The organism is Micromonospora sp. GCM10011541, assembly GCF_042650725.1.
Taxonomy (GTDB): Bacteria; Actinomycetota; Actinomycetes; order Mycobacteriales; family Micromonosporaceae; genus Micromonospora; species Micromonospora sicca.
The window spans coordinates 447,777-502,503 of the sequence record NZ_JBHSBP010000049.1; the positions used below are offsets into that span (position 1 = coordinate 447,777).

Consider the following 54,727-nt stretch of genomic DNA (forward strand, 5'->3'; position numbering starts at 1 on the left):
TCCATCAGCCGGCCGGGCGTACCGACCAGAATCTCGACGCCCTTACGCAGCGCCTCGATCTGCGGCTCGTACGCCACGCCGCCGTAGATCGGCAGCACCCGGATGCCCCGGGTCTTGCCCGCGGCGGCGAGGTCCTTGGCGACCTGGATGCCCAGCTCGCGGGTGGGGACGACGACCAGCGCCTGCGGCACGCCGTCGCCGCCCTCGGCGGGGGCGAAGACGCGCTCCAGCAGCGGTACGCCGAAGCCGAGGGTCTTGCCGGTGCCGGTCGGCGCCTGGCCGATCAGGTCGACGCCGCGCAGCGCGATCGGCAGCGCGTACTCCTGGATGGCGAACGCGCGGGTGATGCCGGCGGCGGCCAGGGCCTCGACGGTCTCCTGGCGGGCGCCGAGCTCGGCGAAAGTGGGAGCCTCCGGACGGACCGGAGCGGTGGGGGCCAGTTCCTGGCCCACGTTGTCCTGAATCAGCTCGCTCATATGGATTTGGGGGTGCCCTCTCGTGGTGCGCCCCGTCATGTCCTCAGGGCGCGATCGGTATATGGCGCGGGCCACACGGTCGGGCGGAATGCCGAGCCGGACCGGGCCGCACGCGCGCCGCGGGTCGGGTGCGATCAGTTCACTGATCGGATCGACGCCCACGGCAACTGTTCCATACTACCTGAACCCCCTGGTGGCTGTCCTGATTCCGGGTGACCGGGCGACGTCCGGGGGTAACGGGTGTGACCTGCGCCACAAGGGCGTGGGCGGCCGGGTCACCTGGCCGGACGGTAGCCTGCGCTGGTGTCCGCCCCGACCGCGCCCGACCCGGCCCTCGTCGACCTGCTCGGCCTGGTGGCGTACGGGGAGCTGCTGGCGTTCGACCGGCTGGCCGCCGACGCCCGGCTCGCCCCGGACCTGCGCCGCCGGGCCGCGCTGAGCGAGATGGCCGCGGCCGAGATCGGCAGCTACCGGCGGATCGCCGACCGGCTCGCGGCGCTCGGCGTGCCGCCCGACGACGCGATGGCCCCGTACGTCGGGGCGCTCCAGGCGTACCACGACTCGACCGAGCCGAAGAACTGGCTGGAGGCGGTGACCAAGGCGTACGTCGGCGACGCCATCACCGACGACTTCCTCCGGGAGATCGCCGACGGCCTGGCCGAACCGGACCGCCGGCTGGTCCTCGATGTCCTGCACGACTCCCGGTACGCCGAGTTCGCCGCCGCCGAGATGCGGGCGGCGATCGAGGCCGACCCGCGGGTGGCCAACCGGCTCTCGATGTGGGCGCGGCGGCTCGTCGGGGAGGCGCTCTCCCAGGCCGGGCGGGTCGCCGCCGCCGACCGGGGCGGGCTGACCTCGCTGATCACGCGGCGGGAGGGCGCGGACGTGCCGGCGCTGTTCCGGCGGCTGACCGCCGCGCACACCGCGCGGATGACCGCCGCCGGGCTGAACAACTGAGCCGCTCCGGGCGTGCCGCGCGGCAGGGACGCGGGTGCGTCGCCTGCCGCGGCAACCGGATCGTCAGCGGACGGTGAACCCGACCGCGCGGGGCGCGGCCTCCGCGATCTCGACGTACGCGACCTTGTTGACCGGCACGATCACCCGTCGGCCCTTCTCGTCGGTCAGGGAGAGGGTGCCCTCGCCCTTGGCGAAGGCGTCGGTCACGATCTGCTCGATCTCGGCCGGCGTCTGCGCGCTCTCCAGGACCAGCTCGCGCGGCGCGTACTGCACGCCGATCTTGACCTCCACGGTGCCTCCTCAACCTCAACTGGGGCGAAAAAGCCGCCGTGCGAAGGCTATCCGATCTGACGGCCCGATGTTCAGGCTGACTCACCTTGCAGCGGGAAGCTGGCGATGCCCCGCCAGGACAGCGCGGCGACCAGCGCCTCCGCCTCCGCCTTCGGCACCTGCCGCCCGCCGGCCAGCCAGAACTGCGCCGCCGTCTCCGCCGCCCCGACCAGGCCGGAGGCGAGCAGCTCGGCGTGCGCCCGGCTGACGCCGGTGTCCGAGATGATGGTGTCGGTTATCGCCGCGATGCAGCCCTGCTCGACCCGCTCCACCCGCTGCCGGACGGCCGGGTCGTTGCGCAGGTCCGACTCGAAGACCAGGCGGAACGCCTCGCTCTCGTGGTCGACGAAGTCGAAGTACGCGCGCACCGACGCGCTCACCCGCTCCTTGTTGTCGTTGGTGCCGCGCATCGCGTCGTGCACCTTCGCCACGATGGCGTCGCAGTGCGTGTCCAGCAGCGCCAGGTAGAGCTCCATCTTGCCCGGGAAGTGCTGGTAGAGCACCGGCTTGGAGACCCCCGCCCGCTCGGCGATGTCGTCCATCGCCGCGGCGTGGTAGCCCTGGGCGACGAACACCTCCTGGGCGGCCGCGAGCAGCTGCTTGCGCCGCGCCGAACGGGGCAGGCGGGTGGGCCGGCCTGCGGTCTGTGCACCGTTCCCCACAGCGGTCATGGGAGCCTCCGAGTTTCGTCGTACGAGCCGGCACTTATCACCCGAACCGGTCCGGGTCGTGAACCCGTCCCGGAATTGGCCCGCCGCTGTAACTTATCGCCACTGTCACCACACGGTAGCCTCAGCGGGGGCGACCAAGGAGCGCGCGGTGAGTGAATCAGGGCAACCCGGAGCCGCCACCCCGGGAGAGCACGGCGACGGGACGGGTCAGCAGGACGACCTGGCCCGTTCCGCCGGCGGGTGGGCGCCCCCGGCAGCCGGCTGGTCCCGCGGCGGGGAGGCCGGCCGCGAGCCGACACCCGCCTGGCGGCAGCCCGACCCCGCCGGCGGCTGGGGCGCCTCGTCCACTCGACACGGTGACCTGCCGGCCCCGCTGGCCGGGCCGCCCGCCGAGGCGCCGCCGGCCCGGGTCAACGGCCGTCCCCACGTCAACGGCGTGCGCTACGCCGAGGAGGAGCCGCCCGTGTCCCGCCAGGCTCCGGTGAGTGCCCCGCCCGCCGCCGAGCCGCGGCGCGACCTCGACGGCGACCGGCTGGTCGTACCGGCCCAGCGACCGGCGCCCCCGGCGGAGCAGCCGTCCGCCGAGGCCGAGCCCGGCCCGGCCCGGCACGCCTCGGACGACCCGCCGACCGGCCGCGGGTCGCGCTGGGGGGAGGGGACGGTCCCGTCCTCCGCGCCGCCGGCCGTGCAGGTGCCGCCGGTCGGCACCGCCGCCGCCGGGTTCGAGGTACCGCCCGGCTTCCACGCCCCCATCGTCGAGCGTGGCGCCCCCGAACCGGCCCCCTCGCTGTCCCGTGGGTGGGCCGACCGGCCGGCGCCGCCCGCCGCCGGGCCGGCCGATCACCCCGCCGTGCCGGCCGAGGAGCCGGGATGGCGTGCCGAATCGGCCGAGCGCCGCGCCGGGCCCGCCGAGGAACCGGCATGGCGTGCCGAACCGGCCGAGCGCCGCGCCGGGCCCGCCGAGGAACCGGCATGGCATGCCGAACCGGCCGATCAGCGCGCCGCGCCCACGGACGAGCCGGCGTGGTCGGGTCCGAGCTGGAACCAGCCGAGCTGGGGCAGCGGCTGGGCACCGCAATGGGCCCGCGACGACGAGCCGGGGGGCCGCCGCGCCCGCGACGAGCGGGCCGCGGAGTGGGCGCCCGAGCCGACCCGGCCGTACGAGCCGGCGCGCGCCGAACCCGCCCGGGCGTACGAGCCGACGCGGGCCGAGCCGACGCGGGCCGAGCCGGCGCCGGCCTACGAGCCCCCGCGGGCGGAGCCGGCCCGGCCGTACGAGGCCCCGCGCGCCGAGCCGTACGAGGTCGCCCGGACCGACGTCGCGCCCCGCCCGACGTACGAGCGGGAGAATGCCGACCGGCCGTCCTGGGCCGGCGGGGCACCCGCCGCAACGCCGTTCAGCTCACCGCCGCACACCGCCCCGACCAGCGCCCCGCCGGTGTCGTGGGCGGCGCCGGCCAGCGCCCCGCCGTACCCGGCGCCCACCAGCGTCGCGCCGACGCCCCGGGAGGCGCCCGGCGCCACCCCGGCGTACGCCGGCCCGCCCGCCGGCTCCGACCCGGCCCTCCCCACGGCCGCCCGGCGCGCCGAGGAGCGGATCGTCCGGCCGTTCCGACTGCGTCCCGAGGCCGAGGACGTCGCCGCCGCACCTCCCGCCGGAACGGGCGGCCAGCCGCCGCCCCCCGCCACCCCGGGCCCCGCCACCGCCACGAGCGGGACGGCCCGCTTCGACCGCGCCCCCGCGCCCGCCCCCACGAGCGCACCCCCCTATGCGGCCCGCCGGTCCGCCCCCGAACCGATGCCGACGGCCGAGCCGGTCGCCGACACCCGGCCGGACGACCGGGCGACGGCGATACTGCCGCAGCGCGTCCCCGCAGAACCGGACGTGCCCGTCGTGCCGGAGCCGCCAGCAGTGGAGCCACCCGCCGAAACCCCGGAACTCGCCCGGATCGCCACCCACCTGCGCCGGGACGACGAGCCCGCGCCCCTGCGGGAGCGACCCGAGGGGTTCGACGTGAACGCCATCCTGGACGCCGTCCGGGAGGTCGCCGGCGTCCGGGACGCCGCCCTGCGCCGGACTCCGGCCGGCGCGCACAGCCTCCGGCTCGACCTGGCCGACGGCGCCGACCCGGCCGAGGTGAGCCGCCAGGTGGCGCGGCTGCTCCAGGATCGGATGGGGCTGGCCGCCGCCCCGCAGAACCTGCCGGGGATGCCTGCCACGCCGCCGCCTCCGGTGCGCCGTCGCTCCGAGCGGCGCGCTGCCGAGACGCGCCCCGCCGAGGAGCGCGCCGGCGCCTCGCGTACCGGCCCGGCTCCGGCGGACCCGCGGGCGACGGACAGCCGCGACCCGCGCGCCCCGGAGAGCCGCCCCGGCCAGGAGCCCGAGGGGCGGGCCGGCCGGCTGGCCGAGGCGTCCGACCCGGAGAGCCGGAACGAGGCACGGGCGGAGCCGGAGACGCCGCGCCGGAGACGCCCGGCCGCGCCGCACCGGGGTCGGGCCACGGTGGAGGAGACGTCGCTCGCTGCCGCACCGGCCGGCGCCGCCACCGGCAGCCCGGCGACGCTCGGCACGTCGTACTCGGGTGGTCAGATGACCACGACGGAGACCGCGCCCTCCCGACCGCTGGACACCGGCGGCGCGCCGGGGCCCCGGGTGGTGATCGACCACGTCCAGGTGAGCACCTTCGGCCTCGACGCCACCGTCGAGGTCCGCCTGATCGCCGCGGACGCGACCGCCGAGGGCCACTCCACCGGCCCGGCCGTCGACGGCTACGTGCTGCGGCTCTGCGCGGTGGCCGCCGCGGCCGCCGTGGACGAGCTGCTGCGCGGCGCCGTCCAGCCGGGGGACCGGGGGCGCTGTTTCGTGGAGCACACCGCCGTAGTGCCGTTCGGCAACTGCGAGGTCGCCACCGTGGTGGTGCTGCTGGTCTGCGACGGGTGGGTGGAGCAGCTGGCCGGTTCGGCGCTGGTCGCCGGCGACCCCCGGCAGGCGGTGGTCCGGGCGACCCTGGCCGCCGTGAACCGTCGGCTCGAGGCGCTGCTGGCCTGATCCGCGACCGGTGTCGGCCAGCGGTGGCGTGGGAAACACTGGGAGCATGAAGCGCGCCACCCTCTGGCCGGACCATCTCCTGCCGGCGCACCACGTGCCGCCACCCTGGCCCGGCCGCGCGGTACGCCTCGACGGCACGGTCACCTACGTACGGGACACCCCGGCCACCGCGCCCGGCGCGGAGCCGGGGCTCTACGTGCACGGCCTGGGCGGTTCGTCGCAGAACTGGACGGACCTGGCCGGTCTGCTCGCCGACCGGCTGGACGGCCAGGCCATCGACCTGCCCGGCTTCGGGCGCAGCGAGCCGGGCCGGCGCTACACGATCCCCACCTTCGCCGAGCGGGTGGTGCGCTGGATCGAGCACAGCGACCGGGGACCGGTGCATCTCTTCGGCAACTCGCTGGGCGGGGCGATCTCGGTGCAGGTCGCGGCGTCGCGGCCGGACCTGGTGCGGACGCTGACCCTGATCTCCCCGGCGCTGCCGTTCCTGGACTTCCGGCGGTCCCTCCAGGGGCGGATGCTGCCGCTGTTGGCGATCCCCCGGGGCGAGCGGCTGGCCGCCTGGCGGCTGGCCCAGCTCGCTCCGGAGGTGACGGCCCAGCAGGTGATGGAGGCCTGCGTGGCCGACCTGTCCCGGATCTGCGACCAGCGCCGACAGGAGGCGGTCGAGGAGATCCGGATCCGCTACGAGGCCGCGCACTACGCCGCCGCGTACGTCCGGACGTTCCGCGGTCTGGTCTCCAGCTTCCTGCGGTCGTACCTGCCGGGGTCGGGTTCGCTCTGGCGGCTGGCCGCCACGGTGCGGGCGCCCACGCTGGTCGTCGGCGGTCGGCAGGACCGGCTGGTCGACGTCCGGGTGGCGCCGCAGGCGGCCCGGGTCATCCCGGACAGCCGGCTGCTGATGCTCGACGGTGTCGGCCACGTGGCGCAGCTGGAGGTGCCGCGTACGGTGGCGCGGGCGGTGGTGGGGCTGCTCGCCGAAACGGGGGAGAGCGCGCGGGGCCACGACATGGCAGGCTGAGCCGGATGCCCAGTTCCCCCCGGCCGCGCCATGGCTCCGCGCGGCCTGCCCCCGCCGGCTACCGCACCGCTCGACCCGCCGCCCGCCGTTGGCGGCCGGCCATGGTGGTGCTCGCCTTCCTCGTCACCGCCGGGGTCGCCGTCGGCGTGGCGGTGCAGCGGCCGCCGGCCAGCGCCGAGGTGCTGGTGGACGACGCCTCGCCCGCCCGGCCGGCCGCCCAGCCGGCCGCGCTCGCGCCGCCCCCGTCGCCGTCCGGCCGGCCCCTGCCGAGCCAGTCGACCGCCGCCGAGCCGGTGCTGAGCCTGCCCGGCCCGGTGCCCTTCGCGGGCCGGGGCAGCTTCGGGTACGACGACCGCCCGGGCGGGGTGCTCGGCCGGTCGGGCACGCTGGGGCGCTTCCGGGTGGCGGTGGAGAACGGTTCCGGGGAGGACGTGCACGCCTTCGGCGACGCGGTGCAGACGGCGCTCGCGGGTCCGGGGAGCTGGGTGGACAGCGGTCAGCTGCGGTTGCAGCGGGTGTCGGCGGGTGTCGGCTACGACTTCACCATCTACCTCGCGACGGCCCGCACGGCGGGTCGGATGTGTCTGGCCGGGGGCACCGACATCCGGATCGGTGGGCGCCCGTACACCTCGTGCCGGGCCCCGGGCAAGGTCATCATCAACCTGGACCGCTGGCGGCTGTCCGTGCCGCACCTGGTGAAGGCCGGGTTGCCGCTGGAGCGCTACCGGCTCTACGTGATCAACCACGAGGTCGGCCACCAGTTGGGGTACCACCACGAGCGGTGCCCGGGCGCGGGCCGGCCGGCGCCGGTGATGCAGCAGCAGACGCTCTTCCTGAACGGCTGCACGCCCAATCCCTGGCCGTACGTGGCGGGGCGGCGGTACACCGGACCGCCGGTGTGATCGTCCCGAAGACAGTGGTGGGACGGGTTTTGCGCCAAGAGTGGTGAACCCGGCCGGATGCCCGGAATCGCATGGGACGCTGGGGTCATGACGCCGTCGTCCCCTTACGACCCGCCTGCCGAGCCCGACCGCGGCCCGGCCCGTCCCGCTGGCCCGGCCCGGCTCGACTTCGGCCGTCCGCCGGCGGCGACCGGTCACCCGGCGCCGGTCCGACCGACGAGGCGTCGGATGCGGGGTCGCCGTCGGCGCACGCTCCTGCTGCTGGTCGCCCTGCTGGCGGTGGCCGGCACGGCGGCCGGCCTGACCGAGCTCACCCCCCGACCGGCGGACCAGCGACCCGCGGCCGCCGGGAATCCACGGCCGGCCAGCGGGCTCGGTGCGGAACCCCGGGGGGAGCCCGGCCGGTACCCGACCGAGGCCTCCGGCAGCTTCGCCGCCGCCGACGGCCGCTCCCCGGTACGCGGCTACGGCGGCCCGCTGCGCCGCTACCGGGTCGCCGTCGAGCAGGGCGCCGGGCAGGACGTGGACGCCTTCGCCGCGACCGTGGACGAGGTGCTCGGCGACCGGCGCAGCTGGATCGGCTCCGGCGAGCTGCGGGTGCAGCGGGTGGCCGAGGAGGCCGACGCCGACTTCACCATCTACCTGGCCACCCCGGCGACCTCGGAGCGGATGTGCGCCGACGGCGGGCTGACCACCGAGCGGTACACCTCCTGCCGGCTTCCCGGCCGCGTGATCATCAACCTGGCCCGGTGGATGGAGTCGGTGCCCGACTACGGCGCGCCGTTGGTGGTCTACCGCACCTACGTGATCAACCACGAGGTCGGGCACGAGTTCGGCGAGGTGCACCAGGCCTGCCCCGGGCCGGGCGAGCCGGCCCCGGTGATGCAGCAGCAGACGTACGGGTTGGACGGCTGCGTCGCCAACGCCTGGCCGTACGTGGACGGCTCCCGCTACTCCGGGGAGCCGGTCGACGGCATCTGACTATTCCCGCTCCCGCATGTCGGGCGACGTGTCCCCCCTCATGGCCGACCGGTGCTCCGCCGAGCGACAATGGCGCGGTTCACCAACGCCGATCCCGGGGAGTCCACCGTGTCGTTGCCCCCGCTCGTCGAGCCCGCCGCCGAGCTGACCGTTGACGAGATCCGTCGCTATTCGCGCCACCTGATCATTCCGGACGTCGGGGTCGAGGGGCAGAAGCGGCTGAAGAACGCCCGGGTGCTCTGCGTCGGCGCCGGCGGTCTCGGCTCGCCGGCCCTGATGTACCTCGCCGCCGCCGGCGTCGGCACGCTCGGCATCATCGACTTCGACACCGTCGACGAGTCCAACCTCCAGCGCCAGATCATCCACGGCGTCTCGGACGTCGGCCGGTCCAAGGCCGAGTCCGCCGCGGCGTCGATCCGCGAGATCAACCCGCTGGTCCAGGTGGAGATCCACAACACCGCGCTGGACCGGGAGAACGTCAGGGAGATCTTCTCCCAGTACGACCTGATCGTCGACGGCACGGACAACTTCGCCACCCGCTACATGGTCAACGACGCCGCGGTGCTGCTCGGCAAGCCGTACGTCTGGGGCTCGATCTACCGGTTCGACGGTCAGGCGTCGGTGTTCTGGGCCGAGCACGGCCCCTGCTACCGCTGCCTCTACCCGGAGCCCCCGCCGCCCGGCATGGTCCCGTCCTGCGCCGAGGGCGGCGTCCTCGGCGTGCTCTGCGCCTCGATCGGCTCGATCCAGGTCAACGAGGCGATCAAGCTGCTCACCGGCATCGGCGAGCCGTTGGTGGGCCGGCTGATGGTCTACGACGCCCTGGAGATGGAGTACCGCAAGATCAAGGTCCGCAAGGACCCGAACTGCGCGCTCTGCGGCGACAACCCGACGGTCACCGACCTGCTGGAGGACTACGAGGACTTCTGCGGCGCGGTCTCCGAGGAGGCGCAGGAGGCGGTGGTCGACTCGACCATCACCGCGCTGGAGCTGAAGGAGTGGCAGGACGCCGGCAAGGACATCTTCCTGGTCGACGTCCGGGAGCCCGCCGAGTACGAGATCGTGCGGATCCCCGGCTCGACGCTGATCCCCAAGGGCGACATCCTCTCCGGCGAGGCCCTGGTGAAGCTCCCGCAGGACAGGCAGATCGTGCTGCACTGCAAGTCCGGGGTCCGCTCCGCGGAGGCGCTCGCCGCGCTGAAGACGGCCGGCTTCCGCGACGCCGTGCACGTCCAGGGCGGCGTGCTCTCCTGGATCAAGCAGATCGACCCGTCGTTGCCCGCGTACTGAGTCGTCCGTCGAAGGGGCCCTTCCGCTGCCGGGAGGGCCCCTTCGCGTACCCGCCGGGGCCGGGCCACGTCGGCCGAGCTACCGAGGGCGTAACCGCGTTTGCGCCGGTAGCGTTGCCTTCGTGGTCGACTTGGACGCCGCGATCGGCTTCGTCGTGGCTCATGGTGACGCGGTGGACCGCGCCCGCCTCTCCCGGCTGCGCACCGGCACGCCGGTGCCGGTCGAACTGCTCGACGCGGCCGAGGCCGGGCAGGCGTCGGGTGGCGGCTGGCCGGCCACCCTGGGCAGCGACGTCGCCTCGATCGACGCGACCTGCTTCCGCCTCGGCGAGCTGGACGACCTCGGCGCGCTCGGTCGCCCGGCGGCCCGGCACGCCCTCGACTGGCTGGCCGTCCGGCAGCGCCCCGACGGCGGCTGGGACGAGGACCCGGCGCTGGCCGGGTTCGCCCCCGAGTGGGCCCGCCCCGGCGACCCGGAGGCCCAGCTCTACCTCACCGCCAACGCCGGGTTCTGGCTGACCGTCGCCGGGTTGGACGCCCGCGCCGCCGGCCCGCTCGACCATCGCGTCGGCGGGGCGTACGCCGGGGTGGTGCAGGCCGCGGCGCAGGCGGTCGCCGTGCAGCTCGCCCCGGACGGGAGCTGGCCGTCGTTCCTTCCCGCCGGCTGGCTGAGCGCGGCGGTGCTGCACCGGCAGCAGATGTACTACGAGTCGGCGCGGATCCAGGCGGTGCTGGCCGAACGGATCCCGGAGATGTCCCCGGCCGACGTGGCGTGGCTGGCCGCGACGCTGCGCCGGGTCGAGGTGGGCGAGGAGCAGTGGCTGCTGGTGTCGGCGCGCAAGCGGCTCGCCGAGACGCAGCGCAGCGACGGCGGCTGGGACAGCGACGACGGCCACCAGTTCGACGTGCACACCACCCTGCGGGCGATCCGGGCCTGCCGGCCGGCGGTCCCGGCCGTCGTGCCGGCGCAGCGCTCCGCGACCCCGGCGGACCCCGCGCCGCCGCAGGCTGCCCAGCCGAGCGGCTGAGCGGCGCCGCAGTCAGCGCAGGTGCCCGTCCCCGGTGACCACGTACTTGGTGCTGGTCAGCTCGGGCAGCCCCATCGGGCCGCGGGCGTGCAGCTTCTGGGTGGAGATGCCGATCTCCGCGCCGAAGCCGAACTCGCCGCCGTCGGTGAACCGGGTGGAGGCGTTCACCATCACCGCCGCCGCGTCGACCCGGGCCACGAACTCCCGGGCGGTGGGCTGCGAGTCGGTGACGATCGCCTCGGTGTGGCCGGTGCCGTACCGCCGGATGTGCGCGACCGCCGCGTCCAGCGAGTCGACCACGGCGACCGAGATGTCCGCGGACAGGTACTCGGTGGCGAAGTCCTCCTCGGTGGCCGGGACGACCGCGGCGGAGTAAGCGGCGACCCGGACGTCGCCGTGCACGGTCACCCCGGCGTCGGCGAAGGCGGCCAGCGCCGGCGGCAGGAACGCGTCGGCGATCCCCGCGTGCACCAGCAGCGACTCGGCGGTGTTGCAGGTGGACAGGCGCTGGGTCTTGGCGTTCAGGGTGACCGCTACCGCCTTGCCGACGTCGGCGGCGGCGTCCACGTAGACGTGGCAGTTGCCGACCCCGGTCTCGATCACCGGCACCGTCGACTCCTCGACCACGGTCCGGATCAGCGACGCGCCCCCGCGCGGGATCAGCACGTCGACCAGGCCGCGGGCGCGCATCAGCTCCTTGACCGAGTCGCGCGAGCCGGCGTCGAGCAGTTGCACCGCGTCGGCCGGTAGGCCGGCCCCGGCGACCGCGTCGCGGAGCACCGCGACCAGCGCCGCGTTGGAGTGGGCGGCCGAGGAGGAGCCGCGCAGCAGCGCCGCGTTGCCGGACTTCAGGCAGATCCCGGCGGCGTCCACGGTGACGTTCGGACGGGCCTCGTAGATGATCCCGACCACCCCGAACGGCACCCGGACCTGCCGCAGCTCCAGGCCGTTGGGCAGGGTCGAGCCGCGGACCACCTCGCCGACCGGGTCGGGCAGCGCGGCCATCTGGCGCAGCGCGTCCGCGATGCCGGCCACCCGCCCGGGGTCGAGCGCCAGCCGGTCCAGCACGGCCGCGGTCAGGCCGGCCTCCCGCCCGGCCGCCAGGTCCGTCGCGTTCGCGGCGAGGATCTCCGGGGTACGCGCCACCAGCGCGTCGGCCATCGCGGCCAGCGCGGCGTCCTTGACCGTACGGGTGGCGACGGCCAGCGCCTCCGCCGCGTCCCGGGCCCGCCGGGCCTGCTCGACGACGCTCATCCTGCACTCCTCGGGTGTCGGTAGGGGATCCCGTGCGGCACGGGGTTCCGGTTCACAGCAGCACCAGGTCGTCGCGGTGGACGACCTCCCGTTCGTACGCCGGGCCGAGCGCCGCGGCGAGTTCTCCGGTGGAGCGGCCGAGCAGCCCGGGCAGCTCCACCGCGTCGTAGTTGACCAGGCCGCGGGCCACCGGGGCGCCCTCGGCGTCCACCAGGTCGACCGGGTCCCCGGCGGTGAACGCGCCGTCCACCGCGGTGATCCCGGCCGGCAGCAGCGACTTGCGCCGGCCCACCACGGCCTGCACCGCCCCCGGGTCGAGGTGCAGCCGCCCGCGCGGGGTGGTGGCGTGGGCCAACCAGAACAGCCGGGCGGCCGGGCGCTGCCGTTCGGGGTGGAAGAGCGTGCCGACCGGCTCGCCGGCCAGCGCCTGGGCGGCCAGCGGGGCGGCGGTGAGCACCACCGGGATGCCGAAGCCGGTGGCGATCCGGGCCGCCTCGACCTTGGTCACCATGCCGCCGGTGCCCACCCCGGCGCGGCCGGCGCCGCCGACGTCGATGCCGGCCAGGTCGCCTTCGCAGTGCACCTCGCCGATCCGCGCGGTCTGCGGCCGGGACGGGTCGCCGGTGTAGAGGGCGTCCACGTCGGAGAGGAGGACCAGCAGGTCGGCGTGGACGAGCGCGGCCACCAGCGCGGCGAGGCGGTCGTTGTCGCCGAACCGGATCTCCTCGGTGGCCACCGTGTCGTTCTCGTTGACGATCGGCACCGCCCGCAGGTCGAGCAGCTTGCGCAGGGTCCGGTACGCGTTGCGGTAGTGCACCCGCCGGGTCACGTCGTCGACGGTGAGCAGCACCTGCCCGACGGTCAGGCCGTGCCGGGCGAAGCTGGCCGCGTACCGGCCGATCAGCAGGCCCTGGCCGACGCTGGCGGCGGCCTGCTGGGTGGCCAGGTCGCGGGGGCGCCGGGCCAGCCCGAGCGGGGCGAGGCCGGCGGCGATCGCGCCGGAGGAGACCAGCACCACCTCGCGGCCGTCGGCGGCGAGCGTGCCGAGGGTGTCGACCAGCGCGTCGACCCGGGCGTCGTCCAGCCCGCCGGCCGAGGTGGTCAGCGAGGATGAGCCGATCTTGACGACGATCCGCCGGGCCGCCGTGACTGCTTCGCGCACCCGACCATTCTGCGCGGTCGGGTCCGCCGCACCGATCGGCGTTCCCATATCGTGGCTGGCCGTGACACCTGACGAGTACGTCGAGGCGGTGCTGGACCTGGTCGAGCGGATCCCGCCGGGCCGGGTGATGTCGTACGGGGCGGTCGCGGACGCGCTCGCCGAGCGCTCGGGGCGGGCATCGGCGCGACTGGTCGGCTCGATCATGGCGCGGTACGGGGGCGGGGTGCCCTGGCATCGGGTGGTGAACTCGGCCGGGCGGCTGCCGCCGGGACACGAGGTCGAGGCGCGGGCCCGGCTGCGGGCCGAGGGTTGCCCGCTGCGCCCGTCCGGGGTGGACATGGCGGCGGCCTGGTCGCCGGAGGAGGGGATGTGACCCGGGCCATAACGTGAGTAACATTCGGCCCCATGGACGCGACGGGGCCGACCGGGCGGCTGCCCCGCCGGGTGCACGCCGGCTACGCACTGGGCTCGCTGGTCACCGGCGCCTTCGGCACCGTGCCCGGGCTGCTGCTCCTGCCGTACCTGACCGACACGCTGGGCGTCGCCGCGGGCGTGGCCGCCCTGCTGGTGCTCCTGCCGAAGGCGTGGGACGTACTGGTCAACCCGGTCGCCGGGCGGATCTCCGACCGGACCCGGTCGAGGTGGGGCGCCCGCCGGCCGTACCTGCTGCTGGGCGGGCTCGCGCTGGCCGTGCTCTTCGCCGGGATCTTCGCCGCGCCGTTCGGCGCCGGGCCGGCCGCCGGGGCGTACGTGGCGGTGGCGTTCCTGGCCACCGCGACCGCGTTCGCCTTCTTCCAGGTGCCGTACGTGGCCATGCCCGCCGAGCTGACCGGCGACTACGCGGAGCGTACCCGGCTGATGAGCTGGCGGATCGCGGTGCTGGCGCTGGCCATCCTGGTCTCCGGGGCGGTGGCCCCGGCGGTGGTGACCGCCGGCGGCGAGGGGGTGGCCGGGCACCGCTGGATGGGGCTCTTCGTGGCCGCGCTGATCGTGGCCGGCGCGGTCGGCGCGTTCCTCGGCACCCGCGCCGCGCCGACCGGCACGGTGGGGGAGAGCGAGCCGAGCCTGCGCGCCCAGCTCGCGGTCGCCGGCCGCAACCGGCCGTTCCGGGCCCTGCTGGCCTGCTTCGTGGTGCAGTCCGCCGGGGTGGCCACCGTGCTGGCCGGGGTGAGCTACTTCGCCGACCAGGTGCTGCGCGACCCGGAGACCGGGCCCACCCTGCTCTTCGCCTGCTTCGTCGGGCCGGCGCTGCTGGTCATGCCGCTCTGGACCCGGGTCGGCGCCCGGGTGGGGAAGCTCGCCGCCCTGGTCGCCGCGTCGCTGATCTTCGCGGCCGGCGCGCTGGCCCTGGTCGCCGCGCCGGTGCTGCCGGCCGTCGGGGTCTACCTGCTGGTCGCGCTGATCGGCGTCGGCTACGCCGGCCAGCAGGTCTTCGCGCTGGCCATGCTGCCGGACTGCATCGCCTACGACACCGCGCGCACCGGCCGCCGCCAGGCCGGCGTCTTCACCGGCCTGTGGACCGCCGGGGAGACCTTCGGCCTGGCCCTCGGCCCCGGCCTGTACGGCCTGGTCCTCCAGGTCTCCGGCTACGTCTCGTCCTCGACGGGCGTCGCCGCCACCCAGTCCGCACCGGCCCGCCTCGGCGTCCTCCTCGGCTTCACCGTCCTGCCCGGCCTCCTGGTCGGCGCGGCCGTGCTCCTGCTGCGCCCCTACGACCTCACCGCCTCCCGCCTTGCCGCCGCCACCCCCACCCGCCCCGCCGACCACGGCGTCGTGGTGGGGGAGGAGAGCCGCTGACCGTCAGAAGAAGGGCGCCACCAGGCCATGATCGACAACAGGGCGGGCGCGTTGCCCGTCGAGGGAGTGCCCACCGAGCGGGTGCTCGACGAGATCCGCGGCTTGCGGGGGCTGGACCGGCCCACGCACGGGGGGCGGCTGTTCGCGTACGTGTACGACCCGGGGGTGCCCGGGCTGGACGAGCTGGCCCACGCCGCGTACGCCGGGAGCGCGCACGTGAACGGGCTCGACCCGACCGCCTTCCCGTCGCTGCTGGCGATGGAGAACGCCCTCGTCGGGGCGGCGGCCCGGCTGCTCGGCGGCGGGCCGGGCACCAGCGCGCCGGACGCCGTCGGCAGCGTCACCAGCGGCGGCACCGAGTCGCTGATCCTTGCCGTGAAGGCGGCCCGGGACGCCCGGCCGGAGATCGCCGAGCCGCGGATCGTGGTGCCGGTCAGCGGGCACGCGGCGTTCGCCAAGGCGGCCCACTATCTGCGGGTGGCCCTCGACCCCGTGGCTGTCGACCCGGCCACCCTCCGCCCCACCGTTGCCGACGTGGCCGCCGCGATCCGCCCGGAGACCGTGCTGGTGGCCTGCTCCGCCCCCTCGTACGCGCACGGCGTGGTCGACCCGGTCGCGGAGATCGCGGCGGTCGCCGCGGCGGCCGGGGTGCGCTGCCACGTGGACGCCTGCTTCGGCGGCTGGACGCTGCCCTGGCTGCGGCGCCTCGGCGCGCCGGTGCCGCCGTTCGACTTCGCCGTCGACGGGGTCACCTCGATCTCCGTCGACCTGCACAAGTACGCGTACGCCCCGAAGGGGGTGTCGGTGCTGCTGCACCGCGATCCGGGGCTGCGCGCATCCCAGTACTTCGCGTACGCCGACTGGCCCGGGTACACGATGGTCAACCCGGTGATCGCCTCCACCCGCTCCGGCGGCCCGATCGCCGCCGCGTACGCCACGCTGCGGCACCTCGGCGAGGACGGCTACCTGCGGCTCGCTGCGCTCACCCGGGACGCGGTGGCCGGGCTGGCCGACGCGGTGCGCGGGGTGGACGGCCTGCGGCTGATGGCCGAGCCGGAGTCGAGCGTGGTCTGCTTCACCAGCACCGATCCGGGGCTCGACCTGTTCGTGCTGGTCGACGAGCTGACCGCCCGGGGCTGGCACACCCAGCCCCAGCTCACCTACGCCGGCCTGCCGGCCAGCGTGCACCTGACGGTGACCGCGGCGGTGGCCCCCCGGGTGGCCGAGTTCGGCCCCGACCTGGCCGACGCGGTCGCCGCGGCCCGGCCGGCCGGTCCGGTCCAGCTCCCGCCGGAGCTGCTGGCACTCGCGGGCAGCCTCACCCCGGAGGCCCTCACCCCCGAGCTGATCGCCGGGTTGGCCGCCGGGCTCGGCCTCGGCGGCGGCGCCGGGCCCCTGCCGGACCGGATGGCGATGGTCAACACCCTGCTCAACGTGGCCCCGGTGCGGTTGCGGGAACGGCTGCTGGTGGAGTTCGTCGGACTGCTGCAACGCCCGACCTGGTGACCTTTCGCCGACGGCGAGGGCCCGGAACCGACCCGGTTCCGGGCCCTCGATCCGTTTGCGATACGCGACACAACCTGACGGATGTATCAATCGACATAAGTATCGACATTACTGGATAAATGGAGGTTATCCGGCATCCGCCCGCTGCATAGCGTTCCTGTCATCGGAACGACCAACACGGGAGGAACCCACATGAACCTTCGGAAGATCGCGATTGCCGCAGCGGTGAGCCTCGCGGGCCTGGCCCTGGGCCTCGGCAGCGTGACGGCTGCCGTCTCGGCGATCGGCCCGGGCCCCGGCGTCGCCGACCCCATCGGCCCCGGCCCCAGCGTGGTGACGGCGATCGGCCCGGGCCCCAGCGTCGCCGACCCGATCGGTCCCGGCCCCAGCGTCGCTCAGCAGTGACGAGCCGCGTCACCCGGCCGGGGAGGACGCCCCGGCCGGGTGACGCGTCGTTCAGCTCGCGTCGGCCGCCGTCACGTTGAACGTCGCGGCGTTGTCCGCCGGGTCGGCGTCAGCCACCGCGATGGAGTCCCACCGCGTGCTGAGCTCGAACGTGACGCTGCCCAGGTCGCCGGCGGTCGTGCCCGGCTCGGCGCGGAGCAGTACGTCGAAGCTCCGCTCCTCACCGGCCATGAACCGCCCGCCCGGCACCACGAAGTTCGTGAAGAAGCTCGGCAGGTCCTGCGGGTCGGTCCCCCAGATCGCCACCCCCGCCGGCAGCGAGGTCGCGTCGACGTAGAGGAAGTCGTGCGCCGCGTCGCCGGACCAGCGCACGGTCACCGGCAGCCGACCCTGATAGCTGCCGTCCTCCTGCCGTACCAGAGTGGCCGCGCCCGCCGTGGTGATCGACGCCCGCGCCTGGCTGTCCTGGACGTACGGGACCGGGTTGCGCAGCGAACCCGAGGTGGAGCGGAAGCGCGCGACGAAGCTCTCCCCGTCGGCGACCTCCGGGCTGCCGTCGCCGACGTTGACCGAGACCTGGCCCCCTGTCGCGGTCATCGCCACGTCGCGTGGCGTGGTGAGGGCCTGGAAGGCGACCGAGAACGTCCGCCGCTCGCCCGGCTTCAGGTTGGGACCGGGCACCAGGCAGTTGACGACCCGCCGGTTGTCCTGCAACCCCTGGAAGCCGCACGGGCTGTCCGGCGACAGGTTGCCGATCGAGCCGGCGACCGGCTCGACGATCGTGACACTGAAGTAGGTGTCGACCCGACCCAGGTTGGTGACTGTGATCGGCAGGTCGCCCCGGTAGCCGCGCTCGGTCGGGTCGAGCACCAGCCGGCCCACCGAGACGTCGGCGTCGAGGCCGCCACCGGCGGGTGCGGCCGCGGCGGGTGCGGCGAACGCCAGCAGCGCCGTGGCTGAGCCGAGCAGGACGGTCGCCAGCCGGCGTCCGGTACGTGTGGTCATGTTGATGTCCTCCCGTGTTCCCCGTTGCCGCGACGGTCGTCCGCCGCGGTGTCCCCGGTAGCACGCAATGGCCTCGGACCGGGTTGCGGCGGCTGCTGTCGGGAACGCGACTGGTCGAAAGTCTTGACGACGAACCTGCCGGCTGGAAGGCAGCGGGAACTGCGTACGGCCCGCCGGGCACCCGGCGGGCCGTACCGGAGAATCGCGATCACCGGTAGTGGTAGCGGTCCTCGTTGTTCTCCCGCGACGGATCCAGCAGCGGGTCGGCGTCGGTGCCGATCGGCGTGACCTCGGCGATGCCGGTGCCACTGCTGGTGTTCGAATTCCGGAGCCCGAACTGGAAGATGCGCGTCGCGCCCGGGCCGAGCGGGCCGAACCGGCAGGTGATGGGGCCCTTGGGCGGCGGCCCGCCCTGGCAGGCGGACCAGTCACCGCCGTCCGCCGTGGTCCCCACCTGCATCCGCAGGTGCACCTCGACCAGGTTGGCCGGGGCCTGGCTGAGGTTCCGGACGGTGACAGTGATCGTGCCGGTCCGCGTGCCGTCGGCGTTCTTCGGCCCCCAGGCCAGGTCGGTGGCGGTCACCGAGAGGTCGGCCAGGTGCGGGTTCGGGCCGAAGGAGGTGGGCCCGTCAACCTGGGTGAACCGCTCGCCGGTCCAGCGGTACCCCCGCCACTGGCGCTGGGACCAGTCGAGCGACCAGCCGCCACCGGGCGCCAGGTCCGCCATCTCCACGCGGATCGTCCCGCCGCCGGTGACCTCGACCGCCAGTAGCCATTCCGGGTTGGGGCGCGCGGAACGGGTCACCTGCCCGAGCGTGACGATCCGGCCGCGCTCGTCCCGGTCGAACGCCACCACCTGCGACGGCCCGTGCTGCCCCACGAGGCAGCGGAGCAGGGCGAGCGTCTCGTCCCGGCCGTCCCCGTCAACGTCCCCGTGGTCCAGCCCCTCCAGCAGCACGTCCCCCTCGGTGCGGTACGTGGCCGAGAGTCGCGTCGGGCCCGCCTCGCAGACCGGGTTGGGCAGCCAGGCGGGGAGGTCCAGCCGGGCGGCGAGGAGTTGGGCGCGGGTGATCCGGCCGTCCGGTGCCGCCGGGGTGGAGCTGGCGGTGCTCGGCGTCGGTGACGGGGCCGGCGAAGTCGGCGAGGCGGTCGTCGCCGACGGCGTCGGCTCGGCGGTCTGGGCCGGCCCGGGCCGCGGATCGTGCTGCCGGTCCAGGGCCGCGTGCGCGGCGACCGGGACGGCCACGGCGAGCACCACCGCCGTCGCGGTGGCGACCACCGCCCGCCGGCGCCGCCGCCGGACGGTCTCCCGTACGGCGCCCGGACCGGCCGGGTGCACCGCCGACACGACCGCCTCGCGGTACGCGGCGAACTCGCCGCTGACCAGCATCTCGTCGAACTCACTCATGGTGGTTCACCTCGTTCGTGGCGAGCTGGGCCGCCAGCGCCGCCCGGCCGCGGTGCAGCCAGGACTTGACCGTGCCCTCCGGCACCTGTTCCTGCTGGGCGATCTGTGTGACGGAGAGATCCGCCAGGTAGTGCAGCACCACGGCCCGCCGATGGTTGGCCGGCAGCAGCGCCAGGGCGGCGGCCAGCGCCACCCGGTCCGGGCCGGGCCCGGGCACGTGCTCCTCGCGCTGCCGCAGGAGCCACGTCTGGGCGGTCCGCAGCCGCCGCCACCGGCTGGTGGCCAGGTTCCAGGCGACCCGGCGTACCCAGGCGACCGGATCGTCGTAGCGGGACACCCGCGACCAGCGGGCGAAGGCCCGGCAGAACGCCTCCTGCACCAGGTCCTGCGCCTGCGGCAGGTCACCGCAGTACGCGGTGAGCTGGAGCGTCAGCGACCGGAAGTGCGCGTGGTACAGCTCGTCGAAACCGACCCCGTCGGTCCGCTCCCGGTCCTTCCGCCGGCCCGTGGCTCCCTCGGGTGGCGGCTCGTCGAGCCTCGGTTCCCCCGTCACCATCATCTGGTCCTCCCCGTGCCGTCGCCGCCGACGCGGTCGACGCTCGTCACACGTCTCGATGCTCCCGACGGTTGCGCCGGTTGCCGCCCGAGCGCTGTGGTTGACTGTCAGATCGGGGACACGCGAGGGAGGCCCGAGGTGCAGCTACCGGCGGTGCTCGGCGAGCCGATCCGGTTCGTGCTGAACTGGGGACGGCGCTACTCGCTCTGGGTGTTCAACTTCGGCCTGGCCTGCTGCGCCATCGAGTTCATCGCCACCAGCATGGGCCGGCACGACTTCATCCGGCTCGGCGTGATCCCATTCGCCCACGGGCCCCGGCAGGCCGACCTGATGGTGGTCTCCGGCACGGTCACCGACAAGATGGCCCCGGCGATCAAGCGACTCTACGACCAGATGCCCGAGCCGAAGTACGTCATCTCCTTCGGCGCCTGCTCCAACTGCGGCGGCCCGTACTGGGACTCGTACTCGGTGACCAAGGGCGTCGACCAGATCATCCCCGTCGACGTCTACGTGCCCGGCTGCCCGCCCCGGCCGGAGGCGCTGCTGCACGGCATCCTCCGCCTCCAGGAGAAGATCGCCGCCGAGCAGTCCGGGATCGGCGGCGTCAGCCGCCCGGACCGGCTCGCCTCGCCGGCCGACGCCGGCCCCGCGGAGGCCGCGCCGCGCCCGGTGGCATCCCTCACCGCGCCACCGGTACGTCCTCCGGCCGGCTGAGGCCGGCAGTGGCCGCCGGGGATTAGCCTGCGGACCATGACCCAGTCCGCGGACAAGCGCTCCGCCTTCATCGTCGACGTGCTGACCGAGGAGTTCGGCGCGTCGATGGCGCTCGACCCGGCGGCCTTCCGCCGCAAGTTCCGCAAGATGGCGGCGTCGCCGTTCGCCTTCTACCGGGGCAGCGCCTCGCTGTTCTACGCCGACCAGCGCGCCGACTTCGCCGACGACCTGTTCCTCGACGACCGGACCAGCCGGGTCTGGATCCACGGCGACCTGCACGCGGAGAACTTCGGCACCTACATGAACGCCTCCGGGCAGCTGGTGTTCAACGTCAACGACTTCGACGAGGCGTACGTCGGGCCGTTCTCCTGGGACCTGAAGCGGTTCGCGGCCAGCGTGGCGCTGCTCGGCTACGCCAAGGCGCTCTCCGACCAGGTGATCGGCGAACTGGTCAGCGGCTTCGCCCGGTCGTACCTCACCGAGCTGCGGGCCATCGCGGCCGGCGGGGACGACGCGATCGGCTCGATCACCCTGGACAACGCCGACGGGGTGCTGCGGCGGGTGCTCCAGCAGGCCCGGCTCAACACCCGGGTCGACCTGCTCGCCACGCAGACCACCATCGACGACTACGACCGCCGGTTCTTCCTCGGCGACGGCGTGTTCGAGGTCGACGGACAGACCCGGGAGAAGGTTCGCGCCGCCTTCCACGACTACCTCGGCACCCGGCCGGAGTCGGCGATCCGGCTGCGTCCGGTCGCGGCGAACATCAAGGACGTGGTGCTGCGAAAGGGCGTCGGAATCGGCTCGGCCGGCCTGCCGTCGTACAACCTGCTGCTGGAGGGGCACACCCAGGCGCTGGAGAACGACGTCGTCATCTACATGAAGCAGGCCCAGGTGCCGGCCGTGGCGCGGTACATCGACGACGAGCGGGTCCGCGGCTACTTCAAGCACCAGGGCCACCGGACCGCCGAGTCGCAGCGGGCGCTCCAGGCGTACGCCGACCCCTGGGTGGGCTTCACCGAGCTGGACGGGGTCGGCCAGCTCGTCGCCGAGGTCTCCCCGTACGCGGCCGACCTGGACTGGGCGGACGTCAACGAGCCGGAGGAGCTGGCCGGGGTCCTCACCGACCTCGGGCGGGCGGTGGCTCGCATGCACTCGGTCGCCGACGACGAGTCCAGCCACGACCTGGTCGACTACTCCACCGAGGAGGCGATCGTGGCCGCCGTCGACGCCGACGCGGACGGCTTCGGCCGGTACCTGGTCGACTTCGCGCACACGTACGGCGTCCAGGCTCGCCACGACCACCAGCTCTTCGTGGACCTGTTCCGCAACGGCAGGCTGCCCGGCGTCTGAGCCGCCCCGCCCGACTGCTCAGGCGGTGAAGTCGAGCACCACCTTGATGTCCTCCGGTCCGGTGGTGTACGCCTCGGCGTACGCCTCCACCGGCACCCGGCGGCTGATCAGCGAGTTCAGCCAGGCCTGGTCGGCCCGGGCGAGCGCCTCGGCGGCCAGTTCCCAGTGCCGCCGGTTGGCGTTGACCGAGCCGAGGACCACGTTGTTCTCCAGCACCAGGGCCCGGTTGAGCGCGCCCGCGTCGAAGTCGATGGTCCGGCCGCCGCTGGACACCCCGGTCAGGCAGACGATGCCGGTCGGCCCGGCCTTGAACATCGCGTCGAGCACCACGACCGGCGCGCCGGTGCACTCCACCACCACGTCCGGCGCGAAGTCCAGCTCGGTCACGGGCGTGGCGTGGTATGTCGCGCCGAGCGCCCGGACCAGGTCGGGCTTCGGCCCCTCGGTGGCCCGGTCCAGCACGTGCACCGACAGGCCACGCTGCGTGGCGAGCAGCGCGGCCAGCAGGCCGATCGGCCCGGCCCCGGTGACCAGCACGGTCTGTGGCTTCCACTCGGCGCGGCGGCCGATCCGCTCGATGTGGTCCCAGGCCTTCGCCACCACGCTGGTCGGTTCCAGCAGCATCCCGACCGGGGCGAGGACCGGGTCCAGGCCGACGGCGAACTTCGGCTGCACCCGCCACCGGTCCCGGGCGAACCCGGGCAGCGCCTTGATCCCGTGTTCGGTGTACTGCCCGTTGCGGCACATGTCCCACTCGTCCACGGCGCAGTTCGGACAGGGCACCGGGTCGGGGTGCCGGACGATGCCGGCCACCAGGTCGCCGGCCTGGAGGGTGCCGGTGGGGTCCTCCAGCACCCGGCCCAGCGACTCGTGGCCCAGCACCAGCCGGTCCTGGCCGGGTGGCGCTTCCCCGTAGGCCCCGGCGATGATCTCCTGGTCGGTGCCGCAGACGCCCACCGCGAGGGCCTCGACCAGAATGGCGCCCTCCTCGGGGGCGGGCTCGGGCCACTCCTCGATCAGCCGCAGCGAATCGGGAACCCGGGGAGACACAGTCACAGCGCGCACGGGTTCATCCTTCCCGTCCCGGAGCCCGCCCGCCGGCAAAGCGACCAGATCCCCGGACCGGGAGCGCGGGCGGCCCGACACGGGTGCGGGCCGCCGGCCCTAGGATCAGCGGCATGACTCCGGAAGAGGTCGGCCAGCGGGTGGTCGCGCTACTCGCGCCCGTGGCGGCCACCGCGTCGGTCTCCGGCGGTCAGGGGTACGCCCGCGCCACGGTGGACGTACCCCCGGCGAGCTGGCGGGACGTGGTGCGCGCGGCCCGCGACGACGCCGAGCTGGCCTTCGACTTCTTCGACTGGCTGTCGGCGGTCGACGAGCTGGCCGAGGGCTTCGACGTGGTGGTCCACCTCTGGTCGACCACCCGGCGGCACGGGCTGCTGCTGCGCACCCGGTTGCCCCGGGAGGCGGCGACCGTGGCGTCGGTGATCGACCTCTACCCGGGCGCGGCCTGGCACGAGCGGGAGACGTACGAGATGTTCGGCATCTCGTTCGACGGGCACGGTGAGCTGAAGCCGCTGCTGCTGCCGCCGGAGTTCGAGGGGCACCCGCTCCGCAAGGAGTTCGTCCTCGCCTCCCGGGTGGCGAAGCCCTGGCCGGGCGCGAAGGAGCCGGGCGAGTCCGAGGCCGGCGGCGGCCGCCGGCCGATCCGCCCGCCGGGCGTACCGGCGCCGGGAGAGTGGGGCACCACGCCGACCCCCGCCGGCGCGGCCGGTGTCGGCGAGGGCCCGCGCGGCGGTACGCCCGCCCGCCCGGCCCGGGAGCGTCCCGCGCGCCCCACCCCCGGCGACCGTCCGGCCCGGCCCGGTGCCGGCGAGCGGCCGACCCGCGCGGCCGACGGTCCCGCCCGGCCCACCCCCGGTGAGCGCCCGACCGGGCCCGGCCACGCCGAGCCGGCGGCCGGTGCCGAGCCCACGGCCGAGGAAGGGAAGGCCTGATGCCGACCTGGTTGGAGCTGGTCCTCCGGGTGGCTGGCGTGCTGGTCGCGTTCCTCACCCTGCCGCTGGTCGTCGGGCAGGTCGAGCACAAGGTGATGGCGCACATGCAGGGCCGGCTCGGCCCGATGTACGCGGGCGGCTTCCACGGCTGGGCGCAGCTGATCGCCGACGGGATCAAGTTCGTGCAGAAGGAGGACGTCACGCCGCGCGACGCGGACCGGGCCGTCTTCCGGCTGGCCCCGGCGGTGGCGCTGGTGCCGTACCTGCTCGCGCTGCTGGTGATCCCGCTCGGACCGGGCGACCTGGTGGGGCAGCCGCTGGACATCGGCCTCTTCTTCGTCCTCGCGGTGGTCGGCATCGGCGTGGTGGCGGTGCTGATGTCGGCGTGGGCGTCGGCCAACAAGTACAGCCTGCTCGGCGGCCTGCGCGGCGCGGCCCAGTTGCTCGGCTACGAGCTGCCGCTGGTGCTGGCCGCCGCGTCGGTGGCGATGGCGGCGGGCACGCTCAGCCTCTCCGGCATCGTCGAGGCGTGGCGGCCGTGGTGGCTGCTCTGGCAGGCGCCGGCGATGGTGATCTTCTTCGTCGCCGGGCTGGCGGAGATCCGGCGGCCCCCGTTCGACATGCCGGTCGCCGACTCGGAGCTGGTCTTCGGCTACATGACCGAGTACACCGGCCTGCGCTTCGCCTTCTTCCTGCTCGCCGAGTACGTCGGCATCGTGGTGATCGCCGCGCTGACCACCGTGCTGTTCCTCGGCGGCTGGCAGGGGCCGTTCGCGGACGCCCAGCTCGGCTGGCTCTGGACGCTGCTCAAGGTCTTCGCCGTCGCCTTCGTGATCATCTGGCTGCGGGTGTCCTACCCCCGGCTCCGCGAGGACCAGCTCCAGCGCCTCTGCTGGCTGGTGCTGGTCCCCCTGGCCCTGGCCCAGCTCGTCCTGACCGCCGCCGTCCGCCTCGCCCTCTGACCGGACGCCTCAGCGCAGCGGGGTGTGGGCGGGGTCGACCCGCTCGGCCGGTGGCGGAGGCGGGGGTGGGGTGCCGTCGCCGAAGGGGCGGCCGCCCAGGGACTCGCGGCCGTGCGGGGTGAGCCAGTTCGACAGGTCCGGCCCCGACGGGACCACGCCGGTCGGGTTGATGTCCCGGTGCACCTCGTAGTAGTGCCGCTTGATGTGGTCGAAGTCGACGGTGTCGCCGAAACCGGGGGTCTGGAACAGGTCCCGCGCGTACGCCCAGAGCACCGGCATCTCGGTCAGCTTCTGCCGGTTGCACTTGAAGTGGCCGTGGTAGACCGGGTCGAAGCGGGTCAGGGTGGTGAAGAGTCGCACGTCCGCCTCGGTGATCGTGCCGCCCACCAGGTACCGCTGCCCGGCCAGCCGCTCGCTCAGCCAGTCCAGCCGGTCGAAGAGCCGGTGGTACGCCTTCTCGTACGCCTCCTGGCTGCCGGCGAAGCCGCACCGGTAGACGCCGTTGTTCACGTCGGCGAAGACCACCGCGTTGACCTCGTCGATCTCGTCGCGCAGCCGCTCCGGGTACAGCTCCGGCGCCCCCTCGCGGTGGTACGTGGTCCACTCGGTCGACAGGTCCAGGCTCATCCGCGCGTAGTCGTTGGTGACCACCTGCCCGGTCGGCACGTCCACGATCGCCGGCACGGTGATCCCCCGCTCGTACCCCGGGAACCGCTTGAAGTACGCCTCGGCCAGCCGCTCGATGCCGAGCACCGGGTCCCGCCCGCCCGGGTCCAGGTCGAAGGTCCAGCTCCGCTTGTCGTGCGTCGGCCCGGCCACCGCCATCGAGATGGCGTCCTCCAGACCGAGCAGCCGGCGGACGATGACCAGCCGGCTCGCCCACGGGCAGGCGCGGCTGACCGCCAGCCGGTACCGGCCGGGCTCGACCGGCCAGCCGTCCCGGCCGTCGGCGGTGATCCGGGTGGCGATGTAGCGCTGGTCCCGGGTGAACTCGCCGCCCGGCTCGACGTACTTCCCGCCGGTCCGCTCCAGGATCTTGTCGCTGTCCGCGCCCACGCCGCCTCCTCGCCATCGCCCGCCGGTCACGCCGGCGTCCGACTCCCATCATGGTCGCTCCGGGGTCCCGGGGCAGCCCCGACGCGACGCGGGGCTAGGCTGCCGCGGTGACCGATCTGGAGGCGAGGGCCCGACGCTTCATCGCCGACGTGTGGAACGCCGGCCGCGAGGAGACGGCGTACGAACTGATCGCCGAGGACTGCCCGGGGCTGGGCGGGACCGGGCCGGCGGCGACGCTGGCCTGGCACCGGGACCGGCGGGCGGCCTTCCCGGACCTGCGCTACAAGGTCGTCGAGTTGGTGGCGGCCGGGGACCGGGTGGCCGTGCACTGGCGGGCCGCCGGCACGCAGGCCGGCCAGTTCGGCCCGGTGCCGCCGACCGGGCGGGTGGTCAGCTACTCCGGGGCGACCTTCCTGCGCTTCGACGAGACGGGCCGGATCCTCGACGTGTGGAGCGTCAACGAGCTGTTCCAGGTCCTCCAGCAGCTCGGCGTGGAAATGCTGCCCCCGCTGCCCGGCCTCATCGACCCCGGGGCCTGATCCGGTCGGCGGAGTCGTTCTCCCCACGATCCCCGTACCGCCGGTAAGAGCCGGGTGGTGGTCGCGCGCGCCGAGGGCACAGGGCAGGATGGGCGGCATGAGTGAGCGCAGCGGCATGCCCGGCGAAGGGCTGGTGAAGGGGCTGGCGGTCACGTTGAAGACGATGACCCGCCGCTCGACCACCCAGCAGTACCCGGACGTCGCCCCCGAGCTGCCACCCCGCTCCCGCGGCGTGATCGCGCTGCTGGAGGAGAACTGCACCGTCTGCATGCTCTGCGCCCGGGAGTGCCCGGACTGGTGCATCTACATCGACTCGCACAAGGAGGAGGTGGCGGTGCCCGGCGCCGCCCGCCCCCGCCAGCGCAACGTGCTCGACAAGTTCGACATCGACTTCTCGCTCTGCATGTACTGCGGCATCTGCGTGGAGGTCTGCCCCTTCGACGCGCTCTACTGGTCGCCGGAGTTCGAGTACGCCGAGCACGACATCAAGGACCTGCTGCACGACAAGGACCACCTCGGCGAGTGGATGGCCACCGTCCCGCCGCCACCCGCGCACGACCCGCACGGCGAGCCCTCCAAGGAGGAGACCACCGCCGCGCGCAAGGCCGCGGCCCCGGCCCGCCCTTCCGCCGTACGCCCCGAGCCCGGCCCCGCCGCCGACGGAGGTACGGCCCCATGACGGGTGCGGACCTGCTGCTGCTCGCCCTCGGCGCGGTGGCGGTCGGCGCGGGGGTGCTGGTGGTGAGCACGCAGCACCTGGTCCGGGCCGGTCTCTACCTGGTGGTCTGCCTGGGTGCGCTGGCCGGCGACTACCTCGTGCTCACCGCCGAGCTGGTGGCCTGGGTGCAGGTGCTGATCTACGTCGGCGCGGTGGTCGTGCTGCTGCTCTTCGCGGTGATGCTGACCCGCGCGCCGATCGGCGCCTCCGACGACCTGGACCGGCCGGGCTGGCCGGCCGCCCTGATCGGCGGCGGCAGCGGGCTGGGCCTGGCCGTGCTGCTGGTCGACGCGTTCCGCTGGTCCCGGGTGGAGCTGCCCACGGCGGGCACCGCCGACCGCCTCGGCGAGCAGGTCTTCCGCTCCTGGGTGCTGCCCTTCGAGGTGCTGTCGGTGCTGCTGCTCGCCGCCCTGGTCGGCGCGATCGTGCTCTCCCGCCCCGACATCGGGCGGCCCGGTCCGGTCAGGTCCGCCACGCCGGCCACCGGTGACGAGGGTGGGCGCGCGTGAGGCCGGTCGTCCCCTACGTCACCGCCGCGCTGCTGTTCGGCCTGGGCGTCTTCGGCGTGCTGCGCCGCCGCAACGCCGTGCTGGTGCTGATGGCCGTCGAGTTGATGCTGAACGCGGTGAACCTGATCCTGGTCACCGCGGACACCACGGTCCGGGCGCAGCTGCCGCACGCCGGGCAGGTCTTCGCGCTCTTCGTGATCGTGCTCGCCGCCGCCGAGATCGGCGTGGGGCTGGCCATCGTGCTCCAGCTCTACCGGCTGCGGGCCAGCGTCGCGGTGGACGAGGTGCCGCTGACCGAGGCGCCGACGCCCGTGCCGGCCGGCGTGGCCGGGGTGGCCGCCGACCGGTCCGCCGCGGGGACCACGGGCGGCGTCGATGGGCCGGAGGTGCGGGGATGAGCGAGGGCATCGGGCGACTGGCGCCGCTCGTACCGCTGCTGCCCGGCCTGCCGTTGGCCGCCGGCCTGGTGGGGCTGCTCCTGCCGCCGTCGCCGCGTGGCGCGGCGACCGGCGAGGACCGGGCCCGGCGGGTGGCGATCGCGCTCGGCGTGGCCGGCGCGGCCGGGGCGCTGCTCGTCGCGCTGGCGCTGCTGACCCGGGTGGACCACCCGGTCGAGGCTTCGACCACCTGGGTCGACCTGGGTGGGCTGCGGGTGACGCTGGGCTACCGGCTGGACGGGGTGGCCGTGCTGGTCGCCACGGCGGTGGCCGCGGTCGCTCTGGCGGTGCAGGTCTACTCGATCGCCTACCTGAAGCGCGGCCCGCACGACGACGTCGAGGTGGACCACCGCTACCCGCCGTACGCGGCGCAGATCAGTCTCTTCACCGCCGCGATGCTGGTCGTGGTGGTCTCCGGCGACCTGATCCTGCTGCTGGTCGGTTGGGAGGTGATGGGCATCTGCTCGTACCTGCTCATCGCCCACGACCGGCGGCTGCCCGAGGCGCCCGCCGCGGCGGTGAAGGCGTTCCTGGTCACCCGGGTCGGCGACGTGGGCTTCCTGCTCGGCATCGCGCTGCTCGGCGTCTCCGCCGGCAGCTTCAAGATCGCCGATGTGCTCGCCCACCCCTACTCCACCGGTACGCTCACCGCCGCCTGCCTGCTGCTGCTCGCCGGGGTGGCCGGCAAGAGCGCCCAGTTCCCGCTGCACACCTGGCTGCCCGACGCGATGGCCGGCCCCACCCCGATCTCCGCGCTGATCCACGCCGCCACCATGGTCGCCGCCGGCGTGTACGCGGTGGCCCGGCTCTTCCCGCTGTTCGAGCGCGCCCCGGTGGCGCTGACCGTGCTCGGCGTGCTGGCCGCGATCACCCTGCTGCTGGGCGCGTTCGCGGCCACCGCGCAGGACGACATCAAGCGGGTGCTGGCCTGGTCGACGGTCTCCCAGATCGGTTACATGACCGGGGCCCTCGCCGTCGGCTCGCCCACGGCGGCGCTGTTCCACCTGCTCAGCCACGCCGCGTTCAAGGCGCTGCTCTTCCTCGCGGCCGGGGCGGTCATCCACGCGGTGGGCACCACGCTGATGTCCCGGATGGGGGGTCTGCGGCGGGGCATGCCGGTGACCTTCTGGTGCACGGTGGTCGGTCTCGGCGCGCTCGCCGGGGTGCCACCGCTGTCGGGCTTCTGGAGCAAGGACGGCGTGCTCGCCGCCGCCGAGGCCGCCGCGCTGGACGGCGCCGGCCCGACGCCGCAGTGGGTCGGCTGGCTGGTCTGGCTGGCCGGGCTGCTCGGCGTCGCCGTCACCGCCTGGTACGCCACCCGCCTGCTGCTGCGCACCTTCTTCGGCGCCACCCGGATCCCGCTGGCGGACCCGCACGACCCGCCGGCGCTGATGCGCTGGCCGGTGCTGGTGCTGGCGGTCCCGGCCGCGCTGCTCGGCCTGGCCGGGTTCTGGGGGCCGTTCATCGGGCGGATCTTCGCGCCCGCCACCGAGGCGGAGCTGACCGACTTCGGCGACTCGCTGACCCACCTGGGCGCGGCGGTGCTGCTCCCGCTGGCCCTGCTGCTGGCCGGCGCGGGGGTCGCGTGGGCGGGCTGGCGCCGGGACCCGGCCGCCGACCCGGCCCGCTTCCTGGGTCCGCTCCGGCCGGTCTTCGCCCGGGCGTTCCGGCTCGACGACGTCCAGCACGCCCTCGTCGTACGCCCGACGAACGCGCTCGCCCGGGCCGCGCGGACCGGGGACGAGCTGGGGGTGGACGGCCTGGTGGAGGGCAGCGGCCACGCCGCGGTGGGTCTGGGCGGCGGCCTGGCCACGCTGCACCGCGCGGCCCTGCCCCGCGCGGCGGCCGGCGTACTCGCCGGCGCGCTGCTGATCGGCCTCGCCGTCGCACTGATGGGGGTGGCACCGTGAGCGCGTCGCGAACTGAGGTGGCACCGTGAGCGCGAGGAGTGAGCCGGTGTTGCGAGCCCCGCAGTCGCGAACTGAGGTGGCACCGTGAGCGCGAGGAGTGAGCCGGTGTTGCGAGCCCCGCAGTCGCGAACTGAGGTGGCACCGTGAGCGTCGGGCAGGTTCTGCTGGTCGCGGTCCTGGCCGTGCCGGCGCTCGGCGCGGTCGCGGTGGCGGCCGTCCCGCACGACCGGGCGGCCCGGCTGACCGGGGTGGTCGCCGCCGCGCTCACCCTGCTCGCCACCGTGCCGCTGGTCGGCGGCGACCACGGCTGGTTCGGCTACGGGCCCCGTCCCGCCGTGCAGCCCTGGCACCAGCTCGACCTGCCCTGGGTGCCCGGCCTCGACCTGCGCTTCCACCTCGGGGTGGACGGGATCTCCTGGCCGCTGGTGGTGCTCACCGCCCTGCTCACCCTGCTCTGCTGTGGGTACACGCTGTGGCGGGTGCCCGACGGTGGCAGCGGCCGGGCCCTGGTCGCGTTGCTGCTGGTGGTCGAGGTGGGCATCCTCGGCACCTTCCTCGCCCTCGACTTGGTGCTGTTCTTCGTCTTCTTCGAGGTCGTCCTGCTCCCGATGTACGCGATCATCGCCGGCTGGGGCGGCGAGGACCGGCGGCGGGCGGCCCGGAAGTTCGTCCTCTACACGCTCCTCGGCTCGGTGCTGCTGCTGGTCGGCGTCTACGTGGTGGTCGCCGCCGCCGGCACCGCCGACCTCGTGACGCTGACCGGCGGGGCCGGGCTGTCCCGGGGCACGCAGCTCGCCGCGTTCGCGCTGCTGGCGCTGGCGTTCGCGGTGAAGAGTCCGCTCTGGCCGCTGCACTCCTGGCTGCCCGACGCGCACACCCAGGCGCCCACCGTCGGCAGCGTCATCCTGGCCGGGGTGCTGCTCAAGATGGGGACGTACGGCCTGATCCGGGTGGCGGTCGGGGTGGCCCCGGAAGGCGCCCGCTGGGCCGCCCCGGTGCTCGGGGTGCTCGCCGTCGCCGCGATCCTGGTCGGCTCGCTGGTCTGCCTCGCGCAGGACGAGCTGAAGCGGCTGATCGCGTACTCCAGCGTCGGGCACATGGGCTTCGTGCTGCTCGGGGTGGCCACGCTCACGGCCACCGGCATCGAGGCGGCGCTGATCGGCAACATCGCGCACGGGGTGATCACCGGCCTGCTCTTCTTCCTGGCCGGGGCGGTCAAGGACCGTACCCACACCGGCTCCCTCGCCGAGCTGTCCGGGCTGCGGGAGACCGCGCCCCGGCTGGCCGGGCTGCTCGGCTTCGCGGCGGTCGCCTCGTTGGGGCTGCCCGGGCTGGCCGGCTTCTGGGGCGAGGCGTTCGCCGTGGTGGCGGCGGTCCGGCGGGGCGGCGGGTTCTGGGTCACCCTGGCGGTGCTGGCCGCGCTCGGCGGGGCGCTGACCGCCGCGTACTTCCTGCGGTTGCTGCGGCAGGTCGCCCACGGGCGACCCAGTCCGGCGGTGGGCCGGCTGGCGCCCGGGCTGGCCGGGGCCGAACTGACCGCGTGGGCCCCGCTGGTGCTCCTCGCGCTGGCCGTCGGCCTGGCCCCCGCGCTGGTGCTCGGTTACGCGACCGGCCCGGTGGACGCCCTGGTGGGGGTGCTCAAGTGAACGGGTCCCGGATTCGTCGGTGGGGCGGGGTGGCGGCGTGAGCCTGGTGCAGAGCGTGGACAACGTGGCGCTGCTGCCGGCGTACCTGGCCGCCGGCACCGCCGTGGTCGTGCTCCTGGCCGACCTGCTGGTGGCCCGGGCCGCCGCGACGGTGGCGGTGGCCGCCGTCGGCGCCGTCGCCACGGCGGTGGGCGCGGCGGTGGTCGGGGCGGGCAGCGAGCGGCGCACCTTCTGCGTGGGCGGTGACTGCTCTTGGCTGTTCAATGGCCGGGCGGCCCTGGTCGCGGCGGTCTTCGCGCTGCTCACCCTGGGGGTGCTGGCGTTGTCGGGGCCGCTGCTGCGGGCCGGCCGCACGCCGGTGGGGGAGTACTGCTTCCTGCTCGCCTGCGCGATGACCGGCGGCGTGGTGTTGGGCGCGGCCGGCGACCTGATCACCCTGATCGTGGCGCTGGAGACGCTCACCCTGCCGCTCTACGTCCTGGTCGGCCTGCGCCGGGGCAGCCTGGCCAGCGCCGAGGCGGCGGTGACCTTCTTCGTGGTCAGCGTGGTGGCGACCACGCTGACCCTGCTCGGCGCGGCGCTGCTCTACGCGGTGACCGGCGGGCTGCACCTCGACCGGCTCGGCGCCACCCTCGCCGAGCGGCCGGAGCTGTTGGACCTGCCGTTGACCACGGTCGCGGTGGCGCTGGTGGTGCTCGGGCTGGCGTTCAAGGTGGCGGCGGTGCCGTTCCACGCCTGGGCCCCGGCCACGTACGACGGCGCGCCGCTGCCGGTGGCCGCGTACCTGTCGACCGCGTCGAAGCTGGGCGGGGTGGTGGCCCTGCTCGCCGTGGTCCAGCGGGCGCTGCCGGCCACCGTCACCGGTCCGGTGCTGGCCCTGCTCGCCGTGCTCACCATGACCGTCGGCAACCTGGTGGCGCTGCGCCAGCGGCGTACCGTCCGGCTGCTCGCCTGGTCCTCGGTGGCCCAGGCCGGCTACATCCTCGCCCCGCTCGGCGCGCTCGCGCTGGCGGCCGGCCGCACCGCCGACGCCCGCGCCGGGGCGTATGCGGCCGCGGTCGCGTACGCGATCTTCTTCGTGGTGCTGGAGCTGGCCGCGTTCGCGGCGGTGGTGGCCCTGCGCCCGGCGGACGCCGACGGCGGCACCCTGGACGACCTGCGCGGGGCGGCCCGCCGGCACCCGTGGGTCGGGGGCGCGTTCGCGCTCGCGCTGATCGGGCTGGCCGGGCTGCCGCCGGGGCTGGCCGGGCTGTTCGCCAAGGTGACGGTGGTCCGGTCGCTGCTGGACGGCCACGCCGGCTGGCTCGCCCTGGTGGTGGCGGTCAACGCGGTGCTCGGCCTCGCCTACTACCTGCGCCTCGCCGCCGGCCTCTGGGCCGCCCCGGACGCCGCCGCCCGCCCCGCCGGGGCGGACCGACCGGCCGGCGCCCGCCCGGCGACGAGCGTCGGGCTGGCCCTGGCGGTCGCGACCCTGGTGGCCGTGGTGGTCGGTTTCGCCCCGCAACTCCTGTTGGACCTGGTCGCGCGCTGATCCGGCGCAGCCGGCGCACAGCCTTTTTCAGGCAACTCTCAGTCATGAGCAGGATGGTTGACGGGTACCGGGTTGTTGAACCGGTCAGCGGATTCCTGTGCGGGTCCGCGCACCGAAGGAGCGATCGTGCATCACAACCGTCTGAAGACCGCAGCGCTGCTCGGCCTGTTGACCTCGCTGATCCTCGCGGTCGGCTACTGGTTCGGCGGGAGCGGCGGCCTCGTCTTCGCCGTCGTCGCCTCGTTGCTGATGAACGGCGTGACCTACTTCTACTCCGACAAGCTCGCGCTGCGCTCGATGCGGGCGCAACCGGTCAGCGAGGCAGAGTTCCCTGAGCTGTACCGGATGGTGCGTGAGCTGGCCACCGAGGCGCGGCAGCCGATGCCCCGCCTGTACGTCAGCCCGACCGCGCAGCCGAACGCGTTCGCCACGGGACGAAACCCGCAGCACGCGGCGGTCTGCGTGACCCAGGGCATCACCGAGATCCTCGACTACCGCGAGCTGCGCGGGGTGATCGGACACGAGCTGTCGCACGTCTACAACCGGGACATCCTGATCTCCAGCGTGGCGGCCGGGCTGGCCGGCATCATCACCTTCCTGGCGAACATCGCCTGGTTCATCCCGCTGGGCTCCTCGGACGACGAGGACGGCCCGAACCCGGCCGTGCTGCTGCTCACCCTGATCCTCGGCCCGATCGCGGCGACCATCATCCAGCTGGCCATCAGCCGGAGCCGGGAGTTCCAGGCCGACCAGTCGGGTGCGGCGCTGAGCCGGGACCCGCTGGCCCTGGCGAGCGCGCTCCGGAAGATCCACATGGGCACCCAGGCGCGGCCGCTGCCGGCGCAGGGGCAGCTGACCAGCACCGCCCACCTGATGATCGACAACCCGTTCAAGCGGGGCGGCGGCATCGCGGCGCTCTTCTCCACCCACCCCAGGATGGAGGAGCGGGTCGCCCGGCTGGAGCAGATGGCCGCCAACAGCGGTCCGGTGCAGTTCCAGCGCTGACCCACGCCGACAACCTCCGCCCGCGTCCGGTCCGGACGCGGGCGGAGTCGTGTGTCGAGGCACAAACCGGTTCCCTCCCGTCCTGCCCGGCGTTAGGGTCGAAACGTCTCTCACCCATTACATCCGTCGGAGGTCGACCGTGGCCGCACTGCGCCAGTACCTGGGCGTCTGGCGGATCCCCGGCGCGCCGATGCTGCTGATCCTCGGCATCATCGGCCGGCTCGGGATCGGCATGACCCCGCTGGCGCTGCTGCTCGTCGTCGAGCAGGTGACCGGGCGGTACGCCCTCGCCGCGGTCGCCGGGGGCTTCTACGCGCTCTGCGGCGCCGCGCTCAGCCCGGTCGCCGGGCGGGTCGCCGACCGGGTCGGCCCCACCCCCGTACTGCTGGCCACCGCCGTCGCCCACCCCCTCGCGCTCTTCGGGCTGCTCGGGGCCAGCCGGTCCGAGGCCGGCAACCTGGGCCTGATCTACCTGGCCGCCGGGGTCGCCGGCGCCACCTACCCGCCGCTGACCGCCGCCATCCGGGGCGCCTGGAACGACCTCACCGGCCCGACCTCCGGCCGGTACCACCTGCGCAACAGCGCGCTCGCCGCGGAGACCTCGCTCTTCGAGATCGTCTTCGTGCTCGGCCCGCTGCTGGTGGCCGCGTTCGTGCTGGCCGCCGACGCCGCCGCCGCGCTCGTCGGCGCCGCCGTGGTCACCCTGGTCGGCACCGCCGCGGTGGCCCTCGGCCGGGTGATGCGCGGCTGGCGGCCACACCCCCGCGAGCACCACGCGAAGGGTCTCGGCCCGCTGCGGGTGGGCGGCTTCCCGGCGCTGCTGCTCTGCGTCGCCAGCCTCGGCATCGCGTTCGGCGCGGCCGGGGTCATCGTGCCGGCCTTCGCCGGCGACGCCACCGCCGACGACCCGGAGAGCCTCGCCGGCGTGCTGCTGGCCGTCTGGGGCATCGGCAGCGCCGCGGGCGGCTTCTGGTTCGGCGTACGCCGGCCGCCGGCCAACATGACCCGCCAGTTCGCCTGGCTGCTCGGCGCGGTGGCCGCCAGCTTCGCCGTCTTCGCGGTGATGCCCGGCCCGGCGGCGCTGGGCGTCGCGCTGATCCTCGGTGGCGCCACCATCGCGCCCGCCCTGACCCTGGAGAACACCCTGGTCGGGCGGATCGCCCCGGCCGGCATGCTGAACGAGGCGTACACCTGGGTGGTCACCATGTCGGTGGCGGCGAGCGCCGCCGGCGGCGCGGTGGCCGGCCTGATCGTCGACCACGCCGGCGGGGTGCCGTGGGCGTTCCTCTTCGCCGGGGCGGCGGTCGCCGTCGGCGCCACGGTCGCCGCGCTCCCCGGCGGCCCCATCGCCCGCGCGGAGGCCACCGCGGTACGCACCGAGCACCGGGTTGCCGCCTGAGTGCGGCTCACCCGCCGACCGCCACACCAGCCGGATACGCGTCGAGCGGTCACCCGATCGGGGTGACCGCTCGACGGCGTCTCAACGCGTCCCGGGCGGGTACAGCACGGGAATGTTCTTCTTCTTCTCGAACCGGGTCGGCTGCCTGGGCTCGATCCTGATCAGCGCGGTCCTGACAGTGATCCTGCTGCTGATCTTCTCGCGCTGACCGGGCTCGTCAGCGGTAGTTGGTGAACTGCAGCGCGACGCCGAAGTCCTCGCCCTTGAGCAGCGCGATGACGGCCTGGAGGTCGTCCTTCTTCTTGCCGGTGACCCGGAGCTGGTCGCCCTGGATCTGCGCCTGCACGCCCTTCGGGCCCTCGTCGCGGATCTTCTTGCTGATCGACTTGGCCTTGTCCGTGTCGATGCCCTGGATGACCTTGGCGTCGATCTTGAAGACCTTGCCCGAGGCGCGGGGGTCGCCGGCGTCCAGCGACTTGAGCGAGATGTTCCGCTTGACCAGTTTCTCCTTGAAGACGTCGAGCGCCGCCCGGACCCGCTCCTCGGTCTCCGCCTGGAGGCTGATCGCCTCCTCGCCCGACCAGGAGATCTCGGCGCCGGTGCCGCGGAAGTCGAACCGCTGCGCGAGCTCCTTCTCCGCCTGACGGAGGGCGTTGTCGACCTCCTGGCGGTCGACCTTGCTCACGATGTCGAACGACGGGTTGGCTGCCATGCTCATGCTCCTGCTGTTCGGCGGTCTGAAGGTCTTCCGTCGCCCGCTGACCAGCGGTACGACCCCCTGACGGTACCCGGTTGCGGCGGCCCCGGGGGCAACCGCTATCCTTGCTTCCGCTGCCGCGCACGGCGTGGTGGCGACGCCCTGGCGGGTTGCCCGAGCGGCCAATGGGAGCGGACTGTAAATCCGTCGCGAAAGCTACAGAGGTTCGAATCCTCTACCCGCCACCAGGTGCGAGAACGGCCCCTGACCAGCAGAGATGCGGTCGGGGGCCGATCTTGTTTGGTCCCGCTGAGTCCAACCGTTGCCCACCGTCGCTCACGGTCCGGGGGCGTATCGGGGGGAAAGACTGGGGCGTCTGGCCAGAGGAGCGTCGGTGCCCTGGGGCAGCGCCTCTGCCGGGCTGCAGAAGATCTGCTGGTGAGAGCAGGCGTGCACCACGTCGTCCCAGACTGCATGCATCGGCACCAGGAAGTGCGCGACTTCCGGACCGGCTGGCGGTTCGTGACGGTTGACGTTCCACGCTAGGGGCTTCTCGCAGTTCGGGCAGCGCGTCGCAACCAGGACGTTGGGCTCATCTGGGACGAGGTGCGGGATCGCGAAGGAGTCCCATGCGCATCCGCCCCACCACAGACGCGTCGCACCCATGACGGAGAATCCGATGTTCCGGGTGGCGAACGGATGGGCGAGCACGATCTCGCCGTCGTCGTCCAGCGCCAGGTGGCGAGCTTCTGCTAGCCGCCGGATACTCGCCCTCACCGACTGGTCATCGCGACCAACAGCTACGGCTAGCTCGCGAGTGCTAGCGCTCCGACCAGCTTGCGCGAACGCACGATATATCCCAAGCCGGGCATCCTCGTCGGCTTCGACCTCTGCGCTCATGGTCACCCTCCGTGATCGGCACCTCTCGACTGAGCTTGCTGCGGGTCAGACATCCTCAAGAGCGGCCTGACGATTGCGGGCGATTTCCTTGTGGTTGTCGACTGCCCAGGCGGCCAGGTCAAGCACGGTGCTCAGGAGGCTGCGTCCGAGGGTGGTCAGCTCGTACTCGACTCGTGGGGGGACCTCAGGGTATGCGGTGCGGGAGACGAGTCCGTCCTGCGTGAGCTGCTTCAGGGTGAGCGTGAGCATCCGCTGCGAGATTCCTGGGATGCCGTGGATGAGTTCGGTGTAGCGGAGCGGGCCGCCCTCCAAGGTGCCGACGATGAGGACGCTCCACTTGTCGCCCACGCGGTTGAGGACGTGACGGATGAAGTCCGCGTCATCGTCGTTCCAGTGCGCGCAGGGGCCGGGCACCTGCCTGACGGCTGCGCGTACACCGGTGTGAGTGCCTGTCATGAGACCTCCTCGCACACATGGATGTGCCTTTTGTAAGTGTTTCGATTCTGACTCATCATGGGGTTACACACAAATCGTGAGGAAGGAAGCATGATGCAGATCGAGATGTGGTCGGACATCATCTGCCCCATCTGCGGCATGACCCAGCAGCGCCTGCGCAACGCCGTGGCCGACTTCGAGCACGGCGACGAGGTAGAGATCATCCACCGTTCGTTCCAGGTGCACCCCGGCATCCCGCCTGAGGGCATCACCCAGACGCAGCTGAGCCTGAACGCGGGGATGACCATCGCGCAGATGAACAACGTGCTGCGACCGGTGGAGATCGCCGCCGACGAGGAGGGCTTCGGCGGGTACCACGCCATCGACCGCACCCTCGGCCCGACGGACCTCACCCACGAGCTCCTCGCGTACGCCACCGATCAGGGCAAGCACCACGAGGCGTGGACTGGGATGTTCAACGCACACTTCGGATACAACCGACAGCTGTGGACGATGGAGCAGCTGATCGAGTTCGCCGGTGAGATCGGCCTCGATCAGGACGAGACTCGCGAGGTGCTCATCTCCCGCAGGTACAAGACGCAGGTCGAGGAGGAGCAGTACCGTGCCCAGCGGATGGGCGCGCACGGCACCCCTTTCATCGTGATCGATCAGAAGTACGGCATCGGAGGCGGCGTGGACCGCGCCACCCTCACCCGCGCCCTGCGTCAGGCCTGGGACGAGAGCCACCCCACTCCCGCGTTGAGCATGCCCTTCGGAGAAGGAGATCAGTGCGGACCGGACGGAGCCTGCGCCGTCTGAGTGACAGACGTACCAAGAGAGATCGTCTTGCTCCGAGCCTGTAGTAGCTCGGAGCAAGACGATTAACTCTGCGGTAGCTCCCATCACTTCGCATCAAGATGATCTTCGTCAGAGGAGGCTCAGCGACTTCTGCCAAACCACGAAGAACAGGAGCGGTCGCCATCCCGTCTGCCATCGACCCGCCCTTCTGGGGGCGGGCCGCCGCCCGGCCCGCCACGTCAAGCGGACCTTGACGGCTCGTACGCGCGCTGGCGGGTCGGGCGGTGGTCTGCTCGGCTTGCCCGGGTCGATGGCAGGCGGGATGGCCTACCTCAACCAACCGCGGACCCGGCGGCTGCCGGCGATCTTCGGCCATCCTGGAGCCGGAGCGCCCCCGCCGGAGGCGCAGTAACCGCAACCCCGCGACCATCGCCAACTCGCCAACGCGGCGGCGGACGCTCCCCTACGCCGCGCGCGTCCTGGCCGCGCGGCCCGGCCGGCTGCCGGCCCACCACACCACCGGACAACGGCTGTCGTTCTGCGGCGGCCCACTGGGCTCCCCGCTCTCCGCGCCAGCCGCCGGGCGTTAGGCGTGTCGGCCGCAGAGCGACAGCGGCAGCGGCCGGCGCGCGCCCTGGCGGCGGCGCGTGCGGCCCGTTTCGGGTCGCCTTGAAGACGTACAGAAACTTTGAACCAACCGCCGGCAGCCGGCAGCCGGCCCGGTGATCAGGCGCCGGAGGCTACCGCAGGGCTTCCGCGAGCGCCTCGGCGTTCTTCTTGTCCACCCGGGGGAAGGTGAGAGCCACGCCGTCGCCCGCACTACCGAACGCGAGGCGCAGCAGGCTCACGACGCCCATCTTGGCCTCGGCCAGCGAGACTTGTTCACGGGGCACCTCACCGAGGACCTTCTTTCCGGGGCCGCCCAGAAACGTCTGCGGCAGGAAGATCAGTCGACGGTTGGTGAGCACGACGAACTGCTTACGGGTCGACGCCAGCGCCGCCCCCAACAACGCTCCGCCACCCTCAAGCCTGATCGCCTGGCTGACGACCGTCCCGAGTCGACCGGACGAGAACTTCCCGACCATGGCCCGCGTCGCCACGACCGGCTGCTCACCGGACTGCAGGATCGGCGTCACATGCTCGAACGCACGGGTCTGAAGCTTCTGCTGCACTGCGTCTCCGTTCCTTGGCCGCGAATCGTGCCGAGGTTAATGACTCGGAGGCCGATCTAGATCGGACGATCGGTCGACATCAGGCGGGAGAAGTGGACATTGAGCCTTTTGCGGGTACGGCTCCGGTCACCTTGTGTGCCCGGCACGCCACGGCCGGCCGAATCGAACGTGTGTTGACTGAGGTGCTGGGCGTGGAGATACGTGGTCGCTGGTGGAACGCATCGTGGGGCCGCATGGCCCGGCGGGACATCTGGCTGGTCTCCGACGGTCGGCTCTGGCGGGTCCGTGGCCGCCTCGGAGGTGACGGAGGACAGGAGGTCTCGTACGACTTCCCGGACGAAGCCTCCGCCCGCTCGATGGTCGCCCGGATGATGAAGACCTCCGCCAGCACCTGGCGGGACCTCACGGAGGCCGTCCGGCAGGAGTCCAACCGACGACAGATTCACTAGCTAGGCGGTCGCTGGCAGATAGCGCTCAACGGCAGGCGTCTGCCCGGACGTGCACACCACAAGATGGCGGCATGTCCGCTGCCCTCACCCGCCGGCCGCCAGCGTCTCGCCCAGCCTCGAATTCGCGGGCGGTGCCGTAAGCTCCTGCGCCGTGGCGCGCCGGTTCTGGCGCCGAGAGCGCCACCACGACGGGAAGGTCGGCGGATGCGACGGTGGCTCAGGGCGGTCGCGCTCGGTGCGGTGGCGGTGCTTGCGCTGGCCGGATACGGCGGCCCCGCCGGGCTCGACGGGAACCTGGTCGACGACTGGCCGGCGATGAGCGCCCCACAGGGCTTCGTGCCGGAGGCCGGGACCTGCCACGTCCACGCCGACGCGAGTCTCAACGCCTACGCTCCGGTGCCCTGCGAATCGGCCCACCGGCTGGAGACCATGCACGTCGGCGCGTTGACCGGCAGCCACGCCAGCCGCGGCACGCCACCTACCTTCGACTCGGCGGCCCACGCCGAGTGCGACCGCAAGGTGAACAAGGCGCTCGGCGGGGACTGGCGCTCCGGGCGGCTCACCCTCGACGTGCTGTTTCCGACTGCGCTCGGCTGGCAGGGCGGTGCCCGCTGGTTCCGCTGCGATCTGGCGGAGCTCGAGAGGTTCGACGACCGGGCCGTTGTCACGCGGACCGCGAGTCTCACCGGGGCGCTGCGGGGCGACTCCACACTGGCGCACCGGTGCTTCAACCCGAAGTTGGCGGAGTACGCTCCCCGCCGCGAACTGGCCGAGGGTGACCTCCAAGGTATGGACGCCGTCCCCTGCACGACGGCCCATCACGCCGAGTTCGTCGGCGTCTACCAGGCGCCACCCGACATCGACCTGCGCACGTACCGCAGGTCCACGGAACCCATCCGCCGGCAGTGCCTCGCACTCATCGCCAGGTTCGCCAAGGTGCCGAACGACGGCGACCTCAAGAACCGCACCGGCTGGCTGTACTGGCTGCCCAACGCGCAATCGTGGACCGACGGCAACCGGACGGTGCAGTGCTTCCTCTGGCTCGACGACCGCACGGTGACCCGCTCGGTCAAGGGCGCTGGCCCCAAGGCTCTGCCGGCCCGGTGACGACCGCCCGGGTCGGGGCGGATCCGGATCGCGCTGGTGCTGGCCGACTCCCAGGCGTCGTGTCTCAGACGGCGACTATCGAGGCCACGAAGACTCGCCTTGACGCCCGCGCGCCGAGGTTGAGGATCATGCCTAAAAACTCCCTCACCGAGAGTGCCTTTGTCTGGCGCGAGGAGAAGTGGGTCGCATGGACGGATCCGGCTGATGTCTTGCGACGCACGCGAGACGACGCTGTACGGATCAAGATTGGGGCTGACTTCGAGATCCTCAACGAGGGTAACGCCTCGGTGTATATCCGCTTCATTGGTCGCTACTTGCAGGCCGGAGAAGAATACCGATTCCTGGAGGGCGACGAGCCGCGCGTGTTCCTAGCACCCGGTGAGACGACCGTGCGGCGGTTGCAGGGTGAGGCGACTCTCGAAAGGTGGAGCAGGCATTGGAGCGGTCCTGACTCTGAAGCAAAACCCTTGAGGGTCCGTGCCACCGTTGTGTGCTCCGACCTGTACGACGATGGGGTCGTCGATAAGTGGGTGTTGGAGATAGTTGGGCGGCCTGTCGAAGCCGTCCCAGACGACCTGAGCGCGTGGCGTCCGCGGGATGTCTGAGACCTGCCCGATGTCGTACACGCAACTGGGGTTCACCAAGAGCGGGTGTATTTCGCGTCGAAGCACCGGCGGGACCGGCTGTCGCCAGCTGATCTGCTCGTGCCTCCGGATGATGCCCCCGACGACAGCTCAATCCCTGGCAAGTTGACGGTAAAACTGGTCAAGCAGACCAGGAAGGGGAGCTGATCTCCTCGTCGGGCAGTTGCAGACCTTCCAGCTTCCCCAAGGCGGGGACAAGGTGGAGCGCCCTGCCGGACGAGTCTCAATGGCGGCTGTCAAGCGACGGCGTGGACGACCCCCGCCAGGCCTTGGGATTAGAAGAAGATCAGGGCTGGCTGGTCGGGCGGCTGCGCCCCTGGCCAGCCCGTCCGTCGTTGTCGGGCGACGTCGGCATCAGTGGACCGCCTTGGCTGTACGGATGGCTGTACAACCAAGGTGCTACTTCCTGATCCGTAGATTCCCAAGACGATCACCGCTGCCGTCTGCACCCGTCTTGCCATCTGACGGCCGCCCACATCCGCCGAATTTCACCTTGCCTCGAACCGTGTCGGGCTACGGTGCACGTAACGGGCCGGCTGAGCCGAGGGTGGCCGGTCACGAGAGGGCGGTGGAAACGTGCCTGTCGGCTTTGGCGACCTCCTTTTCGGCGTAGCCCTGGCCGGGTTGGGGGTCCAACAACAAATCAACCGGCATCGGGCTACGCTAGGCCACCTTCCGGTCTTTGCGGACGGGGACCTTTCGTCCGCGGCGGGGCAGCACACGGCTGACATGGCGAACAATCCGTGGGTGTACAAGACGCCCGGCCGCAACGCGCACATCAGCTCCGATAACCACACCACGCCAGGCGAGCGCATCGTCACTGCCACCCTCCCCGAGTGGCGACCGGAAAAAACCGGCGAGATCCTCTACTGGGGCGGTGAGCTTCTCAACAGCGGCCCAGCCTTCAACTGGTGGATGGGCAGTCCACCCCACCGGCAGATCATCGAAGACGGCTCCTACACGCACATAGGCTTCTCGGCCCACTTCAATCACAGTGCCAACGAGTGGGTGTACGGCATGACTTTCGCCAGGACTACGCCTCGCCCCCTGTTCGCCAAGCACAGCGGCCGCGTGATCGACGTCCGGGACCAGTCGGTGGCGAACGGCGCCGCGATTACCCAGTGGGACTGGTGGGGTGGCGGCAACCAGCGGTGGCGGCTGGAGCCCGTGGGCGGTGGCTACGCCCGCATCGTGGCGCTGCATAGCGGCAAGGTGCTCGACGTGGCCGGTGCATCGATGGCGAACGGTGCGCCCCTCGTGCAGTGGGAGTGGTGGGGGGCGACAACCAGAAGTTCCTCCCCGAGGTCTACGGCTTCGGCGAACTGAAGCTGACCGCCAAGCACAGCGGCAAGGTGCTCGACGTCAAGGACGTAAACGGGAGCAACGGCGCGCTCATCCAGCAGTGGGACTGGTGGGGCGGTGCCAACCATGGCTGAAGGCACGATCATCGGCGTCTCCGTCAATGACCTAGGTCATCCGTAAGACATGTGCTGGGACGGATGTCAAGCATGTGGTGGGACTAGGCACACGCCGCAACGCGCTAGCTAGGGCGACGGGGCCTGCCAGACCATTGCGTGACGGCGGCGACCCTCTGGCGAGGCACTTCGTCACGGCGTCGGCACCTCGCCGACGCCGTGACGGAATGCCGACCTGGCGGATTCACCGCCGACGACACGGACCCACCTGGCGCGGGGCGGCTTCAGTCGTCGCGCCCGGCACCGCGATCGGGTGCGCTCATGTCCCCCGTCCCGGGCGTGCCATCGGCGAGCCCGTAGCGCAGGTACACGGTGCCCTTCGGATTGGCTACCGGCGGTTCGAGGAGTGTGACGTTCGTGGGCACCGCGCCACCGTCGAACACCTTCTTCCCGACGCCCAGCACGATCGGGTGCACCCAGAGGTCGAGACGGTCGAAGAGCTTCTCGCGCAGGAGGGTCTGCACCAGGTTCAGGCTCCCGACGACCTTCACGTGCTCGTGCCGGTCACGGATCTCGCGCACCGCACCGACCAGATCCGGGCCGAGCTGCGTGGACCCGGCCCACGAGAGGTCGGGCCTGCCGCGGGAGGCCACGTACTTCGGGACGCTGTTGAAGAGCGTGGCGATCTCGTTGTCCTCGCCGCCCTCCTGGTACGGCCAGTAGGCGGCGAAGATGTCATACGTCCGCCGGCCGAGCAGGAGGGCGTCCGTGCCCTCGTACGCGGCACCGACCTGCGCCCCGGCGACCTCGTCCAGCAGGGGCGCCTGCCAGCCGCCGAACGCGAACCCCACCGGGTCCTCGTCGGGGCCGCCGGGCGACTGCCCGACGAGGTCGAGGGTTGCGAACAGCTCGATGTGGATGAGGCCCATGCCTTACTCCCGGTGATTTGGTTGTCTCGGTCGGGGGGTAGACCTGTGGGCGCCGGCAGACTCATCGCTGCGACGGCACCCAGCTTCGTACTTGTCCACCGCCTCGCCCGGTGCATCGGTCACCACCCCGTCCCGCGGTCAGCGTCCTTGCGACGCCCGGCAGCAGGGCCCGGCAGGTATGCCGTGTGTCTTGATCCAGGCCCGTAGGTCCGATTCCTCGAACAGCACATGCCGACCGATCTTGAAGCGCGCAGCACGGTGCCCTGCTTACGCCACCAGGCCGGGACGCCGCACCGGCACTCCCCGCTCACGATAGATCACCGGGCGCGTGCAAACTGGCTGGCTGCCCTGCGTCCAGCGTCACCGCAGGTCACCGGCGAGATCTACGGCTGTGGTACTAGCCGCTCTCGGATCTGTCGAGCCGCTTCCGCGGGTGCGATCTCTGGGGTGTTGATGGACAGGTCTGCGCCGGGTAGCGGTGGCGTCTCGTCCCATGCCCGGAGTCGGTCGCTGGTGTCGCCGGTTGCGCGGGCTTCGTTGGCGAACATCGCTTCGGTTCGGCTGATTGAGGCTGGGTCACCGAACTCACGGATGAACGCCGCGGTCACGATGGCGCTGTTGCCACAGCCGACGTTCTCCAGCGCAGCGGCGCTTAATGCCTCGTACTCGCGCGGCCGGATCAGGTTGCGATACGTGTCGGACTCGCGGTCATGCGGCGAGAGTCCGAGGACTTCGAGGCGGCCTCCGCAACAGGCCGCGTCAACGTGTCCTTGTCGAGCATCGGCCAGCCCGTCTGCCGGGCTTGGACGGCGGGTACTCGCCGACGAGCCGGTGTTCCGGGGGGACCCACGCTCGCCGATGTCGATGTAGTGTGCGAGAGGTCCGATGGGCGACGGGGGCCTACGAATCCCACGACACCCAGGCCCTGGGCTGATCCATCCCTTTCCGGCGTGAGGTCGGGTTGTGCTCCTTCTGTAGCGCGCGCCGGACGCCCGGTGACCCTGAGGAGGGCCGCAGGGTCGGCGGCCGCCGTCGAACGGACGATTTCGCCCGCTACCCTGCTCGACCGAGGGTCTCTCCGCTTTTACGCGTGCTGCGGGTGTGGCACCATCGTGGAACCTCCATCATTTCTGACCCGCACGTGACAGGAGCGCACAATGTCTGCTCGAAGGTTGGGCCGGCTGCTCGGCACGCTACTCACGCTTGCCGCACTGGTCGCGCTCCCTGCTTCACTGATCACCACCGGGGCCCAGACAGCCGACTTCGACTGGCAGATGCCCGTCGTGCGGGTGCTCCTGCCGTAGGTGTGCCATCCGGCCGGATCGTCCATCCGGCCGTGATCTGACGCTGAGTCCGGAGGGGGCGAAGTGCCCGATCGCCAACCTCGCCCGCGTCGGTCGACCGAGAATGCCTGGCTGGTCGCGGGGCCGCTCGCCCTGTACGCCACGTGCTGCGCCACCCTGCTCGGGCTGCTCGTGCAGCCGGCGGTCGGGGACTGGTTGGCCACGTCGGCGATGTTCCTGGTCATGGTCGCCGCGGCCATGCCGACGATCAACATTGTGGTCCGGCGCCAGGCGCTGGGCGTGATGTTGACCGAAATTCCGCTCGTGGTGGCGCTGTATCTGCTGCCTCCGTTGTCGGTGGTTCTGGCGTACACGCTGGCCACTTTGGTGGTGCAGATCCGGCGGAATCTCGCTCCCGTCAAGTTCTGGTTCAACCTCATCCGTGCCGCGGCGGCCACGTCGACCGCCTGCCTTGTCCTCATGGCCCTGCCCGGTATGCGGGGGGTCGGGCCGGGTACCTGGGGGATCCTCTTCGTCGCGACGAGTGCCCACACCCTCGTCACGCTCGCGGCGGTGGTGGCGGTCATCGGGGTCGTGCAGGGTTGGCAGGCCGGCTGGGAACTGGTCCGTACCTCACCGCCGGCTCTCTTGGCGGCGGTGATCAACGTGGCGATCGGACTGCTGATCCTCATCACCCTGGTCACCACCACCTGGGGCTTCCTGCTCTTCATGGCGTTCGCCGCAGGACTCGTCCTGGTCTACCGCTCCTACACGCAGTTCCTCCGGCAGCACCGGACCCTCACGGACATGTACCAGCTCACGCGGGCGATGTCGGAGAGCGGGCAGGACGGCACGCTCATCGATGCCCTGCTCGGCCGGGTCAGGGCCCTGATGCAGGCGGAGTACGCCACGCTCTGGCTGCCCGGCCAGGGCCGCTATCCCGAGGTGCTGCTCACCGCCCGGGAGGACAACCGGGGTCTCCTCGACTTCGCCGTGACCCCCGCGCGGCTGCGGGAACGCGTGCTTGGGGAGTCCCGGATGGTTGCCTCCGGGGTCCGCCTGCCCGGCGACCCGGCGACCCGCGAACCACTGCGGGGCGAGCGGATCAAGGACTTCATCATCCTTCCGCTCCGATCCGGCCAGGTGGTGATCGGCACGCTGGAGGTGGTGAACCGGTTGGGCGACACCAACCACTTCACACCAGTGGACATCCCCATCTTCGAAACGGTCGCCGCGCACGCGGCGGTCGCCTTGGAGAATTCCCGGCTGGTCGACCGGCTGCGCCACGACGCGTACCACGACGCGCTGACCAAGCTGCCCAACCGGCGGCGGATCACCGGCGCGCTGGACGAGGCGGTGAAGATCCGGGCGCCCGGCGAGGTGGTCGCGGTGCTGCTCTTCGACGTGGACGGGTTGCGCCAGGTCAACGAGTCGCTGGGGCACGCCGCGGGCGACAAGGTCCTGGTCGAGGTGGCCGATCGCCTCCGCGCCTGCGCCCCGTCGTCCGCCCTGGTGGGCCGGGCGGGCGGCGACGAGTTCCTGGTGACCCTGCGGCTGGAGAACGCCGAGGCGGCCCTGGAGCTGGCGGCCGAGCTGCGCGAGCAGATCCGCGACGAGATGGTCTTCGACTCGCTCACCCTCGACGTGGACACCGCCGTCGGGGTGGCCCTACACCCGGATCACGGCAGCGACGCCGCGACCCTGCTGCAACGGGTCGACCTGGCCGCGACGGCGGCCAAGGCGGTGCCCGGCAGCGTGCAGCTGTTCAACCCGGCGCTGGAGTCCCGGTCGCTGCGCCGCCTCGGCCTCGCCGGCGACCTGCGGCGCGCCCTCGACGAGGGTGAGCTGGAGGTCTACTTCCAGCCCAAGGTGACGTTGCGGGACCGGCGGCTGATCGGGGTCGAGTGCCTGGCCCGCTGGGAGCATCCGACGCACGGCACGGTCGCCCCGGAGGACTTCGTCGCGGTGGCCGAGCACACCGGCCAGCTCGGCCGGCTCACCGAGCTGGTGCTCCGGGAGGGGCTGCGGCGCAGCCGGGACTGGACCCACGCCGAGCAGCCGCTCGCCGTCGCGGTCAACCTCTCCGCGCGTACGCTCACCGACCCGCACTTCCCGGACCAGGTCCGCGAGCTGCTCGACGAGTACGGCGTACCCCCGCAGCGGCTCACCTTCGAGATCCGCGAGGCCGGGGTGCTGGACGGCACCGACCGGCCGATACCGACCCTGCGCCGGCTGCGGGACCTCGGCGTGCGGCTGTCGGTGGACGACTTCGGGACGGGCTCCTCGTCCCTGGCCTACCTGCGCCGGCTGCCGGTGCACGAGGTGAAGGTGGACCGCTCGTTCGTGCAGGGCATGGCGACCGACCCGGGCGACCTGGCGATTGTCAACGCGGTGGTGACGCTGTCCCAGCAGTTCGGCCTGGCCGTGGTCGCCGAGGGCGTGGAGAGCGAACTCACCCTCGAACTGCTCCAGGACATCGGCTGCGAGATCGGCCAGGGCTTCCTGTTCAGCCGGCCGCTGCCGTACGAGCGGTTGGAGGCGTGGTTCGGCGCGCAGGTGGAGCCGGAGGCCGCCGCCGAGGCACCCCGGCTGCGGGTGGTCCCGGACCGCTCGGCGACCCTGCTCTGAGCTGGGACGACGGAGATCGCCCCCGGTATGGGGGGATCCGATTTCACCTCGGGCGGCGGGGTCGTGTACTGTTTCTCCTGCGCGACGCCCTCCGGGGTGATCGGGTAGGCCCCCTTAGCTCAGTCGGCAGAGCGTCTCCATGGTAAGGAGAAGGTCTACGGTTCGATTCCGTAAGGGGGCTCACAGGGTCCGGCTGGACCCGCCACGGCGGTGTAGCTCAGATGGCAGAGCAAGCGGCTCATAATCGCTGTGTCGCCGGTTCAAGTCCGGCCACCGCTACTCTCGTCCTCCGGGCTCACCGGCGGTCGATGGGATGGGCGCCACAGGCGCCCACTTTGCATGTCCGCGCCATCAGTGCGTAGGCTGATGCGCCGTAGTTGTTATCCGTTAGCGAGGAAGGCACTCCGCCGTGGCGAAGGCGACCGATGTCCGGCCGAAGATCACTTTGGCGTGTGTGGAGTGCAAGGAGCGCAACTACATCACGCGCAAGAACCGCCGTAACGACCCGGACCGCATCGAGCTGAAGAAGTTCTGCCCCCGGGACGGCAGGCACACCATCCACCGCGAGACCCGCTGACCCGCGGCCGGCTCGGCCGGCCCGGTCCCGCAGCAGTCCCGAACGCCGATCCGCAGGGACGACGGCCCCGAGCCGCCGCCCCGTACGGATCGGCGTTCGTGTTTTCCGTGTAGGTTCGCGGCATGTCCCTGGACCCGTCGTTCGTCGGCCGGACCTATCCGCCGACCGCCCCCTATCAGGTGGGCCGAGAAAAGATCCGCGAGTTCGCCGCGGCCATCGGTGCCACCGACCCGGCCCACCACGACCCGGAGGCGGCCCGCGCGCTCGGGCACCCCGACGTGGTCGCGCCGCCGACCTTCCCCGTGGTGGTCACGATGGCCGCCAGCCGGCAGATCATCGAGGATCCGGCCCTCGGCGTGGACTACAGCCGGGTGGTCCACGGCGACCAGCGGTTCGCGTACACCCGTCCGGTTGTGGCCGGTGACGAGCTGGTCTGCGTGAACACCATCGAGGAGATCAGCAACCGGGGCGGGCACGGCTTCCTGACCACCCGCACGGACGTGCGCAACGCCGCCGGCGAGCCGGTGGTCGCCGTCTGGTCCAAGATCGTCGTACGCGGGGAGGCCTGAGATGGAGCTGCCCACCCAGACCTTCCGGGTGACCCGCGCGGACCTGGTCCGCTACGCGGGCGCCTCCGGCGACTTCAACCCCATCCACTGGAGCGACCGGTTCGCCACCAAGGTCGGCCTGCCGGGGGTGATCGCCCACGGCATGTTCACCATGGCGCTGGTCGGCCGGGCGGTCACCGCGTGGGCCGGCGCACCGGACGCGGTGGTCGACTTCGGCGTCCGGTTCACCCGTCCGGTGGTGGTCCCGGACGACGACCAGGGCACCGAGATCGAGGTCGCCGCGGTGGTCAAGGAGGTCACCGAGGACGGCCTGACCAGGCTCGACGTGACCGCGACCTGCCTGGGGGAGAAGGTGCTCTCGCAGGCCCGGGCGACCATCCGGACGCCCCGCTGAGGGCGCTCCGACGCGCAGGTGGCAGACCGGTTGGGAAAGTCGTACGACTACCCGTACACTGGTCCGCCGTGGGGCAAGTGACCCCTGCCCAGCCGTGCATGGCTTGGTGGGGTGAGAGTTGCCGCACAGGGGTGTAGCTCAATTGGCAGAGCAGCGGTCTCCAAAACCGCAGGCTGCAGGTTCAAGTCCTGTCACCCCTGCGCCTCAGGCCTGACCGTTCCCGTGGGTCGCGCCGCCGAACGGCGGCGTCCGGCCCGTGGTGGTGGCACTGGCGGGGTGGTTCCGAGGCAATCGGGCCCTCCCGGTCGGTCCGCCGGCCGCGGCCCGTCGCGGGACGGTTTGGTCCGGCCGGCGTGACCAAACGCCGCGCACGCCCATCGGCGTGCGACCCGATACCCCGCACGGAGGGCGAAGTGGCCGAGAGCAAGCGGCGCGGCGAGGACGCCGGCGACGAGCGTCTGCGCGAAGATGCGGTCGTCGACGACGTGGCCGACGACGACGCCACCGACGCGGACGAGCCGGTATCCCGGGGTGGCACCGCGACCCGCGCGCGGGCCCGGGCCGAGTCGGCCGACGGTCGGAAGACCCGCAAGGACACCGACCGGGTGGGCCTCTTCGCCCGCATCGCGCGGTTCTTCCGCGAGGTCGTGGCCGAGCTGCGTAAGGTCATCTGGCCGACGCGCAAGGAGCTGCTGACCTACACCGCCGTGGTGGTCACCTTCGTCGCGGTGATGCTGACGATCGTGGGCCTGCTCGACTTCGGGTTTGCGAAGGGCGTGCTGTGGGTCTTCGGCAACCCCAGCTGACCGGCTGACTGTGCCGATAGTGACGGAAGTGAGCGAGCGTGCCTGAGTACGACGAGACCGCCGAGACCACGGACGAGCAGTCCACGGTGGCGACGGCGGCCAACGATGAGTCGGTCGAGGCCGCCAGCGAGCCGGAATTCCCGACCACCGAGCCCGCGGACGAGGAGTACGACCCGGTCGCCGAGCTGCGCCAGAAGCTGCGCTACGCGCCCGGCGACTGGTACGTGGTGCACTCCTACGCCGGCTACGAGAACAAGGTCAAGACCAACCTCGAGACCCGGATCACCTCCCTCGACATGGAGGACTTCATCTACCAGGTCGAGGTGCCGACCCGGGAAGAGGTCGAGGTCAAGAACGGCAAGCGGTCTCAGGTCCAGGCGAAGGTCTTCCCGGGCTACATCCTGGTCCGCATGGAGCTGACCGCCGAGTCGTACTCCTGCGTCCGGAACACCCCGGGGGTCACCGGCTTCGTGGGGGCCACCGACCGGGCCGACCGGCCGGCGCCGCTGAGCCTCGACGAGGTGCTGAAGTGGCTGGCCCCGGCGATCGAGACCGAGCAGAAGAAGGCCAAGCCCGAGGTCCGGGTCCTCGACTTCGAGGTCGGCGACTCGGTCACCGTCACCGACGGCGCCTTCGCCTCGCTGCCGGCCACGATCAGTGAGATCAACGCCGACCAGCAGAAGCTCAAGGTGCTGGTGTCGATCTTCGGCCGGGAGACGCCGGTCGAGCTGAACTTCAACCAGGTCGCCAAGATCTGACGTACGGTCGCACCGGCGGTGGGCTTCCGTCCCGCCGCCGGTGCGTCGTTTCGCCCGTCCGCCGGACCTCGGCGACGGGGGCGGCGCAGGTCTGCGCTACCCTAGAACGTCGGCTGTCGCATCGCGCTGACCGTGCGCGCCCGCTGCCGGCATCTTTCCCAGTTCCAAGCCCCAGGAAGAGACATGCCTCCGAAGAAGAAGCTCGTCAAGACGTTCACGCTTCAGCTGCCGGCGGGCCAGGCCACGCCGGCGCCGCCGGTCGGCCCCGCGCTCGGCCAGCACGGCGTGAACATCATGGAGTTCTGCAAGTCCTACAACGCGCAGACCGAGTCCCAGCGGGGCGACATCGTCCCCGCCGAGATCAGCGTGTACGAGGACCGGACCTTCACCTTCGTCCTGAAGACCCCGCCCGCGGCCCGGCTGCTGATCAAGGCCGCCGGTGTGCAGAAGGGCTCGGGCGTCCCGCACACGCAGAAGGTCGGCTCCGTGACCCGCGCCCAGCTGCGTGAGATCGCCGAGAAGAAGATGGCCGACCTCAACGCCAACGACATCGACCAGGCTGAGAAGATCATCGCCGGCACCGCCCGGTCGATGGGTCTGACCGTCGCCGACTGACGTCGGACACCACTCACCGGATCAGTTCGTGGGAGGGCGCGCGTCGACCGCGGGCCCGCCATAGACCACAGGAGTAACCAGAAATGCAGCGCAGCAAGAGCTACCGCAAGGCCGCCGACGTCATCGACCGGTCGAAGCTCTACACCCCCGCCGAGGCCGTCAAGCTGGCCAAGGACACCACCAACGTCAAGTTCGACGCCACGGTCGAGGTCGCGATGCGCCTCGGCGTCGACCCCCGCAAGGCGGACCAGATGGTCCGCGGCACGGTCAACCTGCCGCACGGCACCGGTAAGACCGCCCGCGTGATCGTCTTCGCCGCCGGCGCGAAGGCCGAGGAGGCTGCCGCGGCGGGTGCGGACGAGGTGGGCACCGACGAGCTGGTCGCCCGTATCCAGGGCGGTTGGCTGGACTTCGACGCGGCGATCGCCACCCCGGACCAGATGGCCAAGATCGGCCGGATCGCGCGGATCCTGGGCCCGCGCGGCCTGATGCCGAACCCGAAGACGGGCACGGTGACCATGGACGTCACCAAGGCCGTCCAGGACATCAAGGGCGGGAAGATCACCTTCCGGGTGGACAAGCACTCCAACCTGCACCTGATCATCGGCAAGGCGTCGTTCTCCGAGAACCAGCTGGTCGACAACTACGCCGCCGTCCTCGATGAGGTGCTCCGGGCCAAGCCGTCCGCGGCCAAGGGCACGTACCTCAAGAAGGTCACCCTCACCACCACCATGGGCCCGGGCGTTCCGGTCGACCCGAAGCTGGTGAAGAACCTGCAGGAGGGCTCGGCCGAGGCCTGAGCACGCCTGGAGTGAGGGGCCCCGCCACGACTCGTGGCGGGGCCCCCTTCGTCTGTCCGCTGTGGGAGGCTCGCGGCATGCGGCTGGAGGACGTCTGGTTGCGGTACCAGCGGCGCGGCCCGTGGGTGCTGCGGGACACGGACGTGCGGATCGGCCCGGGTGAGGTCGTGGTCGTCCTCGGCCGCAACGGGGTGGGCAAGTCCACGCTGCTCCAGCTCGCCGCCGGGGTGCTCCGGCCGACCCGCGGCCGGGTGGTCGACCGGCCCGCCGCCGTCGGCTGGGTCCCGGAGCGGTTCCCGGCCGACCAGCCGTTCACCGTGGCGCACTACCTCGCCGCGATGGGCCGGGTGGCCGGGCTCGCGGGCCCGGTCGCCGACCGGGCGGTGGCGGATTGGGTGGAGCGGCTCGGCCTGGCGCCGTTCCGCGGGGCCCGGCTGCCCCAGCTGTCGAAGGGCACCGCCCAGAAGGTCGGCCTGGCCCAGGCGATGCTCCGTCCGCCCGGCCTGCTGGTCCTGGACGAGCCCTGGGAGGGGCTGCCGCGGCCCGGGAACTGGTCCCCGAGCTGATCGACGAGGTGCTGGCGGACGGGGGAGCGGTGCTGGTCAGCGACCACCGCGGCGAGACGGTCCGGCTGCCCGGCGCGCGGCACTGGACGGTCGCCGACGGCGCGGTCACCGAGGACGCCCCGTCCGGGGCGGACGCGACGGCGGTGGTCGAGTTGGCGGTCCCGGCCGCGCGGGTCGCCGGCATCGTGGCGCGGCTGCGCGCCGACGGTCACCGGGTCCTCCGGGTACGTGCCGCCGACCCGCCGGCCGCGCCGGGCCGGGCCGAGGCGGGGTCGCCGCCGGTTCCGTCGATCACGGGTCCCGTCGGTGACGGCGCCGCGCCGGGCGAGCCGGGGGCGGCCGGTCCGGCCCGGGAGGCCGCCCGGTGACCGCGCTGGTCCGGCTGCGGCTGGCCGGCTTCCTGCGTACCGGACGGGCGTTGGCGCCGGTGCTGGCCGGCCTGCTCGCCCTCGGCGTCCTCTACGGCGGCGGCCGGGCCCAGCCGGCGGAGGCCTACGGCGTCTCGGCGGTGGTGCTCTTCCCCGTGCTGGCCTGGCAGACCAAGATCCTGCTGGACGTGGAGCCGGACGTGCAGCGCCGGCTGGCCCAGGTGGTGGTCGGGGCGGCCCGGGAGCGGGCCGCCGGGCTGCTCGCCGCGGCCCTGGCCGCGCTCGGCACGGTGGGCGTCGCGCTGGTCTTCCCGTGGCTGGTCGGCGGGGTGACCGGTCCGGTCGGGCCGGGTGACCGCTCGATCGTCGTCGGGGTCGCCCTCGGCCTCTGGGCGCACCTGCTGGCCCTGCCGGCAGCGGTGGCGCTCGGTGCCCTGGCCAGCCGGGCGGTCACCGGCAGCGCCGGGTACGGCCTCGCGGTGCTGTCCCTCGGCGCGGTCGGTGCCCTGGTCCTCGGCCTGAGCGGCTCGGTGGCGCCCTGGCTGGCGCCGCCGGTGATGGCAACTGCCCGGGCGCTGACCGGGCCGTTGGCCGGCCCAACGGCGCTGCTCTTGTCACTCTGGGCGGCGGTGTGGGCCGCGGTGGTGCTGGTCGGCTACGCCTGGCGGCGCCGCTCCCGGGCGTGAGGTGACCGGGCGCACTCCCGGGGCGATTTGGCGGTACGCGGACCCGTCGCGTAGCCTGATCCGGTAGTTCCACCCAGAGACCGCTGGTCACCGTGCCCCGGCACGGTCGAAGGTTCCGCGATGACGGGCGACCCGCGCAGGGCGGCAAGCGAAAATCGGTTCTCCCCGTGGTCCGCCGACCATGGTGATAGGCCCGGCCCTCGCCCCGCGCGCCCTGCGCCGGGGCTTTTCTCGTTGTCGTGATGCCTCCGGCGCCGTCGCAGAGCTTCCGCTCGTCGACGGCGACCAGCCTCGAGCAACGAGAGAGGAGGGACATGGCGGACAAGCCGATCCGGGCCGACAAGGCCACGGCCGTCGCTGAGCTGACCGAGAGCTTCCGCAACGCGGGCGCCGCGGTGCTCACCGAGTACCGTGGTCTGACGGTTTCCCAGCTCACCCAGCTGCGGCGCTCGCTCGGCACGGAGACCACCTACACGGTCGCGAAGAACACGCTGGCCAAGCGTGCGGCGACCGAGGCGGGCATCTCCGGCCTCGACGAGCTGTTCACCGGTCCTACCG

58 protein-coding genes and 4 tRNA genes (2 of these 62 only partly in view) are annotated in these 54,727 nt (G+C 72.8%); 47 read left to right on the top strand and 15 right to left on the bottom strand.

All coding sequences use genetic code 11. The annotated features are described in order from the left end of the window. Window positions 1–476: the 5' end (the start) of a DEAD/DEAH box helicase gene (locus tag ACFOYX_RS19250; RefSeq protein ID WP_322439062.1), read on the bottom strand. 1,195 nt of this gene lie to the left of the window's left edge; the window shows 476 of its 1,671 coding nt (coding positions 1–476); the start codon lies at window positions 474–476; its stop codon lies off the left edge, out of view. 303 nt (window positions 477–779) lie between these two features. Here ACFOYX_RS19250 and ACFOYX_RS19255 point away from each other — a divergent pair, with 303 nt between their 5' ends. Continuing rightward, window positions 780–1,433, top strand: a complete 654-nt coding sequence (locus ACFOYX_RS19255; protein WP_322439061.1) for a ferritin-like fold-containing protein — start codon at window positions 780–782, stop codon at window positions 1,431–1,433. 63 nt (window positions 1,434–1,496) lie between these two features. Here the strand turns inward: ACFOYX_RS19255 and ACFOYX_RS19260 are convergent, their stop codons facing one another. Beyond that, window positions 1,497–1,724 carry a DUF3107 domain-containing protein gene (locus ACFOYX_RS19260; protein ID WP_109804608.1) on the bottom strand — a complete coding sequence of 76 codons (228 nt, stop codon included), beginning with the start codon at window positions 1,722–1,724 and terminating at the stop codon, window positions 1,497–1,499. A 71-nt stretch (window positions 1,725–1,795) separates the two neighbouring features. Then, entirely contained in the window at window positions 1,796–2,434 is a 639-nt protein-coding gene (locus tag ACFOYX_RS19265; RefSeq protein ID WP_043965396.1) for a TetR/AcrR family transcriptional regulator, read from the bottom strand. Window positions 2,435–2,582: 148 nt separating this feature from the next. On the opposite strand from ACFOYX_RS19265, the gene ACFOYX_RS19270 reads away from it, so the two are divergent. The 6 genes from ACFOYX_RS19270 (at window position 2,583) to ACFOYX_RS19295 (ending at window position 10,704) form a co-directional block, all read left to right on the top strand. Beyond that, window positions 2,583–5,483 (top strand): hypothetical protein, encoded by a 2,901-nt coding sequence (locus ACFOYX_RS19270; protein ID WP_322439060.1) that lies wholly within the window; start codon window positions 2,583–2,585, stop codon window positions 5,481–5,483. Between the two features lie 46 nt (window positions 5,484–5,529). Then, window positions 5,530–6,504, top strand: a complete 975-nt coding sequence (locus ACFOYX_RS19275) for an alpha/beta fold hydrolase (RefSeq protein WP_109800814.1) — start codon at window positions 5,530–5,532, stop codon at window positions 6,502–6,504. 5 nt (window positions 6,505–6,509) lie between these two features. After that, entirely contained in the window at window positions 6,510–7,406 is an 897-nt protein-coding gene (locus ACFOYX_RS19280; RefSeq protein ID WP_109800815.1) for a DUF3152 domain-containing protein, read from the top strand. 228 nt (window positions 7,407–7,634) lie between these two features. Next, window positions 7,635–8,387, top strand: a complete 753-nt coding sequence (locus ACFOYX_RS19285; RefSeq protein ID WP_238453878.1) for a DUF3152 domain-containing protein — start codon at window positions 7,635–7,637, stop codon at window positions 8,385–8,387. 69 nt (window positions 8,388–8,456) lie between these two features. Continuing rightward, window positions 8,457–9,677 (top strand): adenylyltransferase/sulfurtransferase MoeZ, encoded by a 1,221-nt coding sequence (gene moeZ, locus ACFOYX_RS19290; protein ID WP_201749528.1) that lies wholly within the window; start codon window positions 8,457–8,459, stop codon window positions 9,675–9,677. Window positions 9,678–9,798: 121 nt separating this feature from the next. Continuing rightward, window positions 9,799–10,704: a squalene--hopene cyclase gene (locus tag ACFOYX_RS19295; protein WP_236647386.1), complete on the top strand. Its 906-nt coding sequence runs from the start codon at window positions 9,799–9,801 to the stop codon at window positions 10,702–10,704. A gap of 12 nt (window positions 10,705–10,716) precedes the next feature. Here the strand turns inward: ACFOYX_RS19295 and ACFOYX_RS19300 are convergent, their stop codons facing one another. Beyond that, entirely contained in the window at window positions 10,717–11,958 is a 1,242-nt protein-coding gene (locus ACFOYX_RS19300) for a glutamate-5-semialdehyde dehydrogenase (protein WP_109800817.1), read from the bottom strand. Between the two features lie 52 nt (window positions 11,959–12,010). Continuing rightward, a complete protein-coding gene (gene proB, locus ACFOYX_RS19305; RefSeq protein WP_201749529.1) occupies window positions 12,011–13,120 on the bottom strand; it encodes a glutamate 5-kinase in 1,110 nt (369 codons plus the stop codon). Between the two features lie 61 nt (window positions 13,121–13,181). Between proB and ACFOYX_RS19310 the strand changes: the two genes are divergently transcribed. From ACFOYX_RS19310 to ACFOYX_RS19325, 4 genes are all read left to right on the top strand, one after another. Next, window positions 13,182–13,493, top strand: a complete 312-nt coding sequence (locus tag ACFOYX_RS19310) for an MGMT family protein (protein WP_109800819.1) — start codon at window positions 13,182–13,184, stop codon at window positions 13,491–13,493. A gap of 32 nt (window positions 13,494–13,525) precedes the next feature. Then, window positions 13,526–14,917 (top strand): MFS transporter, encoded by a 1,392-nt coding sequence (locus ACFOYX_RS19315; protein WP_322439059.1) that lies wholly within the window; start codon window positions 13,526–13,528, stop codon window positions 14,915–14,917. A 27-nt stretch (window positions 14,918–14,944) separates the two neighbouring features. Beyond that, a complete protein-coding gene (locus tag ACFOYX_RS19320) occupies window positions 14,945–16,423 on the top strand; it encodes an aminotransferase class V-fold PLP-dependent enzyme (RefSeq protein WP_322439058.1) in 1,479 nt (492 codons plus the stop codon). A 192-nt stretch (window positions 16,424–16,615) separates the two neighbouring features. After that, window positions 16,616–16,828: a hypothetical protein gene (locus ACFOYX_RS19325; protein WP_161557985.1), complete on the top strand. Its 213-nt coding sequence runs from the start codon at window positions 16,616–16,618 to the stop codon at window positions 16,826–16,828. Window positions 16,829–16,879: 51 nt separating this feature from the next. Here the strand turns inward: ACFOYX_RS19325 and ACFOYX_RS19330 are convergent, their stop codons facing one another. From ACFOYX_RS19330 to ACFOYX_RS19340, 3 genes are all read right to left on the bottom strand, one after another. Beyond that, window positions 16,880–17,833 carry a hypothetical protein gene (locus ACFOYX_RS19330; RefSeq protein WP_322439057.1) on the bottom strand — a complete coding sequence of 318 codons (954 nt, stop codon included), beginning with the start codon at window positions 17,831–17,833 and terminating at the stop codon, window positions 16,880–16,882. Window positions 17,834–18,041: 208 nt separating this feature from the next. After that, window positions 18,042–19,241, bottom strand: coding sequence for a hypothetical protein (locus ACFOYX_RS19335; RefSeq protein WP_322439056.1), 1,200 nt, complete (start codon window positions 19,239–19,241; stop codon window positions 18,042–18,044). Beyond that, window positions 19,234–19,800 (bottom strand): sigma-70 family RNA polymerase sigma factor, encoded by a 567-nt coding sequence (locus ACFOYX_RS19340; protein ID WP_322439055.1) that lies wholly within the window; start codon window positions 19,798–19,800, stop codon window positions 19,234–19,236. The genes ACFOYX_RS19335 and ACFOYX_RS19340 overlap by 8 nt, the downstream gene beginning before the upstream one ends. Before the next feature lie 135 nt (window positions 19,801–19,935). Between ACFOYX_RS19340 and ACFOYX_RS19345 the strand changes: the two genes are divergently transcribed. Together ACFOYX_RS19345 and ACFOYX_RS19350 are read left to right on the top strand one after the other, a co-directional pair. Further along, complete coding sequence (locus ACFOYX_RS19345; protein ID WP_109804866.1) at window positions 19,936–20,511, top strand: NADH-quinone oxidoreductase subunit B; 576 nt, start codon at window positions 19,936–19,938, stop codon at window positions 20,509–20,511. A 36-nt stretch (window positions 20,512–20,547) separates the two neighbouring features. Beyond that, a complete protein-coding gene (locus tag ACFOYX_RS19350; RefSeq protein ID WP_322439054.1) occupies window positions 20,548–21,864 on the top strand; it encodes a DUF2252 domain-containing protein in 1,317 nt (438 codons plus the stop codon). Window positions 21,865–21,882: 18 nt separating this feature from the next. Here ACFOYX_RS19350 and ACFOYX_RS19355 read toward each other — a convergent pair whose 3' ends face one another. After that, a complete protein-coding gene (locus tag ACFOYX_RS19355) occupies window positions 21,883–22,929 on the bottom strand; it encodes a glucose 1-dehydrogenase (protein WP_322439053.1) in 1,047 nt (348 codons plus the stop codon). 113 nt (window positions 22,930–23,042) lie between these two features. Between ACFOYX_RS19355 and ACFOYX_RS19360 the strand changes: the two genes are divergently transcribed. Next, complete coding sequence (locus ACFOYX_RS19360) at window positions 23,043–23,861, top strand: NADH-quinone oxidoreductase subunit C (RefSeq protein WP_322439052.1); 819 nt, start codon at window positions 23,043–23,045, stop codon at window positions 23,859–23,861. Beyond that, entirely contained in the window at window positions 23,861–24,823 is a 963-nt protein-coding gene (nuoH, locus tag ACFOYX_RS19365) for an NADH-quinone oxidoreductase subunit NuoH (protein ID WP_109802415.1), read from the top strand. The genes ACFOYX_RS19360 and nuoH overlap by 1 nt, the downstream gene beginning before the upstream one ends. 9 nt (window positions 24,824–24,832) lie before the next feature. Here the strand turns inward: nuoH and ACFOYX_RS19370 are convergent, their stop codons facing one another. Then, window positions 24,833–25,879: a glutathione S-transferase C-terminal domain-containing protein gene (locus ACFOYX_RS19370; RefSeq protein ID WP_322439051.1), complete on the bottom strand. Its 1,047-nt coding sequence runs from the start codon at window positions 25,877–25,879 to the stop codon at window positions 24,833–24,835. A gap of 107 nt (window positions 25,880–25,986) precedes the next feature. On the opposite strand from ACFOYX_RS19370, the gene ACFOYX_RS19375 reads away from it, so the two are divergent. From ACFOYX_RS19375 to ACFOYX_RS19415, 9 genes are all read left to right on the top strand, one after another. Beyond that, complete coding sequence (locus ACFOYX_RS19375) at window positions 25,987–26,418, top strand: ester cyclase (RefSeq protein WP_322439050.1); 432 nt, start codon at window positions 25,987–25,989, stop codon at window positions 26,416–26,418. 88 nt (window positions 26,419–26,506) lie between these two features. Next, window positions 26,507–27,097, top strand: coding sequence for an NADH-quinone oxidoreductase subunit I (locus tag ACFOYX_RS19380; RefSeq protein ID WP_322439049.1), 591 nt, complete (start codon window positions 26,507–26,509; stop codon window positions 27,095–27,097). Next, window positions 27,094–27,645: an NADH-quinone oxidoreductase subunit J gene (locus tag ACFOYX_RS19385; RefSeq protein ID WP_322439048.1), complete on the top strand. Its 552-nt coding sequence runs from the start codon at window positions 27,094–27,096 to the stop codon at window positions 27,643–27,645. The genes ACFOYX_RS19380 and ACFOYX_RS19385 overlap by 4 nt, the downstream gene beginning before the upstream one ends. Then, a complete protein-coding gene (gene nuoK / locus ACFOYX_RS19390) occupies window positions 27,642–28,043 on the top strand; it encodes an NADH-quinone oxidoreductase subunit NuoK (protein ID WP_109802410.1) in 402 nt (133 codons plus the stop codon). Before ACFOYX_RS19385 ends, nuoK begins: the two co-directional genes overlap by 4 nt. Then, window positions 28,040–29,992: an NADH-quinone oxidoreductase subunit L gene (locus tag ACFOYX_RS19395; RefSeq protein WP_322439047.1), complete on the top strand. Its 1,953-nt coding sequence runs from the start codon at window positions 28,040–28,042 to the stop codon at window positions 29,990–29,992. The genes nuoK and ACFOYX_RS19395 overlap by 4 nt, the downstream gene beginning before the upstream one ends. 143 nt (window positions 29,993–30,135) lie before the next feature. Next, window positions 30,136–31,638, top strand: coding sequence for an NADH-quinone oxidoreductase subunit M (locus ACFOYX_RS19400; RefSeq protein WP_322439046.1), 1,503 nt, complete (start codon window positions 30,136–30,138; stop codon window positions 31,636–31,638). 37 nt (window positions 31,639–31,675) lie between these two features. Then, window positions 31,676–33,169 (top strand): proton-conducting transporter membrane subunit, encoded by a 1,494-nt coding sequence (locus ACFOYX_RS19405; protein WP_322439045.1) that lies wholly within the window; start codon window positions 31,676–31,678, stop codon window positions 33,167–33,169. Between the two features lie 126 nt (window positions 33,170–33,295). Next, entirely contained in the window at window positions 33,296–34,174 is an 879-nt protein-coding gene (htpX, locus tag ACFOYX_RS19410; RefSeq protein WP_109802406.1) for a zinc metalloprotease HtpX, read from the top strand. A 139-nt stretch (window positions 34,175–34,313) separates the two neighbouring features. Next, window positions 34,314–35,573, top strand: a complete 1,260-nt coding sequence (locus ACFOYX_RS19415; protein WP_322439044.1) for an MFS transporter — start codon at window positions 34,314–34,316, stop codon at window positions 35,571–35,573. Between the two features lie 217 nt (window positions 35,574–35,790). Here ACFOYX_RS19415 and ACFOYX_RS19420 read toward each other — a convergent pair whose 3' ends face one another. Continuing rightward, window positions 35,791–36,285 carry a YajQ family cyclic di-GMP-binding protein gene (locus ACFOYX_RS19420; RefSeq protein WP_109801316.1) on the bottom strand — a complete coding sequence of 165 codons (495 nt, stop codon included), beginning with the start codon at window positions 36,283–36,285 and terminating at the stop codon, window positions 35,791–35,793. Between the two features lie 149 nt (window positions 36,286–36,434). Here ACFOYX_RS19420 and ACFOYX_RS19425 point away from each other — a divergent pair. After that, a tRNA-Tyr gene (locus ACFOYX_RS19425) sits at window positions 36,435–36,518 on the top strand. A gap of 88 nt (window positions 36,519–36,606) precedes the next feature. Here ACFOYX_RS19425 and merB read toward each other — a convergent pair. After that, on the bottom strand, window positions 36,607–37,170 hold the full coding sequence (merB, locus tag ACFOYX_RS19430; RefSeq protein WP_322439043.1) for an organomercurial lyase: 564 nt from the start codon (window positions 37,168–37,170) through the stop codon (window positions 36,607–36,609). A 45-nt stretch (window positions 37,171–37,215) separates the two neighbouring features. After that, window positions 37,216–37,626 (bottom strand): helix-turn-helix domain-containing protein, encoded by a 411-nt coding sequence (locus ACFOYX_RS19435; protein ID WP_322439042.1) that lies wholly within the window; start codon window positions 37,624–37,626, stop codon window positions 37,216–37,218. Window positions 37,627–37,716: 90 nt separating this feature from the next. Between ACFOYX_RS19435 and ACFOYX_RS19440 the strand changes: the two genes are divergently transcribed. Further along, window positions 37,717–38,424 (top strand): DsbA family protein, encoded by a 708-nt coding sequence (locus tag ACFOYX_RS19440; protein ID WP_322439041.1) that lies wholly within the window; start codon window positions 37,717–37,719, stop codon window positions 38,422–38,424. 719 nt (window positions 38,425–39,143) lie between these two features. Here the strand turns inward: ACFOYX_RS19440 and ACFOYX_RS19445 are convergent. Beyond that, window positions 39,144–39,575 carry a hypothetical protein gene (locus tag ACFOYX_RS19445; RefSeq protein ID WP_322439040.1) on the bottom strand — a complete coding sequence of 144 codons (432 nt, stop codon included), beginning with the start codon at window positions 39,573–39,575 and terminating at the stop codon, window positions 39,144–39,146. A gap of 191 nt (window positions 39,576–39,766) precedes the next feature. Between ACFOYX_RS19445 and ACFOYX_RS19450 the strand changes: the two genes are divergently transcribed. The 5 genes from ACFOYX_RS19450 to ACFOYX_RS19470 all read left to right on the top strand — a co-directional run bounded on the left by ACFOYX_RS19450 (window position 39,767) and on the right by ACFOYX_RS19470 (window position 43,211). Beyond that, window positions 39,767–40,024 (top strand): hypothetical protein, encoded by a 258-nt coding sequence (locus ACFOYX_RS19450; protein WP_322439039.1) that lies wholly within the window; start codon window positions 39,767–39,769, stop codon window positions 40,022–40,024. A 204-nt stretch (window positions 40,025–40,228) separates the two neighbouring features. Beyond that, window positions 40,229–41,131, top strand: coding sequence for a septum formation family protein (locus ACFOYX_RS19455; RefSeq protein WP_322439038.1), 903 nt, complete (start codon window positions 40,229–40,231; stop codon window positions 41,129–41,131). Between the two features lie 128 nt (window positions 41,132–41,259). Beyond that, window positions 41,260–41,736, top strand: coding sequence for a hypothetical protein (locus tag ACFOYX_RS19460; protein ID WP_322439037.1), 477 nt, complete (start codon window positions 41,260–41,262; stop codon window positions 41,734–41,736). Between the two features lie 615 nt (window positions 41,737–42,351). Beyond that, window positions 42,352–43,101 carry an RICIN domain-containing protein gene (locus ACFOYX_RS19465; protein ID WP_322439036.1) on the top strand — a complete coding sequence of 250 codons (750 nt, stop codon included), beginning with the start codon at window positions 42,352–42,354 and terminating at the stop codon, window positions 43,099–43,101. Then, window positions 43,047–43,211: an RICIN domain-containing protein gene (locus tag ACFOYX_RS19470; RefSeq protein ID WP_322439035.1), complete on the top strand. Its 165-nt coding sequence runs from the start codon at window positions 43,047–43,049 to the stop codon at window positions 43,209–43,211. The genes ACFOYX_RS19465 and ACFOYX_RS19470 overlap by 55 nt, the downstream gene beginning before the upstream one ends. A 263-nt stretch (window positions 43,212–43,474) precedes the next feature. Here the strand turns inward: ACFOYX_RS19470 and ACFOYX_RS19475 are convergent, their stop codons facing one another. Beyond that, complete coding sequence (locus ACFOYX_RS19475; RefSeq protein WP_109801311.1) at window positions 43,475–44,119, bottom strand: dihydrofolate reductase family protein; 645 nt, start codon at window positions 44,117–44,119, stop codon at window positions 43,475–43,477. A gap of 1,157 nt (window positions 44,120–45,276) precedes the next feature. On the opposite strand from ACFOYX_RS19475, the gene ACFOYX_RS19480 reads away from it, so the two are divergent. The 16 genes from ACFOYX_RS19480 to rplJ all read left to right on the top strand — a co-directional run. Next, window positions 45,277–45,423 (top strand): hypothetical protein, encoded by a 147-nt coding sequence (locus ACFOYX_RS19480; RefSeq protein ID WP_161557794.1) that lies wholly within the window; start codon window positions 45,277–45,279, stop codon window positions 45,421–45,423. Between the two features lie 63 nt (window positions 45,424–45,486). Then, window positions 45,487–48,030, top strand: coding sequence for a bifunctional diguanylate cyclase/phosphodiesterase (locus ACFOYX_RS19485; RefSeq protein WP_322439034.1), 2,544 nt, complete (start codon window positions 45,487–45,489; stop codon window positions 48,028–48,030). Between the two features lie 108 nt (window positions 48,031–48,138). Then, window positions 48,139–48,211, top strand: a tRNA-Thr gene (locus tag ACFOYX_RS19490). A 25-nt stretch (window positions 48,212–48,236) separates the two neighbouring features. Continuing rightward, window positions 48,237–48,309: transfer RNA gene (locus ACFOYX_RS19495), tRNA-Met, on the top strand. Between the two features lie 130 nt (window positions 48,310–48,439). Next, window positions 48,440–48,607: a 50S ribosomal protein L33 gene (rpmG, locus tag ACFOYX_RS19500; RefSeq protein WP_012184342.1), complete on the top strand. Its 168-nt coding sequence runs from the start codon at window positions 48,440–48,442 to the stop codon at window positions 48,605–48,607. A 122-nt stretch (window positions 48,608–48,729) separates the two neighbouring features. Further along, window positions 48,730–49,176, top strand: coding sequence for a MaoC family dehydratase N-terminal domain-containing protein (locus ACFOYX_RS19505; RefSeq protein ID WP_109801309.1), 447 nt, complete (start codon window positions 48,730–48,732; stop codon window positions 49,174–49,176). Between the two features lies 1 nt (window position 49,177). Further along, window positions 49,178–49,570 (top strand): MaoC family dehydratase, encoded by a 393-nt coding sequence (locus tag ACFOYX_RS19510; protein ID WP_130328963.1) that lies wholly within the window; start codon window positions 49,178–49,180, stop codon window positions 49,568–49,570. A 127-nt stretch (window positions 49,571–49,697) separates the two neighbouring features. Beyond that, a tRNA-Trp gene (locus tag ACFOYX_RS19515) sits at window positions 49,698–49,770 on the top strand. 213 nt (window positions 49,771–49,983) lie between these two features. After that, entirely contained in the window at window positions 49,984–50,376 is a 393-nt protein-coding gene (secE, locus tag ACFOYX_RS19520; protein ID WP_109801307.1) for a preprotein translocase subunit SecE, read from the top strand. 38 nt (window positions 50,377–50,414) lie between these two features. Next, complete coding sequence (gene nusG / locus ACFOYX_RS19525) at window positions 50,415–51,134, top strand: transcription termination/antitermination protein NusG (RefSeq protein WP_109801306.1); 720 nt, start codon at window positions 50,415–50,417, stop codon at window positions 51,132–51,134. 183 nt (window positions 51,135–51,317) lie between these two features. After that, window positions 51,318–51,749, top strand: coding sequence for a 50S ribosomal protein L11 (gene rplK / locus ACFOYX_RS19530; RefSeq protein WP_091570017.1), 432 nt, complete (start codon window positions 51,318–51,320; stop codon window positions 51,747–51,749). Window positions 51,750–51,832: 83 nt separating this feature from the next. Further along, window positions 51,833–52,549 (top strand): 50S ribosomal protein L1, encoded by a 717-nt coding sequence (gene rplA / locus ACFOYX_RS19535; RefSeq protein ID WP_109801305.1) that lies wholly within the window; start codon window positions 51,833–51,835, stop codon window positions 52,547–52,549. Between the two features lie 77 nt (window positions 52,550–52,626). Further along, a complete protein-coding gene (locus ACFOYX_RS19540) occupies window positions 52,627–53,115 on the top strand; it encodes an ATP-binding cassette domain-containing protein (protein ID WP_322439033.1) in 489 nt (162 codons plus the stop codon). Window positions 53,116–53,123: 8 nt separating this feature from the next. After that, window positions 53,124–53,483 (top strand): hypothetical protein, encoded by a 360-nt coding sequence (locus tag ACFOYX_RS19545; RefSeq protein ID WP_322439032.1) that lies wholly within the window; start codon window positions 53,124–53,126, stop codon window positions 53,481–53,483. Then, window positions 53,480–54,169, top strand: coding sequence for a hypothetical protein (locus ACFOYX_RS19550; RefSeq protein WP_322439031.1), 690 nt, complete (start codon window positions 53,480–53,482; stop codon window positions 54,167–54,169). The genes ACFOYX_RS19545 and ACFOYX_RS19550 overlap by 4 nt, the downstream gene beginning before the upstream one ends. Before the next feature lie 314 nt (window positions 54,170–54,483). Continuing rightward, a protein-coding gene (gene rplJ, locus ACFOYX_RS19555; RefSeq protein ID WP_088960245.1) for a 50S ribosomal protein L10 crosses the window boundary here: on the top strand, window positions 54,484–54,727 show its 5' portion. It continues 302 nt past the right edge of the window; 244 of the gene's 546 nt are visible here — the first part of the coding sequence; its start codon is at window positions 54,484–54,486; the stop codon falls past the right edge of the window.

Excerpts from the sequence above, each read along its gene's own strand:
- ACFOYX_RS19320 (WP_322439058.1), top strand. The coding sequence starts at position 14,945 with ATGATCGACAACAGGGCGGGCGCGTTGCCCGTCGAGGGAGTGCCCACC.
- ACFOYX_RS19455 (WP_322439038.1), top strand. The coding sequence starts at position 40,229 with ATGCGACGGTGGCTCAGGGCGGTCGCGCTCGGTGCGGTGGCGGTGCTT.
- ACFOYX_RS19300 (WP_109800817.1), bottom strand. The coding sequence starts at position 11,958 with ATGAGCGTCGTCGAGCAGGCCCGGCGGGCCCGGGACGCGGCGGAGGCG.
- ACFOYX_RS19285 (WP_238453878.1), top strand. The coding sequence starts at position 7,635 with ATGCGGGGTCGCCGTCGGCGCACGCTCCTGCTGCTGGTCGCCCTGCTG.
- ACFOYX_RS19280 (WP_109800815.1), top strand. The coding sequence starts at position 6,510 with ATGCCCAGTTCCCCCCGGCCGCGCCATGGCTCCGCGCGGCCTGCCCCC.
- ACFOYX_RS19440 (WP_322439041.1), top strand. The coding sequence starts at position 37,717 with ATGATGCAGATCGAGATGTGGTCGGACATCATCTGCCCCATCTGCGGC.
- ACFOYX_RS19385 (WP_322439048.1), top strand. The coding sequence starts at position 27,094 with ATGACGGGTGCGGACCTGCTGCTGCTCGCCCTCGGCGCGGTGGCGGTC.
- ACFOYX_RS19505 (WP_109801309.1), top strand. The coding sequence starts at position 48,730 with ATGTCCCTGGACCCGTCGTTCGTCGGCCGGACCTATCCGCCGACCGCC.
- rplK (WP_091570017.1), top strand. The coding sequence starts at position 51,318 with ATGCCTCCGAAGAAGAAGCTCGTCAAGACGTTCACGCTTCAGCTGCCG.
- ACFOYX_RS19380 (WP_322439049.1), top strand. The coding sequence starts at position 26,507 with ATGGGCGGCATGAGTGAGCGCAGCGGCATGCCCGGCGAAGGGCTGGTG.
- ACFOYX_RS19265 (WP_043965396.1), bottom strand. The coding sequence starts at position 2,434 with ATGACCGCTGTGGGGAACGGTGCACAGACCGCAGGCCGGCCCACCCGC.
- ACFOYX_RS19540 (WP_322439033.1), top strand. The coding sequence starts at position 52,627 with ATGCGGCTGGAGGACGTCTGGTTGCGGTACCAGCGGCGCGGCCCGTGG.
- ACFOYX_RS19330 (WP_322439057.1), bottom strand. The coding sequence starts at position 17,833 with ATGACCACACGTACCGGACGCCGGCTGGCGACCGTCCTGCTCGGCTCA.
- ACFOYX_RS19325 (WP_161557985.1), top strand. The coding sequence starts at position 16,616 with ATGAACCTTCGGAAGATCGCGATTGCCGCAGCGGTGAGCCTCGCGGGC.
- rplA (WP_109801305.1), top strand. The coding sequence starts at position 51,833 with ATGCAGCGCAGCAAGAGCTACCGCAAGGCCGCCGACGTCATCGACCGG.
- ACFOYX_RS19335 (WP_322439056.1), bottom strand. The coding sequence starts at position 19,241 with ATGAGTGAGTTCGACGAGATGCTGGTCAGCGGCGAGTTCGCCGCGTAC.
- ACFOYX_RS19460 (WP_322439037.1), top strand. The coding sequence starts at position 41,260 with ATGCCTAAAAACTCCCTCACCGAGAGTGCCTTTGTCTGGCGCGAGGAG.
- nuoH (WP_109802415.1), top strand. The coding sequence starts at position 23,861 with ATGCCGACCTGGTTGGAGCTGGTCCTCCGGGTGGCTGGCGTGCTGGTC.
- ACFOYX_RS19480 (WP_161557794.1), top strand. The coding sequence starts at position 45,277 with ATGTCTGCTCGAAGGTTGGGCCGGCTGCTCGGCACGCTACTCACGCTT.
- ACFOYX_RS19475 (WP_109801311.1), bottom strand. The coding sequence starts at position 44,119 with ATGGGCCTCATCCACATCGAGCTGTTCGCAACCCTCGACCTCGTCGGG.
- ACFOYX_RS19510 (WP_130328963.1), top strand. The coding sequence starts at position 49,178 with ATGGAGCTGCCCACCCAGACCTTCCGGGTGACCCGCGCGGACCTGGTC.
- ACFOYX_RS19395 (WP_322439047.1), top strand. The coding sequence starts at position 28,040 with ATGAGCGAGGGCATCGGGCGACTGGCGCCGCTCGTACCGCTGCTGCCC.
- moeZ (WP_201749528.1), top strand. The coding sequence starts at position 8,457 with ATGGCGCGGTTCACCAACGCCGATCCCGGGGAGTCCACCGTGTCGTTG.
- ACFOYX_RS19360 (WP_322439052.1), top strand. The coding sequence starts at position 23,043 with ATGACTCCGGAAGAGGTCGGCCAGCGGGTGGTCGCGCTACTCGCGCCC.
- ACFOYX_RS19350 (WP_322439054.1), top strand. The coding sequence starts at position 20,548 with ATGACCCAGTCCGCGGACAAGCGCTCCGCCTTCATCGTCGACGTGCTG.
- ACFOYX_RS19315 (WP_322439059.1), top strand. The coding sequence starts at position 13,526 with ATGGACGCGACGGGGCCGACCGGGCGGCTGCCCCGCCGGGTGCACGCC.
- ACFOYX_RS19275 (WP_109800814.1), top strand. The coding sequence starts at position 5,530 with ATGAAGCGCGCCACCCTCTGGCCGGACCATCTCCTGCCGGCGCACCAC.
- ACFOYX_RS19435 (WP_322439042.1), bottom strand. The coding sequence starts at position 37,626 with ATGACAGGCACTCACACCGGTGTACGCGCAGCCGTCAGGCAGGTGCCC.
- ACFOYX_RS19340 (WP_322439055.1), bottom strand. The coding sequence starts at position 19,800 with ATGATGGTGACGGGGGAACCGAGGCTCGACGAGCCGCCACCCGAGGGA.
- merB (WP_322439043.1), bottom strand. The coding sequence starts at position 37,170 with ATGAGCGCAGAGGTCGAAGCCGACGAGGATGCCCGGCTTGGGATATAT.
- ACFOYX_RS19420 (WP_109801316.1), bottom strand. The coding sequence starts at position 36,285 with ATGGCAGCCAACCCGTCGTTCGACATCGTGAGCAAGGTCGACCGCCAG.